Source organism: Psychrobacter piscatorii (genome assembly GCF_904846415.1).
In the GTDB taxonomy this organism is placed as follows: Bacteria; Pseudomonadota; Gammaproteobacteria; order Pseudomonadales; family Moraxellaceae; genus Psychrobacter; species Psychrobacter piscatorii.
Genome location: NZ_CAJHAR010000019.1, coordinates 1 through 57,671, shown reverse-complemented (window position 1 = coordinate 57,671; position 57,671 = coordinate 1). Strand labels below are relative to the sequence as shown.

41 protein-coding genes and 3 pseudogenes (1 of these 44 running past the window's edge) are annotated in these 57,671 nt (G+C 43.8%); 17 read left to right on the top strand and 27 right to left on the bottom strand.

What is annotated here, in order from left to right; all coding sequences use genetic code 11:
- Positions 1-627, bottom strand: partial view of a tyrosine-type recombinase/integrase gene (locus JMX83_RS09625; RefSeq protein ID WP_045455641.1) — the 5' end (the start) only. The gene continues 642 nt to the left of window position 1, outside the view; 627 of the gene's 1,269 nt are visible here — the first part of the coding sequence; it begins with the start codon at positions 625-627; the stop codon falls past the left edge of the window.
- A gap of 1,308 nt (positions 628-1,935) precedes the next feature.
- Positions 1,936-2,421: a hypothetical protein gene (locus JMX83_RS09620; protein WP_201601112.1), complete on the bottom strand. Its 486-nt coding sequence runs from the start codon at positions 2,419-2,421 to the stop codon at positions 1,936-1,938.
- 212 nt (positions 2,422-2,633) lie between these two features.
- On the opposite strand from JMX83_RS09620, the gene JMX83_RS09615 reads away from it, so the two are divergent.
- Positions 2,634-3,302 (top strand): hypothetical protein, encoded by a 669-nt coding sequence (locus JMX83_RS09615; RefSeq protein WP_201601109.1) that lies wholly within the window; start codon positions 2,634-2,636, stop codon positions 3,300-3,302.
- Between the two features lie 126 nt (positions 3,303-3,428).
- On the opposite strand, the gene JMX83_RS09610 is transcribed toward JMX83_RS09615, so the two are convergent.
- From JMX83_RS09610 to JMX83_RS09595, 4 genes are all read right to left on the bottom strand, one after another.
- Complete coding sequence (locus JMX83_RS09610) at positions 3,429-4,184, bottom strand: M90 family metallopeptidase (RefSeq protein ID WP_201601106.1); 756 nt, start codon at positions 4,182-4,184, stop codon at positions 3,429-3,431.
- Positions 4,185-4,346: 162 nt separating this feature from the next.
- Complete coding sequence (locus tag JMX83_RS09605; RefSeq protein ID WP_201601104.1) at positions 4,347-6,398, bottom strand: autotransporter domain-containing protein; 2,052 nt, start codon at positions 6,396-6,398, stop codon at positions 4,347-4,349.
- 94 nt (positions 6,399-6,492) lie between these two features.
- Positions 6,493-6,708 carry a hypothetical protein gene (locus JMX83_RS09600; RefSeq protein ID WP_265089527.1) on the bottom strand — a complete coding sequence of 72 codons (216 nt, stop codon included), beginning with the start codon at positions 6,706-6,708 and terminating at the stop codon, positions 6,493-6,495.
- Positions 6,705-7,343: a GDSL-type esterase/lipase family protein gene (locus JMX83_RS09595; RefSeq protein ID WP_201601102.1), complete on the bottom strand. Its 639-nt coding sequence runs from the start codon at positions 7,341-7,343 to the stop codon at positions 6,705-6,707. Before JMX83_RS09595 ends, JMX83_RS09600 begins: the two co-directional genes overlap by 4 nt.
- 305 nt (positions 7,344-7,648) lie before the next feature.
- Here JMX83_RS09595 and JMX83_RS15380 point away from each other — a divergent pair.
- The 3 genes and pseudogenes from JMX83_RS15380 to JMX83_RS09580 form a co-directional block, all read left to right on the top strand.
- Positions 7,649-9,190: pseudogene (locus tag JMX83_RS15380) on the top strand (circularly permuted type 2 ATP-grasp protein); the annotation flags it as partial.
- Positions 9,191-10,046: 856 nt separating this feature from the next.
- On the top strand, positions 10,047-10,832 hold the full coding sequence (locus tag JMX83_RS09585) for a transglutaminase family protein (protein ID WP_201601098.1): 786 nt from the start codon (positions 10,047-10,049) through the stop codon (positions 10,830-10,832).
- 40 nt (positions 10,833-10,872) lie between these two features.
- Positions 10,873-11,613 (top strand): peptidase, encoded by a 741-nt coding sequence (locus JMX83_RS09580; protein WP_201601096.1) that lies wholly within the window; start codon positions 10,873-10,875, stop codon positions 11,611-11,613.
- A 50-nt stretch (positions 11,614-11,663) separates the two neighbouring features.
- Here the strand turns inward: JMX83_RS09580 and uvrA are convergent, their stop codons facing one another.
- From uvrA to yghU, 5 genes are all read right to left on the bottom strand, one after another.
- A complete protein-coding gene (gene uvrA, locus JMX83_RS09575; RefSeq protein WP_201601094.1) occupies positions 11,664-14,231 on the bottom strand; it encodes an excinuclease ABC subunit UvrA in 2,568 nt (855 codons plus the stop codon).
- 235 nt (positions 14,232-14,466) lie between these two features.
- Positions 14,467-15,711, bottom strand: a complete 1,245-nt coding sequence (locus JMX83_RS09570; RefSeq protein WP_201601091.1) for a DUF819 family protein — start codon at positions 15,709-15,711, stop codon at positions 14,467-14,469.
- A gap of 263 nt (positions 15,712-15,974) precedes the next feature.
- On the bottom strand, positions 15,975-17,642 hold the full coding sequence (locus tag JMX83_RS09565; RefSeq protein WP_201601088.1) for a DEAD/DEAH box helicase: 1,668 nt from the start codon (positions 17,640-17,642) through the stop codon (positions 15,975-15,977).
- 565 nt (positions 17,643-18,207) lie between these two features.
- Positions 18,208-19,293, bottom strand: a complete 1,086-nt coding sequence (locus tag JMX83_RS09560) for a DUF1176 domain-containing protein (RefSeq protein ID WP_201601085.1) — start codon at positions 19,291-19,293, stop codon at positions 18,208-18,210.
- A 240-nt stretch (positions 19,294-19,533) separates the two neighbouring features.
- On the bottom strand, positions 19,534-20,373 hold the full coding sequence (yghU, locus tag JMX83_RS09555; protein WP_201601082.1) for a glutathione-dependent disulfide-bond oxidoreductase: 840 nt from the start codon (positions 20,371-20,373) through the stop codon (positions 19,534-19,536).
- A gap of 360 nt (positions 20,374-20,733) precedes the next feature.
- Between yghU and JMX83_RS09550 the strand changes: the two genes are divergently transcribed.
- Complete coding sequence (locus tag JMX83_RS09550; protein WP_201601079.1) at positions 20,734-22,110, top strand: DHA2 family efflux MFS transporter permease subunit; 1,377 nt, start codon at positions 20,734-20,736, stop codon at positions 22,108-22,110.
- A gap of 157 nt (positions 22,111-22,267) precedes the next feature.
- On the opposite strand, the gene bfr (JMX83_RS09545) is transcribed toward JMX83_RS09550, so the two are convergent.
- The 3 genes from bfr (JMX83_RS09545) to JMX83_RS09535 all read right to left on the bottom strand — a co-directional run bounded on the left by bfr (JMX83_RS09545) (position 22,268) and on the right by JMX83_RS09535 (position 23,870).
- Positions 22,268-22,750 (bottom strand): bacterioferritin, encoded by a 483-nt coding sequence (gene bfr, locus JMX83_RS09545; protein WP_201601076.1) that lies wholly within the window; start codon positions 22,748-22,750, stop codon positions 22,268-22,270.
- A 62-nt stretch (positions 22,751-22,812) separates the two neighbouring features.
- Positions 22,813-23,301: a bacterioferritin gene (gene bfr / locus JMX83_RS09540; RefSeq protein ID WP_075107601.1), complete on the bottom strand. Its 489-nt coding sequence runs from the start codon at positions 23,299-23,301 to the stop codon at positions 22,813-22,815.
- 377 nt (positions 23,302-23,678) lie between these two features.
- Positions 23,679-23,870, bottom strand: coding sequence for a (2Fe-2S)-binding protein (locus JMX83_RS09535; RefSeq protein WP_075107600.1), 192 nt, complete (start codon positions 23,868-23,870; stop codon positions 23,679-23,681).
- A 307-nt stretch (positions 23,871-24,177) separates the two neighbouring features.
- Between JMX83_RS09535 and JMX83_RS09530 the strand changes: the two genes are divergently transcribed.
- Positions 24,178-24,507, top strand: a complete 330-nt coding sequence (locus JMX83_RS09530; RefSeq protein WP_075107599.1) for an ArsR/SmtB family transcription factor — start codon at positions 24,178-24,180, stop codon at positions 24,505-24,507.
- Positions 24,508-24,637: 130 nt separating this feature from the next.
- Here the strand turns inward: JMX83_RS09530 and JMX83_RS09525 are convergent.
- The 5 genes and pseudogenes from JMX83_RS09525 to JMX83_RS09505 form a co-directional block, all read right to left on the bottom strand.
- Positions 24,638-25,357 (bottom strand): annotated as a pseudogene (locus JMX83_RS09525) (sulfate/molybdate ABC transporter ATP-binding protein); the annotation flags it as partial.
- A gap of 96 nt (positions 25,358-25,453) precedes the next feature.
- Entirely contained in the window at positions 25,454-26,392 is a 939-nt protein-coding gene (gene cysW / locus JMX83_RS09520; protein ID WP_201601069.1) for a sulfate ABC transporter permease subunit CysW, read from the bottom strand.
- Position 26,393: 1 nt separating this feature from the next.
- Positions 26,394-27,278, bottom strand: a complete 885-nt coding sequence (gene cysT, locus JMX83_RS09515) for a sulfate ABC transporter permease subunit CysT (protein WP_201548240.1) — start codon at positions 27,276-27,278, stop codon at positions 26,394-26,396.
- A gap of 227 nt (positions 27,279-27,505) precedes the next feature.
- The gene (locus tag JMX83_RS09510) at positions 27,506-28,597 is read right to left on the bottom strand and encodes a sulfate ABC transporter substrate-binding protein (protein WP_201601066.1); all 1,092 of its coding nucleotides are present in this window, start codon (positions 28,595-28,597) and stop codon (positions 27,506-27,508) included.
- 261 nt (positions 28,598-28,858) lie between these two features.
- A complete protein-coding gene (locus JMX83_RS09505) occupies positions 28,859-29,986 on the bottom strand; it encodes a sulfate ABC transporter substrate-binding protein (protein WP_201601063.1) in 1,128 nt (375 codons plus the stop codon).
- A 366-nt stretch (positions 29,987-30,352) separates the two neighbouring features.
- Here JMX83_RS09505 and JMX83_RS09500 point away from each other — a divergent pair, with 366 nt between their 5' ends.
- The gene (locus JMX83_RS09500) at positions 30,353-30,883 is read left to right on the top strand and encodes a hypothetical protein (protein ID WP_201601060.1); all 531 of its coding nucleotides are present in this window, start codon (positions 30,353-30,355) and stop codon (positions 30,881-30,883) included.
- A 125-nt stretch (positions 30,884-31,008) separates the two neighbouring features.
- On the opposite strand, the gene sat is transcribed toward JMX83_RS09500, so the two are convergent.
- The gene (gene sat, locus JMX83_RS09495) at positions 31,009-32,283 is read right to left on the bottom strand and encodes a sulfate adenylyltransferase (RefSeq protein ID WP_201601057.1); all 1,275 of its coding nucleotides are present in this window, start codon (positions 32,281-32,283) and stop codon (positions 31,009-31,011) included.
- Between the two features lie 347 nt (positions 32,284-32,630).
- Here sat and JMX83_RS09490 point away from each other — a divergent pair, with 347 nt between their 5' ends.
- Genes JMX83_RS09490 through JMX83_RS09480 form a run of 3 tightly spaced genes read left to right on the top strand, consistent with a single transcriptional unit; the run spans position 32,631 to position 35,596 of the window.
- Positions 32,631-34,316 (top strand): nitrite/sulfite reductase, encoded by a 1,686-nt coding sequence (locus tag JMX83_RS09490; protein WP_201601054.1) that lies wholly within the window; start codon positions 32,631-32,633, stop codon positions 34,314-34,316.
- Complete coding sequence (locus JMX83_RS09485; RefSeq protein WP_201601050.1) at positions 34,309-34,899, top strand: DUF934 domain-containing protein; 591 nt, start codon at positions 34,309-34,311, stop codon at positions 34,897-34,899. Before JMX83_RS09490 ends, JMX83_RS09485 begins: the two co-directional genes overlap by 8 nt.
- Before the next feature lie 58 nt (positions 34,900-34,957).
- Positions 34,958-35,596: a phosphoadenosine phosphosulfate reductase domain-containing protein gene (locus tag JMX83_RS09480; protein ID WP_201601048.1), complete on the top strand. Its 639-nt coding sequence runs from the start codon at positions 34,958-34,960 to the stop codon at positions 35,594-35,596.
- Between the two features lie 132 nt (positions 35,597-35,728).
- Here JMX83_RS09480 and JMX83_RS09475 read toward each other — a convergent pair whose 3' ends face one another.
- Complete coding sequence (locus tag JMX83_RS09475) at positions 35,729-36,469, bottom strand: SDR family NAD(P)-dependent oxidoreductase (RefSeq protein ID WP_201601046.1); 741 nt, start codon at positions 36,467-36,469, stop codon at positions 35,729-35,731.
- A 292-nt stretch (positions 36,470-36,761) separates the two neighbouring features.
- Here JMX83_RS09475 and cysG point away from each other — a divergent pair, with 292 nt between their 5' ends.
- The 3 genes from cysG (at position 36,762) to JMX83_RS09460 (ending at position 44,077) form a co-directional block, all read left to right on the top strand.
- The gene (gene cysG / locus JMX83_RS09470) at positions 36,762-38,390 is read left to right on the top strand and encodes a siroheme synthase CysG (protein WP_201601044.1); all 1,629 of its coding nucleotides are present in this window, start codon (positions 36,762-36,764) and stop codon (positions 38,388-38,390) included.
- Positions 38,391-38,543: 153 nt separating this feature from the next.
- Complete coding sequence (locus tag JMX83_RS09465) at positions 38,544-40,118, top strand: exonuclease SbcCD subunit D C-terminal domain-containing protein (protein ID WP_201601042.1); 1,575 nt, start codon at positions 38,544-38,546, stop codon at positions 40,116-40,118.
- Between the two features lie 86 nt (positions 40,119-40,204).
- A complete protein-coding gene (locus tag JMX83_RS09460; RefSeq protein ID WP_201601040.1) occupies positions 40,205-44,077 on the top strand; it encodes an AAA family ATPase in 3,873 nt (1,290 codons plus the stop codon).
- Between the two features lie 135 nt (positions 44,078-44,212).
- Here the strand turns inward: JMX83_RS09460 and JMX83_RS09455 are convergent, their stop codons facing one another.
- Positions 44,213-49,057 carry an NAD-glutamate dehydrogenase gene (locus JMX83_RS09455; protein WP_201601038.1) on the bottom strand — a complete coding sequence of 1,615 codons (4,845 nt, stop codon included), beginning with the start codon at positions 49,055-49,057 and terminating at the stop codon, positions 44,213-44,215.
- Between the two features lie 143 nt (positions 49,058-49,200).
- Complete coding sequence (locus JMX83_RS09450; protein ID WP_201601035.1) at positions 49,201-49,380, bottom strand: hypothetical protein; 180 nt, start codon at positions 49,378-49,380, stop codon at positions 49,201-49,203.
- A 133-nt stretch (positions 49,381-49,513) separates the two neighbouring features.
- Here JMX83_RS09450 and purD point away from each other — a divergent pair, with 133 nt between their 5' ends.
- Both purD and JMX83_RS09440 read left to right on the top strand, forming a co-directional pair.
- On the top strand, positions 49,514-50,824 hold the full coding sequence (gene purD / locus JMX83_RS09445) for a phosphoribosylamine--glycine ligase (RefSeq protein WP_201601125.1): 1,311 nt from the start codon (positions 49,514-49,516) through the stop codon (positions 50,822-50,824).
- A 391-nt stretch (positions 50,825-51,215) separates the two neighbouring features.
- Positions 51,216-52,610 carry an ABC1 kinase family protein gene (locus JMX83_RS09440; protein ID WP_201601032.1) on the top strand — a complete coding sequence of 465 codons (1,395 nt, stop codon included), beginning with the start codon at positions 51,216-51,218 and terminating at the stop codon, positions 52,608-52,610.
- Positions 52,611-52,767: 157 nt separating this feature from the next.
- On the opposite strand, the gene JMX83_RS09435 is transcribed toward JMX83_RS09440, so the two are convergent.
- Entirely contained in the window at positions 52,768-53,424 is a 657-nt protein-coding gene (locus JMX83_RS09435) for a class I SAM-dependent methyltransferase (protein ID WP_201601029.1), read from the bottom strand.
- Positions 53,425-53,606: 182 nt separating this feature from the next.
- Here JMX83_RS09435 and JMX83_RS09430 point away from each other — a divergent pair, with 182 nt between their 5' ends.
- The gene (locus tag JMX83_RS09430) at positions 53,607-53,798 is read left to right on the top strand and encodes a DNA gyrase inhibitor YacG (RefSeq protein WP_201601026.1); all 192 of its coding nucleotides are present in this window, start codon (positions 53,607-53,609) and stop codon (positions 53,796-53,798) included.
- Positions 53,799-53,839: 41 nt separating this feature from the next.
- On the top strand, positions 53,840-55,021 hold the full coding sequence (locus JMX83_RS09425) for an aspartate aminotransferase family protein (RefSeq protein WP_201601024.1): 1,182 nt from the start codon (positions 53,840-53,842) through the stop codon (positions 55,019-55,021).
- A 108-nt stretch (positions 55,022-55,129) separates the two neighbouring features.
- On the opposite strand, the pseudogene JMX83_RS09420 reads toward JMX83_RS09425, so the two are convergent.
- From JMX83_RS09420 to JMX83_RS09410, 3 genes and pseudogenes are all read right to left on the bottom strand, one after another.
- A pseudogene (locus tag JMX83_RS09420) lies at positions 55,130-55,315 on the bottom strand (LysR family transcriptional regulator); the annotation flags it as partial.
- Between the two features lie 21 nt (positions 55,316-55,336).
- Positions 55,337-56,551 carry an IS256 family transposase gene (locus JMX83_RS09415; protein ID WP_201601021.1) on the bottom strand — a complete coding sequence of 405 codons (1,215 nt, stop codon included), beginning with the start codon at positions 56,549-56,551 and terminating at the stop codon, positions 55,337-55,339.
- Between the two features lie 32 nt (positions 56,552-56,583).
- The gene (locus tag JMX83_RS09410) at positions 56,584-57,339 is read right to left on the bottom strand and encodes a LysR family transcriptional regulator (RefSeq protein WP_201601018.1); all 756 of its coding nucleotides are present in this window, start codon (positions 57,337-57,339) and stop codon (positions 56,584-56,586) included.
- Between the last annotated feature and the right edge of the window lie 332 nt (positions 57,340-57,671).

Genomic DNA, 57,671 nt, shown 5'->3' with positions numbered 1-57,671 from the left:
ATCAATAGCTATGTTTCTATCGCATAATCCTCTTGCAACAGCGAATGAGAAGACTTTTTCAGTATAAAGCCGAGTGCTTGCACCAACGAAGGTTGCTTGATTTTCATTATTCTGAATCGCCTCACACACACTTAATATCATCTCGCTCGTGATATCGTTCATTCTTAAGTCGCCAATCTCGCGACACATATATCCTAGACATAAATCCCAAAATTTAAGGGTAGATTCACTAAACGCACGCTTTCTAGAATTGCTACGATTACGACTTGATGTTTTGTGGTCTCGCCACGCTTGTGTAATTTCAGAAAATGTGGCGTTCTTTAGATGAGCATACTTATTGACTTGTTCTTTTTTATGGATAGCTTTAGGGTCAGAGCCTTGTGCGACCATCTTAAGTATACTTTCTGCTTTATGCTTAGCTTCATATAGACTGATTTCTTCGACCTTACCTAGCATCATTCTAGGACGCTTACCATCGATATGCGGATGAGCGTACCTCAAGTAATATTCTTTTTTACCATTTGGATAAATACGAATACTTAGGCCCGCAATACCTGAGACACTAACCGAGTAATCTTTATCTCGGCATTCAAGTATATTAATATCATTTAAATTGTCGACAGCCATAATGCACATCCGTAAGCTTTATAAGCAAGGTAAATTGTGAATGTTAATCTATTAACTCTATACTGAGATTTAGAATAATCTTTGCACATACTTTATAAATTCTGAAAAAGTATCTTTTGGAAAATATAGATAGTTATTGGACACTGAAATGGACACGGTTATTAATCTATTAAGACATAAAACCCTTTAAAATTAAGTATTTTAGGTACAATTATCCCCAAGTGAAGGTTGGGGATAATTATAGTATAGTGGAGAAAGAGGGAGTAAGCTATTTTTTTGTTGATATATATGGCGTTTGAAGGAATAAACTTCATATAGATTAAAAGTAAGAGTGCTGTTTGCTATTGGCAATAGAGTCCTTCGACATATTTGCACGAAAAACCGTGCTCCTGTACTCGCACAGAATACCTTAATCAGGGTGATAGTACTGTTCTGTGCAAATTTGGAAGGTATCAACTCAATGCTTTAGATTAAGATATCTCAGTAAGAACGAGAGATGTTAGAAAAGACCAATGAATGTTTCACTAATCAGGAAGGCTGTTTTGGTGACTCTAAATGGAAACGTAGTTAGCTATGATAATAGCAGCTATAAGGTGTATATAGACTTGGACTTACTGAGATGCCAAGTAGGAGTATTATCAGAGCTTGTATACGTTCTTATCAATGATATAGAGTAATAGGCATTCAGAAGGGTTATTGCTTTTACTTTGAGCTGATTGTCACTTGGTGGCTAATACTTCTGTACCTAACGTAGTTCAAGCACATTCGCATTAATCAGGAAGTCGGCTAAGCTACCAACAATCGATTGATGAGTGATTTGTTTATTAGGTGATGATTAGGAGTGACAGATTATTCAGAGGGCTTATTGTGCAGTATGAAGGTAGTAAACTTAGCAATGATGAGTAGAACAAGTTTATCAAACAGGTTAACTAGCGACATGGTTTAATACGTTAAGCTCGATTACAAATACAATAGGATTAATGATAGCTCTGTACATTAACTCCTTAAGACAGCTCAGCTAGTAACTGTATTAGTGGTGATGAAGATGACTTTATGAATAGGTAATACGTATGAGAATTAATCAATCATCAACCAATCTTTATAGGGATTTATCATATAATTATAATCCCATGAACTTATTGTATGGTACCCTTAGTTTAACATAATATACATTATGCGAAAACATACCAACGGTTTCAGTAGAAACTTAAATATTAATCTGCGTCATGTCGTTTGTATATTTACCTGAGTATTTTTAAATTTAAAATAGCATAGCGCTGACATTTTTAATGTCAATTGAGTTTTCTACTAACGACAAGTTTCAAGCAAATGCTTACTCAAAGTTCCACCGTCTTCATTCAAGCTAACATCTGCGATTTGGCAATCTTTATCATTGCACGTCAAATCATAATAGATATTGCTGCCTTGCGCCAAGCTGACTTGAACCAATCCTTTATCAGTCATCGAAAACTTCTTGTCTTGCGTATAATCAGGATCTTGAGAATCCCACAGCACATCATAATCAACATTGCAGGACATTTGATTTTTATCAAAATAATCTTGTTCTAGCTGCATGGCTGCTTGCAAGTCATCATTGGCATATTGTTGTAGCACCACAGGATTACTCATACCTTGATCATCGATATCTTGTTGGTACATTTTTGTGATGGTTGCGATCTTTATGTCAGCCACAGCAGCTTGTTTCTGAGATGCTTTTGTCACATTTGCTGTGGCAGTATCGACAGTTGTCAGTGCTATGGTTGATAGCAATATCAGTGATTTGTATGTTGGCATGTCGTTCTCTACGAGCTTTTATCTTATAAGTGTTACGGTCTATTACATCATAGCCATATAACGACTCTGCTGTATTATCGTATCATTCAGGTTCACTCATCAAAATTCCGATTACATAGCGCTTTTATGCTCTTTTTTATCTATTGTGATGACAAATTTTAGTGGCTTATCGTAACGTTTATTTTGCTAATAACTGTGGTAAGGATGCTTTTATGATAATACTACCTACCTTTTTTAAGGAAAAATTTGCAACATTGGCTTCTAGTGGCCTTTTATTGCTTACTTTGACCGCGACTGGTTGCCAGTCCGCTTCTGAATCTAGTGAAGCCATTGTTTCTCAACCTACCAGCACCTCAGCAACGCCTATGAGTACTGATATCAGTCAACAAACCTTAAAACAGCAAGCGTTGCGTATACAGCGGGCGCTCGCCAATAAGGATTTTGCTAGAATTACTGATGATATCCATCCCACACGTGGCGTTCGTTTTTCGATGTATGCCTACGTGCGCCCTGAGTCTGATAAAGTCTTTAATCGCGCGCAATATGCGCAATATTTACAACAGTCCAATCTTCGCTTCACATGGGGCGAAAAAGATGGAACGGGTGATTTATTAATCACACCGCTGCCGACGTATTTGGAGACTTGGGTGGATGGCAAAAAATTCAATGATGTGGATGTCAGCGTCAATAAAATTACCAATAATGGAAATTCAATCAATAACTTAAAAGACATATACCAAAACTCAGACGTTGTGGAGTTTTATCATAAAGGCACTGAAGAATATGCTGGCATGGACTGGCGTGTACTGCGATTGGTGTTTGATGAGTATCAGGGTAAGCGTTATCTCGTCGCTGTCATTAACGATCAGTGGACGGTTTAAATAACAGCGTAAGCATCTGAATGGTCAGATAAATATATTAAAAAAGGGCAATGCATCACATATGAAGCACTGCCCTTTTTATTTCTTTGTTATATTATATTCAATTTTTAATATATAAATTTAAACTTATGGTTTTGGTTGAATTGGACTTTGCTTAAAAAACTTGACCATAATATCGTAAATATCAGGATATGCGTCAACCAGCTTTTGCGGCGTTTCAAAAAATACTTCACTCAATACCGCAAAAAACTCGGCGGGATTGGTGGCGCCATAACGATCTAAACCTGACTTACGGTGCGTTTGAAAATCTTCAAAATCACGGGTCATAATTTCAGTCCAACGTGCAGGATCTATGTCAGGCTGCATCGGTGGAAAGCCATTAGCGCGGCCATTCATCATATCAAGCTTATGCACAAATTCATGAATCACCACATTGTGTCCATCACGCTCACCTGAGTGCTTGGCATCCTTCCATGAGAGAATGACTGGGCCACGTTGCCATGCTTCCCCACTACGGTGCTGACTGCCCTCATGCACGATGCCGAACTCATCTACCGTTGTACTCTCACTTTTGTACGAACCTTGATAAATAATAATAGACGACCAGCCGCTATACCATTCAAGACTTAGGTTTAAGATAGGTAAACAGGCTTGCAATGCAATGGACTGTTTGACCGCGTCAGTAATTTCAAAACCTTGCGCGCCTGTAAAAGACTTGTCATCCAAAAACAAAGTCGCTAAGTCGAATAAACGACCTCTCTCCTCCTCATTTAATCTATCAAGGATAACGATACGCTCAGCCGCCCGCGCCCAGTCTTCATGCGTGAACTCGCTATTGTCTAATATGCGCTGCTCACGCCAGTCTTTGATGATGTCAAACATACATTTTATCCCTATTCTTTTTAGTATATAGGCCAGCCATTCTACGTATATTATAGCGATAACCAGTAGCACGCCATTATAATTACTATATTAAAATGTATAAAAAACGCCGCTCATAAATAAATTACTGAGCGGCGCAGACTGTCATCCATACATTATGTTTTAAAATTGATACTGTAAGCCTAACTGTACTGAGCTGTCTTTATCATCACGTGCAAAGGTGGTATCGCCATTCAGATACGCATAGACATTGTTATGAACCTTGTTGCTAACACTCAGCTCAAAACGTCCATAGTCATCATCTTTGTTTGTTTGGGTGATACTAATGTCTCTGTTTTGCCCATCAGCGAAAGAATTTGTCGATAAACGATCCACTAAACCGTCTTCGATGACATGCACGTAAGCGAGTTTGCTTTGAAGCTTGGCGGGTGTACCCATTAAATCAAACCCATACTGCAGCTGGTAACCAAGCTCTGAGTCCCATGCCTCACTAGATGTGCTATCAACTTTAAGGGCTGTGCGAGAGTTGGCACTGCCACTCGTGTAGCCGTCTATGTCGGTATCACTGTAGTTCAAACCTAAAAAAGCGCCATGAGCGATGTTTTTCTTGATAAGAAAATTGTAGCCAAGCTCATTATAAGCACTAAACACATCGGCATCAGCATTACCGCGTTCGCTATTGTTAATAATGTTGATGCCATTATTACCATCTAGTCTAACGGTGCTATTAACATCTAAATCATGTTTAGATAAGCTTACAGAAGTCGTATTCCACCAAGCCGTGTCTTTACCGCCCAATAGCGAGTAAGCTTGAATGCCATAGCTGGTGTCTTTTTTGATACCGTTCTCTACCGTTTTATTGTTTTGATTGGTGGCTTTGAGACCTGCACCAACACGCCAGCTAGGTTGCACAACGTATTCACCATAGATGCCAATATTAGCGCGATTACCTTCTTGGACGTTATCAGAATCGATATAGCTTTGAGAGCCGTCTACCCAAACCTGAGTACGCAAAGCATCATTGTTATCACTATTATCAACGGCAGGTAAAGCCAAAGCATTAGCACGCTCAAGAATAGCTGAGTGCGAATCAGTGGCACTGTGCTTTAACGCTGCCCCCATTCTATTTTGAAGATTAAGCGCGCTTTTGTTTGCGGCAATGATGTCAGCATTGGTTTGCTCAACGATCAATCTGCTAAGAATACGCGAATAGTCACGCATTCTTTGTGCGATGCGCTCTTCCCCAAATGCAGCTGTCAGCACATCCTCATTGTCTAATTCGGGATTATGCCACGTATAGCCACCTGGGATATTCGGATTTTCCGTTTGCGTATAACCATCATAATCAGGTCCAAGAGCCCAGTTGGTCGCCTCAAATCCTACTACAGGCATTACGTTGTCAAAAGACTCTTGATCGCTACAACAGCCAACGCCATAAGGCTCGTAGGGTTCTGTCGCGCCAGGTGCAATGATAGCTGGATTGACTTCGAGTGTGATACCAAGCTCTTTTGCAATACGTAGCGCATTTTCACGCAGTCCTACATTGGCAGCCACTTCATTGCCGTCATCGTCGTAAGCATTTCGCCCCGCATTGGCATACATCTTATCGCCTGTAATCAAGCTATCTAAGTTGATCATGCCCAGTGCTGTCGATTTTTCTGCGTCAGTGAGCTGATCAACAAACGCCTTTGAACCATTGAGACCGCCCTCCTCTGCACCAAACGCCACAAACTGAATATTATGTTCTGTGTCAATGCCATTCAGGTTTCTTGTCAATTCAGTTAAGACGCCAGATCCAGAGGCGTTGTCATCTAATGCTTCTAGATTTTGATAATTTGGGTAGGCGACTGCAGAATCATAATGTGCGCCGACAAATAGTGTTTTATTGGTATCAGCAATACCTTTTTGGGTGACAATAATGTTATTACTCGTTAGTGTTTGACCTCTAAATAAACCGCGAGGTGCAACAAAATCAAAAGTCTGACGATCGACTTGATTGTTACTACCATTAATAGTCATACGTTGCTGCATATAGTTAGCAGCCTCAATTTCCTTGTCAGATCCGGTATAGCGACCAGCATAGTCGCGCGCGAGCGTTAACGCCGTTTCTTTACCATAATCACCGTATTGGGCTTCTGCAAATGTTTGTGAGCCTGTAAGTAGTGTCAGCGCAGCGACAACTGAAATCGTGAGCGGTGATAATCTATTATGCAAACTGTTTCTCCTTGGTTAAATAAATGTAATCGACACTAAAAAATAACTCAATTAAATGTGGTTTACAAGAAAAAGAAACAACGTATTTTTTAAGTCAAACCTCCAGCGACAACATGTTCATAATCAACTTGATCAAGGTTTCTTTTTGATTCGGGTCAGACTCAGCGACCAATAAGGTCACAGCAGCAAGACCTGTGTTATTAATCACCATCTCACCTTTATCATTGAGTAAGTGTCCGTTACGGTGTAAAAAATCTACAAACAAAAAAACCACTGCGCTTATTGCCATCAGTAAGTAGCTATTTTTCATCGTGCCAACCCTTCCTCTTGTAAATAATCATGCAGCCCTTCTGCAAACTGCCGATAACCCGCAGCGTTGGCGTGGATGCGATCGGACTTTAACGTGTCATCCGACAATACCGCAGACCAGCCACCTGAATATAAAGGCACTTCTTTAGCATCAGCAATATCTTCATATAATGGGTTATCACTCACCCGTCCAAACAGAGCGCTGGCACTAAAGTGAGGTTCAGCAATAAGGACCACATCGATATTTGCAGATTTCAAGGTGTCGATAGTAGCGGTGATATTGGCACGTGTAGTCTCAGGCTGAACGCGTTGCAACACATCATTACCACCCACGCCAAGCAGTACCAAGTCAGGGTTTTGCTTAGTGATATCATCGACACGAGCCAGCACATCGGCGGAGGTATCGCCATTGACGCCTGCATTAATAACGTTCCAATGACTCAGATTGGCAAGTACCTTAGGATAAGCTGCATCTAGACTCGTGCCATAGCCATAAGTCAGCGAGTCACCAAGTGCAATCACCGTGCTACCAGCTGGCAAGGTATCTTGCTGTGGCTCACTACCACAGCTGGTCATACTCAGAGTCGCTGCCAACCCCATACTAGCCAGCACCAAAGACTTACCTCGTATCTTCATGTCCACTCTTTTCCTTTTTTCACACAGATTGAGTTAAATTTATCAGAATTAGGCTGATATTACTAAAAACCTATTACTTAACCCTTGTTGTATGTTACTCGGTAACCGTTGTATAGTTCATACAGGAGATAGACTACCTGTTGGGCGAAATAAAAGTGCTACTAAGCTTAGCATAGAGGGTGTAGTCATCATAAAGTGTAACTTTACCAAGGATACGTGAGGTACTTATGAATAAAAAATCATCTCAATCCCAGAGTCAGGGTCAGAGCCAAAACCAACCTCAAGAAGAGCAGTCAATAGGTCAAATCAAAGACCAAAGTCAGAATAAAAATACAAATGAGGATACGGCTACCCCTGAAACCAGCGTAAAAGACAAGGACAACACTTCAGGGCAATCGCAAAGCCAATCACAAAATACCTCACAAGACACGCCCCCATCACGCGCACCAAGCTTTGATGAACTCCAAACAGGCAAAGGTCAGTATCGTCCCGTTGCAAAAGCCGTTGGTCATTGGCTTGATAACATCAACATGGACGCCCTCAATTATCTAAACGAACAAGCAGAAAACATCTTTTACCGCAAAGGGGTTACCTTTACGGTCTATAGCGATGCCAAAAACATCGAGCGTATGATTCCATTTGATATCATTCCACGCATTATTGCAGCGAGCGAATGGCAACAAATAGAAGCAGGCTGTAAACAGCGCATCACCGCTCTCAATGCTTTTTTGCATGATATCTACCATGATCAAGCCATTATGAAGGCCGATATTGTCCCTGCCAGCTATGTGTATGCCAGTGGCTGCTATGAGCCGTGGATGATGGGCATTGAGCTCGATAAACCAATATACTCGCACATTAGTGGTATCGATCTAATCCGTGATGAATCTGGCAAGTTTTGTGTGTTAGAGGATAACTTGCGTACCCCGTCAGGCGTCTCATATATGCTTGAGAGCCGCAATATATCAGAGACCCTCTTAGCTGATATATTTGCTGACACGCCTATTATGGGTATTAGTGATTATCCAAACCGTCTCAAAGCCTGTCTTGCCAGCTCAACATCCAAATATGATCCGCAAGTCGTCATTTTAACGCCAGGCCGCTTTAATAGTGCCTATTATGAGCATGCTTTCTTAGCCCATGAGATGAATGTACCACTCGTTCATGGTTATGACTTGGTCGTTGAGGACAGCAAAGTCTACATGCAAGGTATTCGCGGTAAGGTACAAGTCGATGTGATCTACCGCCGTATTGATGACCCTTATATCGATCCTTTAGCATTCCGCTCAGATTCTATCTTGGGTGTATCGGGGCTCATGAGTGCGTATCGCGCTGGCAACGTCGTTATCGTAAATGCACCTGGTACGGGCGTGGCCGATGATAAGAGTTTATATCCTTTTGTACCGGATATGATTAAGTTCTACTTAAATGAAGAGCCTATCCTACCTAATATTGAGACCTACCAGTGCCGTAAGCCCGATGATCTCAAATATGTGCTTGATAATCTGGACAAGCTAGTGGTAAAAGAAACGCAAGGCTCAGGCGGCTATGGGATGCTTATTGGTCCGACATCAACCAAAGAAGAAATCGAAGAATATCGCGTACGTCTGCTTGAAAATCCAGCCGGCTTTATTGCTCAGCCAACCATCTCACTATCTACCAACCCCACTGCCGTGAGCGATGGTATCGCACCGCGTCATATTGACTTGCGTCCCTTTATTCTCAGTCATGGTGATGGCACGGTAGATATCGTACCTGGTGGTCTGACACGAGTGGCCATGGTTGAAGGCTCGTTGGTCGTCAATTCATCGCAAGGCGGCGGTATCAAAGACACTTGGGTTATTGATGACAGTGATTTAGACAGCCAGCAAGCCGATAAGTGCTCGCCTTCATCATCAGTAGGGGTCAATTCTGCAGGCAACGCTTCAGGGCATGCGAACTACTATAATCGCGTCCAGCCCTTAGAAACAGGTTATGAGAGTTTAGATGATGCGCCCATGATACTGCTGCTCTCTACCGCCAGTCACTTAATATGGCTAGGTCGATATAGTGAGCGCTTGTATTACTATGACGATGTCATGAAACAGCTCATCAAAGGCGATCTCAAAAAATCACAGATCAAGCATTTAATCAGTCATTTAGGATTTGCCGTTGATGGTGAAGCGTCACTTACCACCATGAAAGCACAAATGATGTCTGATTTGGAACAAAACATCATACCCAATATCGTGCAATCGATTGAGGATAATGTCCAAGAGGCCAAAGGTGTCATTGGTAAAGATACCGCTGAGCTGTATAACTTGATCAAACGTTTATCGAGTGCTGGCACGTATCGAGCGGCGACCTTGCAGCTACACGCGTGTAACGCTGCGATGAAACAAGAAAACCCGACAGTGACTTGTTTTTGGCAATTAGGGCGTCATTTTGAGCAGCTTGAGCGTGCCGTCTTGTTAGGAGAGGATTCAACAGAGGTCAGTTTTGAATTCAGACACTGGATTAATGAGTTGCCAGAGAATACACGCTGGCGTGAGCTTATCCGCTTGACCAACCAGATGATCAGATCAAAGAAATTTAGTGATTTTGCGCTGATTAGCAAAGAGTTTAATCTCATATTGCGTCAAGGTGTATAGAAAGTGTCTAGCCAAAAACCAATAATAATGGCTCATAAGACATATGGAATAAACCGAAAAAGGAGAAGATATTATGAAACTTCAAATCAGTCACCAAACCAACTATTATTACGATGAGCTGGCGCAGCGCAGTGTACAGTACATACGCATGACCCCCATGCAAATGCCGCACCAAACCATTCATAAATGGGATGTCATGCTCCCTAAAGTGGCGACCAACCAAAAGGACGGCTTTGGTAATGCATGGCTCACGCTCAGTCGTAACGAGGCACATAACAACTTGCAAATGCAGGCGTCGGGTGTCGTTGAGATCAACACCGAAACCGAACGACTAGAGGATATGGATCATGTCCCCTACCTGCTATTTACCGTACAAACCCCGTTAACCAAATGCTCACAAGAGATGCGAGAATTTGCAGCACCATATCTAAAAACCCCTACTCATGACAGCTTAAAAGCAATGGCGAATGCCCTGATCATGAAAATGCCTTTTGTTAAAGACGTCACGCATGTGGGCACGACCGCTGCTGAGGCGTTTGCGGCAAGTGCCGGTGTGTGCCAAGACCATACGCATGTGTTTTTAAGTATCTTGCGCGATCAACAGATTCCAGCGCGTTATGTGTCCGGTTATCTGTATGACGATACCGAAAATCACATGGCCAGTCACGCATGGGCTGAGGTTTGGCTGGATGGTTACTGGTATACTTTTGATATCTCAAATCAGGCATTTACTCCAAACTCACATGTGTATGTGGCGATTGGGCGAGATTATCTAGATACCGCCCCTGTGCGCGGCGTACGCATGGGCGGCGGTTATGAAAATCTTTACAGTTTGGTATTAGTCAAAAAGCTATCATAGCATTTGCTGTTTTCTATTATTTTTTTATCAAGGGTATCTTATGACTTATTGTGCTGCCATTCGTCTAAAAGACGGTATGGTCTTTGCCAGTGACACGCGCACCAATGCTGGTGTTGATCACATATCGACATTCAGAAAGTTGTATCAATATGGCATTGAAGGCGAGCGCTTTATGGTGCTGCAAACCGCTGGCAGCTTAGCGACATCGCAAGCGGTATTTAATAAACTGCAAAACGATATTGATCAGCGTCTTGAGAGCAACCTCAATACAGTGACGACATTATTTGATGCGGCGCAAATGGTCGGTGAATGTATGCGTGATATTATGAATCATGCAAAAGCAGTCGCTAATTCTAGTCGCGACGGGGCATTTACTAGCTCGTTTATGCTTGGTGGTCAAATTAAAGGACATCCGCCTGAATTATACCTGATTTATCCTGAAGGCAATTGCATCAAAGCCACAGAAGATACGCCTTTCTTTCAGTTGGGTGAAAGCAAATACGGAAAACCTATTTTGGACCGTTCTGTCAGCTATAACACAGATGTAAGACACGCGGCACGTGCGTTGATGCTGTCATTTGATTCCACGATTCACTCAAATCTATCAGTCGGTATGCCGATAGATTTTGTGCTGTATGAAAATGACAGTTTAATCTTACCAAAAGGTCGCCGTATTGATGAGCGTGATGAATATTTTAATACGATTCGTCATAAATGGTCAGATGCATTACGTCGCACGTTAGTTGAATTGCCCAAATGCCCTGATAATTATTGGGGATAGACCCTTTACCCTTAGACCCAATTTGAAGACTGATCGTCACATCAATAAAATCACACCAATAAAAACGGTGCGGTGCGACTGTCTTCTGATTGGGCCACGTCTTCTGGCGTGCCTTGAGCGACAATTAACCCGCCCTCATCACCTGCCCCTGGCCCAATATCAATCACCCAGTCGCTATTGCTCGCCACTTGCATATCATGCTCAACCATAATGACCGTGTTCCCCGCATCGACAAGGCCGTTTAATTGCGCCATCAGCATGGATACATCAGCAGGATGCAGCCCTGTGGTTGGCTCATCTAAGATATAGAGTGTATCGCCTCGTTGCGTGCGTTGTAGTTCAGTGGCAAGCTTGATGCGCTGTGCTTCACCTCCTGACAGCTCAGTGGCGGGCTGCCCCAAACGTAAGTAGCCAAGACCCACTTGCAGCAATGCATCTAATGCGCGCAAGATAGGCGCTTCATCAATAAAAAACTCATGAGCCGCTTCAACCGTTAAATTTAATACCTCAGCAATATTTTTGTCTCGATAATTGATGGCAAGTGTTTCTTCGTCATAACGTTGCCCATGACAGACCTGACAAGGCGCATAAACACTTGGGAGAAACAGCAGCTCCACACTGACAAAACCTAAACCTTCGCAATTTGGACAGCGGCCTTTTTTGGTGTTAAACGAGAAACGTCCAGCGTCATAGCTATGTGCTTTCGCTTGCTTAGTTGCGGCAAACAGCTTACGAACATCATCGAACAATCCTGTATAGGTTGCTAGGTTTGAGCGCGGTGTCCGCCCAATCGCCTTTTGATTGATATTAATAAGACGACGAATATGCGACATGCCAGCGACAATTTCACCACCAGTGACTGTCTCAAGCTCTTGCTCAAGCAAATCTGCCTCACCTACAGGGGCTTCAGTAACTGTCTTTTGACCCAATACTTCACTGATAAGCTCTACCAATGCTTGGCTGACAAGGCTTGATTTGCCTGACCCTGATACACCTGTGACACTAGTCATGACCCCAAGTGGAAACTCAACGTCTAAGCCTGTTATATTGTTACGCTCAATGTTTGTAAATTTAAGCCATGCTGTCGGTTGCCTTTTGTCAGATTTTGAATGAGCATTAGCTGTGTCGTTGGCAAAGAGATATTGACCGGTATGCGACTGCGCAACCTCACGTAGCCCCTCTACAGGCCCACTATAGACGATCTCACCGCCATGCGTGCCAGCTTGCGGCCCGACATCCACCACCCAATCAGCATGCCTAATCACACTCACATCGTGCTCAACGACAAACACCGAGTTGCCAGATGCGATCAACTCATCTAGCGCGCCAAGTAGCGCCTGCGTATCAGCAGGATGCAGACCTGCTGATGGCTCATCGAGGACATAAACCACACCAAACAGCTGTGAGCGAATTTGAGTCGCTAACCGCAATCGCTGCAGCTCACCAGGCGATAGCGTTGGTGTGGTACGCTCAAGCGACAGATAGCCCAGACCAAGCCTTGTTAGTGCCTCAATACGAGAGAGAATATCACTGGCAATACGCTGGGCAACGATCGCTTTTTCGCGGTTTGGTGTGTCATCAGCCACTTTGGTGTGTGCTGTTTTCTCAAGTTTGATGGCCATCTCGGTCAATGTGAGCTGTGATAGCTTACCGATATCAAGTCCTGCAAACTTAACTGATAGCGATTCTTTCTTTAGTTTTTTGCCGTGACATTCTGGACACTCAGATATCTGCATAAATTGCGAGACGCGTTTCTTGGTACGCGGGCTTTGGGTAGTGGCAAAAGAGTGCAAAATAAAGTTCTTGGCGCTAGTAAACGTGCCCATATAGTTTGGCTTCTCCCCTTTCTCAATCGCCTCGCGTGTCTGTTCTATATCGTACTCAGGATAAACAGGCACCGTTGGCGTCTCATCGGTAAACAAAATCCAGTCGCGGGTCTTCTTTGGCAGGGTATGCCAAGGCTTATCGATATCATAGCCTAATGTGGTCAATATACGGCTCAGGTTTTGACCTTGCCATGCCGGTGGCCATGCCGCAATCGCCCGCTCGCGAATGCTCTTCGTATTGTCTGGCACCAGAAGATCCTCGGTGACCTCAAACACACGCCCAATACCTGAACACGTCGGACAGGCACCATCTGGCGTATTAGGCGAGAATGCATCGGCATACAGTATCTCTTGGCCGGCGGGATACTCTCCGGCTCGTGAGTACAGCATACGAAGACCATTAGATATGGTTGTTACACTACCCACAGACGAGCGCACTGACGGCGTACCACGCTTTTGCTGTAGAGCAACTGCTGGCGGCAACCCTTCTATAGTATCGACATCGGGTTCATCAACCTGATCGATGAGCCTTCTGGCATAAGGCGACACCGAATCGAGATAGCGGCGCTGTGACTCGGCAAATAGCGTACCGAATGCCAAGGAGGATTTTCCCGATCCAGATATACCCGTAAAGACCACCAAGGCATTGCGCGGTAAATCCACATCGACATTCTTTAAATTATGAACACGCGCACCTCTGACCTGAATGTTTTCTTGGTTGGGGTTGTATAGAGCGTTCTTGACGACACTTGTCTTATTTGCTGTTTCTTCTAATTTTTTTGGATTGGCCATAACGCTATTTTTCCTATTGAGTCGCTAGTTATTGCTAACGTATTTATTATTATTCATATGAGTAGCAGAAAGGTTAACACGTACTCATGCAGGGTTATGGCAAAGCTTACGTATCAATAGCATAGATAGACAAAACGACAACTTAAGTCATTAGGCACCTTATAATAAAAAAACCCGCAGTCATTGCGGGTTTTTTGAGGAAAAATACTATCAGAAAATGGATAACCTAAATACTCTAGCCCACTACCAAGCGCATCAATTGGGTACTGATATACCCACCAAACGTCCCCACTGCATAGCCCATAATACCCAAAAACACCCCTACAGGCGCAAGCGATGGATGAAAAGCCGTCGCGACGATCGGTGCCGACGATGCGCCGCCTGTATTGGCATTCGAGCCAACCGCCAAAAAGAAAAACGGTGCACGAATAAGTCTGGCAACAGCAAAGATAATCACCACGTGTATACTCATCCATAAAAAGCCGATAAGCAATAGCCGCCACTGCGAGACAATACCCGCCAAATTAATCTGCATACCAATCGCGGCAATCAGCACGAAGATAAATACGGTACCCATTTTGGACGCGCCAACATGGTCAAGGCGACGAATCTTAGTAAAAGAAAAAATGACACCTATCAACGTAATAATGACTACCATCCAAAAGAATGAACTGGCAAAACTATATTGCACCGCCCATTTATATGGGGCAAAAAAGTCAGCAATTTGTCCACCAACAAAGTGCGCCACTCCGACCATGGCAAAGCACAAGCCAAACATTACCATCAGATCATTGATGGTGGCTGGGCGGGCATGATCGCGCTCATAGCTCTCAACGGCTTTGATAACTTTATCAATGCTACTGGTATCCGCTCGCAAGAATCGATCGATCTTTGCACTGTGTTTTGCCATCACTAATATTGCCAATAACCACAATGAGGCATTAGTGGCATCCACCAAGATCATCATGCCAAATAGATCATCACTGACCCCAAACAGCTCCTTCATCGCTGCTTGGTTCGCCGCGCCGCCGATCCAGCTGCCCGCGACGGCAGAAAACCCGCGCCACAACGTATCGTCGACAAACATCTCAGGTGACACCCATTTGGCAATTCCTAAGCTAATAGGTCCACTGATAATAATGGCGATACTAGCAGCAAAGAACATCGCAATGGCTTTCCAGCCCAAGCCAAGGATTTTGGGAACATCCATGGATAAGGTCATCAATAGCAAACTTGCTGGCAGCAAATACGTGGCGGTAAAACCATAAATCTGCGCGCCAACGCCGTCAGCAAATACCCCTAAGCTGTTTAGGGTGGCGGGTATAAAACAGCACAGTACAATACCGGGCAATACCGCATAAAACCGTCGCCAAAACTTACCCGGTAAGCCTTGGGTATAAAAGACCAAGCCGATGATGGCCATGATAATGCCAAACGCTAATGGCAGGCTATCGATTGCTAAAGATGAGGTGGTAGGCATCAAGTCGCTCCAAGGCTGACAGCTGGCAAAAGTGAATCAGTATAGACAAGCTAAAAAACTCACGCAAGCAGACATTATGCTTGGCTTGATGACCAATGGGTTTATCACTTCAGTAAACAGTAGTCGTTCATTTGAGATATCTATTTTCAGGTTCATGATGGCTAGATCAAACATAAAAAAGCCAGATAACAAGTATCTGGCTTTTTGCTGCTATCTTTAGACGATTAATGAATTAGTAGCTTTAATCGTTCGTTATAGCGATATTATGAGTTTTTACCACGGTTGCCACCGTTTGGACGACCTTGGCCACGGCTGTCAGAACGACTTGCTGGGCGACCTTGGCTACCACTTGGACGACCGCGACCAGTTGCAGCGCGCTCACCACGTGGAACGCCATTGCTATCACCGCGGCTTGGGCCACCAGTGCGCTTGCCTTGATAAGGCTTGCCACCTGAACGCTCATTTGGTTTGCCTGACGTGTCACGTGGCTTACCTTGATAACCGCTGTCGTTGCTCGCGCGTTGACCAGTTGGTGCGCTGTCGCTTGAACGACCACGACCTTGACCACCGCTAGATTTACCAGCATAGCCACCGCTTGAACGACCACGGCCTTGACCGCCACCGTTAGAACGACCGCGACCACGGCCACGACCATTACCTTTGTTTTCGCTAGGTACGTACGTTTTCTTAGGCTCCATACCTTCGATAACACATACTTCCATTTTGCGATCTAAGTAACGGTTGATAGCATTCAGCTGTGGACGATCATCCATGCTACATAGGCTGATAGCAACACCGGTACGACCAGCACGGCCACAACGACCGATACGATGGACGTAATCTTCAGTCTGACGCGGCAAGTCATAGTTGATAACGTGCGAGATAGCTGGGATGTCTAGACCACGTGCAGCTACGTCAGTCGCTACTAGGATTTTTACTTTACCATTACGCAAGTCTTGAACGATACGGTTACGCTTGCTCTGTGGCAAGTCACCATGTAGGAAGCTTGCTTTGTGGCCTGCTTCTTGTAGCTGCTTAGCCAGTTTTTCAGTGCTACGTTTGGTCGCAGCAAAGATAATGATTTGTTCCATATCTTGCTGGCAAACGATTTTGTCAAGCAAACGGTTTTTATGATCAAAATCATCACAGTAGTACACTTTTTCTTCGATGTGTGCAGATTCTACTTTGATTGATACACGCTCAGGGTTCTTAGTGAAGCTGGCAGCGATTTTACCGACTGGGCCATCCCAAGTTGCTGAACACATGATTGTTTGACGATCGATTGGTGCTGCACGAAGGATGTCACTGATATCATCAGCAAAACCCATATCTAGCATGCGGTCAGCTTCGTCAAGTACCAATACTTCTAGGTTTGATAGATCAACACGGCCCGCATTGATATGGTCAAGTAGACGACCAGGCGTTGCAACGATTACTTGAACGCCCTTTTTCAAAGCAGTGATCTGACCGTTATATGGTGCGCCGCCAACGAGTGGCACACAAAATAGACCGCGCATGTCTTTAGAATAAGTGCGAACGCTGTCATGTACTTGCTGAGCAAGTTCACGCGTTGGCGTTAGGATAAGCGCTTTGGTTAGTTTGTCAAAGCTAGTGGCACGGCTCAAACGATCGAGTACTGGGATTACGAATGCCGCTGTTTTACCACTACCCGTTTGCGCTGACAATAAAAGGTCACGGCCGGCTAGTGCAAAAGGAATGGCTTGTTCTTGAATAGGGGTTGGATTGGTATAGCCACTGCGATCAAGCGCAGTAAGAATTGGCTTAGCAATGCCAAGATCAGTAAAGGTGATTTTGTTTTCTTCAGTGGCGTCAGTAGCAGCCGCTTGAGTATTGTTATCAGTATTTGCAGTAGTGTCGTTGCTTTCGATGATGCCGTTTTCAGCAGCGATTGCAGATAAGATGTCAGTCATAGTAATCCTTGGTAAGTATAAGCTGCTGTAAATTCAGCAAACTTGATGCATACCACTGATAACCGTTCATCACGCTGCTTTTATTAAAGGTTACCGAGCAACATAAAAGTGTCGATAATCAGAAACCAAGCCAATAGAGCTTAGCGTCTTTATAATAAATGCGTTCGTGCTGTCTGACGTATTTTGGTGGTAGTGCCGAGTGTCTTATCCATGCTTGATATACGCGCATTATCAATGCTTTGTCCAAAGCAGATAATCGCAAACAGCAACCAATCTAGACCCTATATAGGTCAGTAGATAAGATATGAGTCAAAAATAACTGATATGTTTAAGGCGTTATTTAAGTACACAAAATCATCGGCAACAATTACTTATGGTCATCCTAGACCCAAAATCGCAGGCGATGTTATCAATCTCATAATTCACGAAAGCCTAAGCTAACGTGGCGACGCAGTATAGCACAATAAAAAATTATGTGTAGCCATTTATTCAATTACTGAGTAAATAGCCCGAATAAGTCCTCTATTGAGCATGATAAACGGTTCATTCAATAAAAAATCGGTGATTATTTGACTACTTTAACATCCGTGACATAGGTCGGCAGCTGCCATGCCCCGCCCGCTTCGATGAGACGGCACAGCCCAGTGGTGCTTTCATGGCTTTTCTCAAATGCGCGGCCTGTCCACACCCAATCGACTTTACTCATACAATCACCAATACCGCGGCCTTTTTGTACTGAGCTAAGCTTACCTTTATCGTAATTGGTGGCGCTAGTCGTGACCAATGTCGGCTTGTAAGGCTTGCTATCATTGATCACCCACGCGCCACTACCTGCATTGTAAGCAGCTGTCCAACAATCATGCTGTGCGAGCAGCTGTGAATCATTTAGGCGACTGACATGCCAAGGCGACTTGTCTGATAGATTTGGGCAGTCAGCATCGGCATCTTTCATCGTTCCTTTCATCAATGAGGCCAATTGAGAGGATCTCATGACAAACTTTTTATCATTACTAATATCAGACTTGCCACTAGGCTCTACAAAACGCAGTACTGGTACAGCTTTGGGTGGCAATACATTGCTGTTAGATTTTACGGCCTCATTGCTATTTATAAAAGCGCTTGGTGTGCCTACTCGTCCTTGGACATCATCAGCTTTTAGCATCACTGCACTAGCGCCTTTATCTGAAAGCTGCCAGCGTGAGTTACGCAGTGCTAGCGTAATCTTGCTTGACCTTTGAAGCGCGCTTAGCAGTGCTGTGACCTGTGCTTGGGTTAGCTCAGCACTGCCTGCTGCTGCAGAATACGGCTTGGTTTCGCCGTAATTTCTATCGTTAATAAATAGTGATATTCGGTGACGGTTACCCAATTGCATTAAGGCTTTAGAAGAGCTGTCTTTAGCGCCACCAAGCTTTACTTTACCATCCACGCCAGCATCTGCACCTGCACGGCGAGTCAGCAAGATAGATACTGGGAACTCACTGTTATTATCTGCTTGATATCCTGCCAGCCGACAAGTACGGGTATTATCACAGACTACCTGCCAATCTTGGCTGGTAAACTCAGTTTCGGTGTGCGCCATACTTGCTGTACTAAACAAAGCCATGCTAACTGCTACAAGCATAGGTAAGCGCATTTTATTATTGTGTTTCATAATCCATTACTCATCAATCAAATAAGTATAAACACCTGTCTGTCACGGTGATAAGCGGTTATCTTAACGCACCAATGTTTCTATCTGTTGTACTAATGTACCATTATGTAAATACAAAAGGAAGTGGTCAGCGATTATATATTCATTATTTTAAATATAATAAAAATAGGCCGATAAGTGAATAACTTACCGGCCTAACTGTAATAATTGAAAATAATGAAATGATACTCGCGCTAATAATTAATCGATTGGTTTTAGTTCTAGCTCTACAGCGCGCTTGACGGCAGGTCTCTCAGCGATTTTCTTCGCCCAACGCTGTATGTGTTTGTAGTCTTGTACTTGTAAAAACTCTGCCGCATCGTATAGCTTACCGAGTACCAACTGTCCATACCATGCCCAAATGATCATATCGGCAATATTATAATCAGCCTCATCATTACCGCATAGGTACTCACTGTCTTTTAGATGAGTATCTAATACATCAAGCTGACGTTTAGTCTCCATGGTGTAACGATTAATTGGATATTCTAATGGCTCTGGTGCATAGGCATAAAAATGTCCGAAGCCGCCACCTAAGAAAGGCGCACTACCCATTTGCCACATGATCCACGACAGACAATCCGCTCGCGCTTTTCCTGGTGACAAAGGTAGGAATTTGTCAAACTTTTCTGCCAGATACATCAAGATAGCACCCGACTCAAAAAGAGCAATCGGCTCACCAGCGGTATCAGTAGAATGATCGACTAACGCTGGGATTTTTGAGTTGGGGTTAATCGCTACAAATCCTGAGCCAAACTGTTCACCTTGCGAAATATCAATTTTATAAGCATCATACTCAGCACCGCTAATACCAAGCTCTGCCAGCTCTTCTAATAATATATTTACTTTGACGCCATTGGGTGTGTTCAGTGAGTATAGCTGTAACGGAGCATCGCCTACTGGTAGCTCTTTATCATAACGAGCGCCAGAGGTTGGGCGGTTGATGCTTGCGAACTTACCGCCGTTGTCTTTGTCTTGTGTCCAAACTTTAGGCGGTACATATTTATCGTTTTGTGTGTCACTGGTTGATGCATTACTCATAGAATATCCTTAGTGATTATTGCCATTATTTTTGGTTATATTAGCTTTTACTTATCTTAGTACTGTTTTTCTTGATAGCCATGCTAATCATTCTATCAATTGCTATGCTATTTGTTAGCTAGGCTTTACTATAACGATAACCTCTGCTGATATTAAAGTCTTCTCTTGTAATCAATGTTACGATTTTGCTGTGATTAATGACATACCACTCAATGTCCCAAGCCCGCCATAATGCTTCGTTACCTTGAGGCACTTTAATTACCCTCTAAGCTTTCTTATACTACTCAACTTATATCGCGCAATCTGTCCGTAAAGACGCGAACCTCCCGATTTTATAATAAGATATCCAATGGGATTGACATGCTGACGCTCACCCCAACCCAAAATAAATACCTACCCTATGTCCTAGCGGTAGCGTTATTTATGCAAATTTTAGATGCCACTATTTTGAACACCGCATTGCCACAAATGGCATTAGCGTTGGATGAATCACCGTTAAAAATGCAATGGGCCGTTATCAGCTATGCGCTCACCTTAGCAATTTTTATCCCAATTAGCGGGTTTTTGGCAGATAAGTATGGTACACGCCGTGTTTTCTTATCAGCCATTGTGGTATTTTGCGTGGGCTCACTACTATGCGCTATGGCCTCTACGTTAAATTTTTTGGTCATCTCACGAGTGATACAAGGCATTGGTGGTGCCATGATGACTCCGGTTGGACGCTTGATTTTGGTCAAGTCCTACCCACGTAATCAGTTGCTAACGGTGATGAATTTTGCAGTAATTCCTGCTTTGGTCGCGCCATTGGTTGGACCTTTGCTTGGCGGTTATTTAGTGCAATATGCCAGCTGGCATTGGATATTTTTGATCAATATTCCGATGGGTGTGGTGGGTTTCTTGATTGGCAAAAAACTAATACCAGCACTGTTTGGCGACAAACAATCGCTAGACTGGCTGGGTTTTGGGCTGTTTGCATTGGGTGCATGCGCGTTGACGTTAGCCGTTGAGATGGGTTCAAAAGTGGGCCACGGTTACAATGCACTATTGCTAGCTGCCGCATCGATTGGTTTTTTACTGGCGTATGTATGGCATGCCAAACGCCACATTGCGCCGCTATTTTCTTTGACACTCTTTAATGTGCCTACCTTTCGAATCGGTATTATTGGTAATCTCTCGACAAGAATTGGTATCAGTGCCGTGCCTTTTTTATTACCATTACTATTACAAGTCGTATTTGAATACACACCTTCGCAGGCAGGTTGGCTGCTTGCTCCTATTGCCGTTGGTGCGCTTGGAGTAAAGCCATTTGTGAGCAAGCTTATCCAGCGTTACAGCTACCGCGTGGTATTGGTATACAACACCCTTATTTTGGGTTTACTGATCATTGTACTAGGACTGTTCTCAGATGCGGCGCAGTGGCCGTGGATGATCCCGGTGCTGATTGTGATTGGTGTTTGTAACTCAATCCAGTTTAGTGCCATGAATACCATCACTATCGGCGATCTACAAGGGGCACAGACCAGTAGTGGCAACAGCTTGATGGCTGTCAATCAGCAAATGGCAATCGGCTTGGGTATTGCCTTTGGTGCCGCACTGCTTAACTTGTTACGTGAGCGGTTTCAAGTAGATACCTTACTTGCTTTTCAGGTCACTTATTGGATATTGGGCGGCTTTACCATTCTCTCAGGATTGGGCTTTTTACGGCTGAAACCAGAAGATGGGCGTGGTTTGTACTAACTACCTCGGTGAATACTTAAAAGTTGATTGCCGCATATAAGCCTTTAGTGGTTTCTAAATGTAAAAAAGCCAGCGTATGTTTTGGTTAAAAACCAATCACACGCTGGCAAGTTTGCTTCATTGCTAACTGAGACGAATGCTAATTAAGACAAATTATTTATGGCGCGTCATCATCACTAATTTGTGATTGTATATAGCGTTCTGCACCCATACTTTCGAGCAAATCTTCTTGCGTCTCTAGCCAATCTTGATATTCTTCATTACCATCTTTTAGCGTAACTAGTAGGTGGCGAGACACATAGTCAGACTTTGTCTCGCATAGGGTGATTGCATCCGTAATGATGCTGAATTTTTGTTTCTCTAAACGCAGGTTGCACTCAATTACTTCGGGCACATCCTCGCCGACCAGTACCTTACCCAATTCCTGTAAGTTAGGTAAACCACCTAACAGCAAGATACGCGCAATCAAATCATCTGACCATTTCATCTCAGCGATAGACTGCTTATAAAGTGAGTCGTTAAGCGCTTCTAAGCCCCAATGACGGGCAATACGTGCGTGCAAGAAATACTGGTTAATCGCAATTAATGATTGACCAAGCACCTTGTTTAATGCACGAATGACCTCTTTATCCCCTTTCATGATCTCTCTCCCTTTCCTATTTATACTAAATGCTATATTTTTTATTCGTATCTGTGATGATATCAAACAAGATTAGGAGTGACTTCAGCCATCTGGGTTTGTAGATAATTAGGCAGACCAATCATGTCAATTAAGCGTAACTGTTGTTCAAGCCAATGCGCATGGTCTTCTTCAGTATCTTTTAGTTGCTCAACGAGCATCTCACGTGTGACATAGTCGTGCTCTGCTTCACAAAGCGCAATGCCTTCTTTTAGATGTTTCTGTACTTTATATTCTAGATCAAGGTCAATTTGCAACATCTCAGGGACAGTGCTGCCGATATTAATCGTATCAACCGTCATTTTTGGCGTACCACTTAGCATCAGGATACGACGGATAATTGCTTGTGCGTGTAGTGTTTCGTCTTCCATTTCATGATGGATACGATCATACAATTTGCCGTAATGCCATTCAGCATACATCTCTGAATGGATAAAATACTGGTCACGTGCAGCCAGCTCGCCGCCTAACAAGAAATTCAAATAATCAATGACTTTTTGACTGCCTATCATAATGTACACTCCTCTATTTATTTTTTACAGACCATTATATATTCACATTTTTACATATAAAGACAGCGCAATCGGTAAACTGATCAGTAAAGGGTCAAATCAACAAAACGTCTTACAATCTTAGACAGATATAGTAGCATACAGTCGCTACGTGGCATGTAATGTTGTGAACTAAGAATAAGATGCTAATTGAGAATTGTAATTAGCTACAGTTGTCAGTCACGATACTTGATACAAATTGATAGCAGCGATGTTGGCGTATCAATGAGGTTATATGGACGCCTGCAACCTACTCCTTATGTATAATGAAAGAATAGATGCAAGATATTGAATATATTTGGTTAGATTAGAGATAAGATCGACTAAGCTGAAAGTAGTTAAACTGCATACGCTAAGACATCGAGTGCTGCATGATGCTCGTCTAAATAGTCATTGACCATAGGCTCACAGCATCCACAGCAAGTTGCAACGTCGAGAGTGTCTTTTAGACCATCGAGGGTATCTACACCAGAAGCAATGGCTGCCTTGATTTGCTTTTCTTTGACGTTATTACAGATACATACGTACATGGATTGGCTCCTCTGATTACCACTATTTGATAGCGACTACTTGCTCAGCATCACGCTGATTACATGCAGTATAATAACGATAATTGTTATCATTTTCAATAACATTCGGAACATTTTTTGGTCGTGATGGTACTGTTGTATTTCGCACCATTCATTTATGTAAGTGGATATAAGCGTCCATGTAACCGAATATTGTAGAAGGTAGTAAATTAACGATGAACTGTAATTTTGCTTATTTTTTAATCGATTTTCTAGATAACTGCTGTTATATTGAACCCCTATAAACGAAGTCCATTGGAATTTTCCTATGTCTGATAATAATTTTACGATACGACCTATCGATTTGTTTAAAGTCTTATCTGATCCAACACGCCTAAAAATATTTCAAATTCTTTTTAAAAAAGAAGCACGCTGTGTGGGTGATTTGGTAGACATGCTTGATCAACCGCAACCAACAATATCGCGTCATTTGAACCATTTAAAAAAACTGGGTATCTTAAGCTGTGTACGTGACGGTACATGGATGTGGTATGAAGTCGCTGATGACTTACCAGAATGGTGTCAAGACATCTTGAATATCACTTATGATCAACTCTCTCCAAGTGATTCAGATAAAGATGAATCGAGACTTGCTTAAAGGTTATGAATAGACAAGTGTGGTTAATTGCACTTTGTATGATTCAACAAGCCAAAAAAAATCCTACCTAAGTAGGATTTTTTTTGGCTTATCGATCATGAATGACAATGAGTTAAAAGCTAAGCCGCTAAGCCAAATCCAAGAAGTCACTGATAAAGGCATTGGCTGGGCGATGTATCAGTTCCTCTGACGTTCCTACCTGCTCTACTCGACCTTGATTCATGACGACGATCTCGTCCGATACGGCGCGGGCTTCTTCTTGATCATGGGTCACCATGATGCTTGTGATACCAAGCTCGTGGTGGATGTTCTTTAACCAAGTGCGCAGCTCTTTACGTACTTTGGCATCTAACGCACCAAATGGCTCATCCAGCAGTAGCAGCTTTGGCTTGACCGCAAGTGCCCGTGCTAGCGCGATACGCTGACGCTGACCACCTGATAGTTGATGTGGGTACGCATTAGCGACTTGTGGGAGCTGTACCAGATCTAGCAGCTCTGCCACGCGCTTATTGATATCTGCTTTGCTGGGACGCTCATTTTTTGGCAGTAGTGTCAATCCAAACGCCACATTGTCTGCGATGTTTTTATGACGGAACAGCGCATAATGCTGAAACATAAAACCGATATGACGCTTCTGTACCGGCGTATTGGTGACATCCAGCTCATCAAACAGTACCTGTCCAGAGTCGGCATATTCCAGACCCGCTATGATACGTAGTAATGTGGTCTTACCACAGCCTGATGGACCTAGCAACGTCGTCAGCTTTCCGGTTGGAACGGTAATATTGATATTGTCTAAAGCCGTAAAGTCACCAAATTTTTTATTAACGTTGCGAATCTCAATGCTCATAATGGTATCTCTTATAATATCTTTTGTCGTATTGAGACCGATGTCTTAACGACTGTGTCAATATGATTGAACAACCCTGAATACTTATCAAACAACTTATAGCTTACTAACACTCTCAGCCGTTGACGTCGTCGCATTGGCACTCACTGGTAGCTCAGGGGCAGCCGCCAAACGTTCAGACTTAGCAAATTTACGCTCTTGCATTTTGGTCATGACTTGCTGAATCAGTAGCGTCACTAAGGCAAGGGCGGCAAGTAAGCTCGATAAGGCAAATGCAGCGGTAAAGTTATAATCATTATAGGCAATCTCAACCAACAGCGGCATGGTATTGGTCTCGCCGCGAATGTGACCAGATACCACACTGACCGCACCAAACTCGCCCATCGCACGTGCATTGGTCAAAATCAAACCATATAGCAGCGCCCATTTAATATTAGGCAATGTCACATGCCAAAAGGTCTGCCAGCCAGTCGCGCCCAAGGTTAATGCGGCTTGTTCCTCAGAGTCGCCTTGTGTTTGCATCAGTGGTATCAGCTCACGTGCAACAAACGGAAAGGTCACAAATAATGTTGCCAAAATGATCCCAGGTACCGCATAAATGACCTGAAATCCCATGCTCTCAAGCCAGCCGCCGATCGTAGAGTTGAGTCCGAATAGCAGCACAAACATCAAACCGGCAACGACAGGTGATACAGAAAATGGTAAATCAAGTAACGTCGTTACCAGCTGCTTACCTTTGAACTGATAGCGTGTGACCAACCATGCAATCGCAATACCCATGACCATGTTGATCGGTAAAACAATGGCCGCTGTGATCAATGTAAGTTTGATCGCTTGTAATGCCTCAGGGTCAACCAATGACGCAAGATATAACTGCCAGCCGTTTTTAAAAGCCTCATAAAACACAGCCAATAATGGCACCACTAGCATTAAGACCATAAACAGCACAGCGATAACAATAAAGGTACGGCGTATCCATGGCGTGTCTTTGGTCGCAGCGTTGCTTTGGTAGTCGTAGCTATTAGATATTTGCATATTAGCGAGCTCCCACGCGGCGCGACAGTTTCCACTGCATGATATTGATGGTCAATAAAATTACAAACGATATAAGTAGCATAAACAGCGCAACCGCAGAAGCACCTTGAATATCGAACTGCTCAAGTTTACTGATAATGATGAGTGGCAAAATCTCAGATTGCATCGGAATATTACCCGCGATAAAAATAACGGAGCCATACTCGCCAGTAGCACGGGCAAACATCATACCTGCACCCATCAGTAGTGCAGGCAGTAGTTCTGGCAAAATCACTTTACGAAAAGTGGTTAAGCGATTGGCACCCAATACGGCTGCGGCTTCTTCAAACTCAACCGATAGCTCTGCGAGTACAGGCTGTACTGCACGGACGATAAAGGGAAAGCTCACCACAACCAATGCTAGCCAAATACCTATCGGAGTAAAGGCGACCTGAATATCAAATTTAGCAAACCATTGACCAATCAAGCCATTAGGCGCGTACAGTGTCGCAAGCGAGATACCCGTCACTGCTGTTGGTAGTGCAAATGGCAAATCAACCAAGGCATTAATTAACGACTTACCCCAAAACTCATAGCGCACTAGGACCCATGCGACAAGCGTACCAAAGACCATATTGGTCAGCATCGCTAAAAACGACATCCATAAGCTGAGCTTAATTGCAGCAGTAACTTGCGGCTGGGTGATGGTTTCCCAAAAACCCGTCCAACCCATCTGAGTTGTGGTATAGGCCATCATGGCAAACGGTAGCACCACTAGTAATGACAAGCTAAAGACAGTAATACCCATGCTCAGACCAAACCCAGGTAGCACATTGCGCTGACGCAAACGTGTCAACCACCCTTTTTTGTTGGTGGGTTTGCTGGCAGAAGAAGATGTTGCACTCATAGTGATGTCCTATTGCCTAACTGATGGTACTTAGCGAGGGTGCTCACCGTAAGACCATTATTATCACAACTATTATTAAAATTATTATTGGTCGGCTTACAATATAAAGGACATAGTACGTACGACCATGTCCTTTGTGGGGTGCTTCATGACTGACTGTACGATTAACTACTTCGACCAGTTTCAGTGGTTAGCGCAGTAGCAGCTCTTATATACGTAGCAGGCGATTACTGCGGCGCATTAACAGCCAGTTGATCAAACACACCGCCATCACTGAAGTAGGTGCTCATGATCTCATCCCATGTGCCAAAGGCATCATTCGGGCGGAAAGTCTCAACAGGCGGCAATTTGTCACTGTTTTTGTCAAGAACGCTCTTAACGCTAGGACGTAAGTATAAATCGGCTGCTAGTTGCTGAGCAGGCTCACTCCATAAATAATCAAGATACGCTTTGGCCGCGTCGGTAGTACCTTTCTTGTCTGTTACCGTCTTCACAACTGCCACAGGGCTTTCTGATTTGATTGAGTATTTTGGATAAACGATATCTACTTGACCCGCACCAAAGTCAGTTGCTGCAAGGTTGGCTTCGTTTTCAAAAGTGACCAACACATCACCAATACCGCGCTGAACGAAAGTCGTCGTTGCTGCACGTCCGCCATTCTCATAGACTTTGACATTTTTGAGCATGTCTTTGACGTAGCCTTTAGCTTTTGTTTCATCTTGATTAAAAGCATGTAGGCCATAACCGTAGGCGCCTAAGAATGCATAACGACCGTTACCCGTCACTTTTGGGTTGGCCATGACAATCTCAACACCGTCTTTGGTCAAATCTTCCCAATCTTTGATATTTTTTGGATTGTCTTTACGTACCAATAATACAATCGTACTGGTAAAAGGAACGGCGTTGTCAGGGAATTTGCTTTCCCAATCTGACTCAACCAAGCCTTTTTTCTCGAGTAGCTCGATATCAGAGCCTTGGTTCATGGTGGCAACATCCGCTTGTAGACCATTAGCTACAGACAATGCTTGCTTACTTGAGCCGCCATGTGACTGCTTGATTAAAATCTTGCTGTCTGGGTTCTCAGCTTTATAATGCTCAACAAACAATGGGTTGTAGTCTTTATAAAAGTCACGTGCCACATCGTATGAGACGTTGAGTAGCTCAATATTCTGCCCTTCTGTCGTCGCTGAACCGTCAGCTGCCGCCTCAGTAGTCTCACTGTTGCTACAGCCAGCTAGACCCAATGTCAGAGCAACGCCAGCAATACTCAAGGCACTAAGGGTTTTACTCTTTTGTTGATAACGAGCTACGTCTGTCATAAATACCTCAAAGATGTCTGTTGTGTAATGCAAGTATGCTAACAGCGCCATCTTATTATGTTTAATGATGAATATGCGTATGTTATTGCCAAAAGGGAATAACAAGCAGGCAAAGCCAATCATATCAATAATTTATGAAAAAATTATATACGCATAACCAACTGTTTTCTGATTTTAACATTGGATACGTCTTATCTATCTTGTCAGTGTTATCACTGATAACGGCTAAGACAGATCATTCTACAAGCCAGAAATTAATGACTACCTAGCACTTGCCAGCTGTTCAAAACGGCCACCGTCTACAAAGAAAGTATCCATAATCTCTGCCCATGGGCCAAAGACGGCGACAGGCTCAAACGTTTCAATATCAGGCAGAGTATCTTTATGAGCGGCAAGTATTTGCTCATCACTCGGACGCATATACATTTTTGCCATGAGCTCTTGGGCAGGTTTATCCCATAAGCCTTTTAGATAAGCACTTGCCGCTTCGGTCTTACCCGCTTTATCAGTCACTGCCGTGACAACTGCTACTGGGTTGGCAATCGTAATCGAGTAACTTGGATAGACAATATCGACTTGACCTTTGGCAAATTGCTGAGCGGCCAAATTCGCCTCATTTTCGGTAGTGATAAGTACATCGCCTAGGCCGCGCTGGGTAAAACTGGTCGTCGCAGCACGTGCGCCATTGTCATAAGTGACGACATTTGCCAACAGCTTTTTGATAAAGTCATTGGTTTGAACTGGGTTGTCACTGCTGTTTTCTTTAAATTGATGCAAGCCATAGCCGTAAGCACCCAAAAAGGCATAACGTGCTGTACCACTGGTCTTGGGATTGGGCGTGACCACATCGATATCGTTACGTGCTAAATCCGACCAGTCTTGTATGTTTTTTGGATTGCCAGCACGAACCAGTAGCACCATAGTGCTGGTGTACGGCACGGCATTATTTGGTAGTGCCTGCTTCCAATCAGAAGCGACCAGACCCTTCTCAACCAACAGATTCATATCGCTCTCTTGGTTAAAGGTGACCACATCTGCTTGTAGTCCATTGGCAACAGATAATGCCTGCTTGCTTGAACCGCCATGCGATTGATTGATATTAACTTTGCTGTTTGGATGGGCTTTTTGATAGTCAGCGCTAAATAGCGCGTTATAGTCTTTATAAAAGTCACGAGACACATCATAAGAGACATTGAGGAGATTGACATCCTGCATCTCACCATTAGCGTTGTTCCCTCCATCGTTTTGCGCCCCTTCGGTTGGACTACAACCTGTCATAATGATCGCTGCTGCGAGCATGCCGCTAGTGGTAAGTGCCCGCGCTTTTATATGTTTATTATTGGTTGGCTGGATGCTAGCAATGCGGAATTTTTGGAATTTTTTTTGCATGATGCTCTCGATAAAGGTGGTAGAAGCGTTGTGTCAAAATTTTGACCATCATCATAGGGCTTACAACCATTTGAGCTTAGTTCTTTTGGCTTTTACTCTGTTGATTTCGGTTTTCGGATGATGAAAGCTATGCTAGCAGTATAAATAGCAAACGCTTAGTGACGAATCCGCTTATCAAGTCCTGATGTTGGCATAAGCACTTAGGATGTGCTCTTAGGAAATTATGAAGAACGAGAGGTAAATCATTGCAGGCAGGCTTATTAAATAGACTATAATTTAGTTAGGCTGTACCATCATTTTATATAGTGTGGCCCAAGCGCCAATGCTATATCCATTTTACCGTCTTATTTGACCAAAGGCCTTTTTATGACTCTTTCGTCCCATCGCTTTCATTCTGTTGCAGCATTAACATTGATGGCCTCTGCCCTAGCTGCCGTAACGGGTTGTCATAACGTGACGCCCGCGGTGAAAAATTCTGCGCACAGTGCTGTAGCGGTTCATTCAATTCCAGTGGACGTTGTCAGTGATGTTATGAAAGACTATATTTCTGGTGATTATGCTTCTGCGGATTATGACAAACGCGCACAAGGATATGACTGGGTTGGCGTCATGGTACGTGCAGAAAGTGACCAACAAATCGATATAAAAATTCGCTCACGCAGCGATATCAAAAAACAGACTTGTCAGTTTGATGGTAAGGCGACATTAATGGGGCAAGACGCGGCACACGGTACGATTTTTCAGGCGCAGGCAAATGACAGCACCGTCTTTTTTCAATTTAAAGATAATATGCTGACGATTGATAGCCCAGATAAGTATGCACTGAATTATTTTTGCTCAGGCGGTGCCTCACTTGCGGGAGAGTATCAAAAACTGGCAGAAGATTTAGAGATTTGATAGCTCACGCTAACTGAGGTGAAAGATGCTAGAAATGATGAACATAAAAAAGGTGTCAGACTAATTGTCCGACACCTTTTTTATTATTGATTTAGCACTGATTTTTTATGCTGACACGCTCGAGTTTATACCGCAGATGCACCCGTGAGTTTGACCTCAGCACGTTCTTCACGAGCGATGCTACCGTAATAGTTACGCAGTATCTCAAGCACTTCTGGACGGCTAAAGTTCTCTGGTACTTCCATATCTTCTGATAGCGCTTTACGCAGCTTAGTGCCAGATACTTTGACATGCTCAGAGGCGTCATGCGGGCAAGTCTTGTCCGATGCCATCGCGTTACACGCATTACACCAGAAGGTCCAGCCAATTTTTAGCGGCTGGGTGATAAGATCGTCTTTGCCAATCTGCTCAAAAATCGTTTGGGCATCAAACGCACCATAGTAATCGCCCACACCAGCATGATCACGGCCAACAATCAGATGGCTACAGCCATAGTTTTGGCGGAATAACGCATGCAATAAGGCTTCACGCGGTCCTGCATAGCGCATATCAAGTGGATAGCCCGCTTGAATAACGGTGTCTTGTTTGAAGTAATTGTCGATCAGGGTTTTGATGGCTTCTTGACGTACCTCTGCTGGAATATCACCTGGTTTTAGTGCGCCGAGCAATGAGTGAATCATCACACCATCACAGATCTCAATCGCGATTTTGGCCAAATACTCATGTGAGCGGTGCATCGGATTACGCGTTTGGAACGCCGCCACGGTCTTCCAGTTTTTCTCTTCAAAAATTTGACGCGTTTGCGCGGGCGTCTTATAGATACCAGGATAACGCGTTGGGAACTCACCTTCGCTCAGTACTTCTACACTGCCCGCAATATTAACGTCATCTTGATCCAATACTTGCTGAACGCCTGGATGCTCTGGATCTGTCGTGGTAAATACTTGCTGACACTCATGTTCTTTATCAATGGTATAGGTCTCTTCTACCGTCAAGATGCCCATGACTTCGCCATCTTTGGCAACCAATGCCACTTTGTCGCCTTGACTCAGATTATCCGCTGTCGCTTTTGGCGCAGATAACGTGATCGGAATTGGCCAAAACAAACCTTCATTATCACCACTTTGCAAACGCATGTTATCAACCACACCTTGCCAGTTGGCTTTATTCATAAAACCATTTAGTGGTGTAAAGCCGCCAATACCGAACATGATCAGATCACCACGCTCGCGTGAACTTAAGGTAATGGTTGGTAAGGTGCTGGCAAGCTCTAATGCTTGCTCGCGTGCGTCGCCCTCTAACAAGAGTGGCTTTAGCTCGGCACTGCCATGTGGCGGAACCAGCTTTGATTTTGATTGGGATTGAGTTTGGCTTTGGGTCTGAATCAGGGTCTGAGACATATAGTTATTAAAACCTCTTATTAGAAAGAATGGTTGGAAGAGATGAGCAAAAACACGAAAGTGATTAAATATACAAAACTGAGAAGAAAGCCGTCGATAGATAAGAAGTAGCGTACTAGCGATCAGGCGTTAAATTTGATAAGCATAGGCTACCTAACTTTCGTTATGAAAATTTATGCTGTGTTTGGATATGGATATGTCTGAAAGGAATTTATGTTTATAGATAGAAGCTTATATGATGTGACCCTGAATTGTTTAAATGGCGATTTGTGGTTCACCTACGAGCACAGATATTAGATTGCTTCCATCGCTGCTTTTAAGACTAAAAACAAAACTGAGATTACGTCATGTATCAATATAATTACGCTGACCAGACGTTGGTAGAGGAACGAGTTGCCCAATTTCGCGACCAAACCGAGCGATTTCTAGCGGGTGAGCTGCCAGAAGAGCAGTTTTTGCCACTTCGATTGCAAAACGGTCTGTATATTCAGCGTTATGCGCCGATGCTCCGTATCGCCATCCCTTACGGACTACTTGCCAGCTATCAGTTGCGCAAATTGGCAGAGATTACCCGTAAGTATGATAAAGGTTATGGGCACATGACTACCCGTACCAATATTCAGCTGAACTGGCCAAAACTAGAAGAAGTGCCAGACATTTTGGCAGAATTGGCAACCGTACAAATGCATGCCATCCAAACCTCAGGCAACTGTATCCGTAATACCACAACGGACCCTTACGCTGGTATCCATAAAGAAGAAATCGCTGATCCACGTCCTTATTGCGAAATCATTCGTCAGTGGTCAACCTTCCACCCTGAGTTTGCTTTTTTACCGCGTAAATTTAAAATTGCGGTAATCGGTACCGAAGCGGATCGCGCTGCGACGCAAGTACATGATGTGGGTCTGCACGTCATTACCAATGACGCAGGTGAGCTTGGCTTTGAAGTTATCGTTGGTGGTGGCTTAGGACGCACCCCCGTTATTGGCAAAACCATTCGCAAGTTTTTACCTCGTGAGCATTTACTCAGCTATCTCGATGCCATTTTGCGCGTTTATAACCTGCACGGTCGCCGTGATAACAAGTACAAAGCCCGTATTAAGATTTTGGTCGATAGCTTAGGCGGCAATCAGTTTGCCAAATTGGTGGAGGCTGAGTGGGAAGCACATACCAAAGATGGCCCGCTTACCTTGACTGAAGACAATTTTGACACCGCTGCCAGCTATTTCAGCATGCCTAATTATCAGTCATTTGATGCGCTCGCAGTACAGTCTGAGTTACAACAACAACTAAACGCTGATAAAGACTTTGCCAACTGGTATCACCAGAACACCGTCGCACATAAGGTAGATGGTTACCGTGCGGTCGTGATTTCTTTAAAAGCCGGACTGGTGGACGGTCGTTATGTGCCATCAGGTGACTTGAGTGATACGCAAATGGATGCGCTTGCCGATTTGTCTGATCGTTATAGCTTTGGTGAGCTGCGCGGTACGTATCAGCAAAATCTAGTATTCGCTGATGTGCAAACCAATGAGCTTTATGAATTGTGGCAGCAGTTGTCAGACTTGCATTTGGCGCGCGCCAATATCAACACCTTAACCGACATGATTGTCTGCCCAGGTTGGGATTATTGCTCACTGGCCAATGCCACTACGCACAATATCGCTGAGCAAATCGAAAAGCAGTTTGATGATTTAGATTACTTGTATGATCTTGGTGATATTCGACTAAATATGTCAGGCTGTATGAACGCCTGCGCCCATCATCACACAGGTGATATCGGTATCTTGGGTGTGGACAAAAAAGGCGAGCATTGGTATCAGATTAGCCTTGGCGGTAACTCTAGTAATGACGCCAAATTGGGCAAAATCTTAGGAAAAGCGGTGCGAGCGGATGATGTGGCCAGCACCTTGCAAACCATTTTAGATGTGTATCTCGATATACGCGGCACTAACGAACAAGATGTTGAGGGTTTTGGCGACGTGATTGACCGCGTTGGCATCGCCCCCTTTAAGGAGAAGGTCTATGGCTAATCATCATGTGCTCGATAGCCATGGCGCAGACATTAGTGGCGAAGATACTTGGCAAGCGCTAGCGACAGCGCAGTTGCCTGATGGTATCGCGTTATCAAACCTGACCTTGCTTGAGCTGTTACACAAGCAAGAAAAAGTCGATGTACTTGTCCCATTAGCAGATTTATTGAATGCTGATGGCAAACTGGCAAACGGTTTGCTCGCGCAAGTATTGGATATCCTCAAGCAGCACAGCAGCCGGTTGGGTGTGTGGATCACGTCCAACACTGATGCTGATGATCTGCCTGATGTAAAAGACTTTTTATTGACGCAAGACTTGATCGTCATTCATGTCCCAAGTTTTGTGGATGGTCGCGGTTTTAGTTTTGCACAGACCCTGCGTCAGCTTGGTTATGAAGGTGATATTCGCATGGCAGGCGCGTTTGGTCGTGATCAAATCGCTTATTTGCTGCGCGCCGGTGCTACTAGTTTTGTACTTAATGGGCATGATGCTAAATCTGATATCAGCCAAGCTTTCACTGCCCTAGCCAGCAGCTATGATGGTCGAGACGCTTCAGCATTACCGATGTTCTCAAAAAACTAATTTTATTGTTCACTATCAAATCGCTATTTTTATATTAACAATTATTAAGGAATGTATCATGAGCCAATTACACCCAAACCTAGATATCGACCAAGCAAACCAAGATTTGCAAGGTAAATCACCTGAGCAAATCGTTGAGTGGGCACTGACACAAGCAAAAAACCCAATCATCACGACCAACTTCCGTCCTTATGAGTCAGCGATCTTGCATTTGGTTGCCAAGCAGCGCCCTGACATCACTGTATTGTGGGTAGACTCAGGTTACAACACCGATGCGACCTATCAGTTTGCTAACAAATTGATTCGTGATCTTGATCTAAACGTTGTGACTTATATCCCAAAACAAACGGCTGCACACCGTGATGCGACTATGAATGGTATCCCAGGTATCGATAACCCTCAGCATGACGAGTTCACTGAACAAGTTAAGCTTGAACCATTTCGCCGTGCACTAGATGAGCTAAAGCCTGATGTATGGTTTAATGCCATTCGTAAAGACCAAACAGAATTCCGCCAAGGTCTTGATGTACTTAGTTTATCAAAAGACGGCGTATTGAAAGTAGCGCCATTGTTCGAAAAAACAGATGCGGATCTAGACGTGTACTTAGATGAGCACAACTTGCCAAACGAGCATGACTACTTTGATCCAACCAAAGTAGAAGAAAGCCGTGAGTGTGGTCTGCATACTCAGTTATAATCTTTGATAACCACTCACAGATTCTGCAATTATAAAAAAGCCCTCTCATTTTGAGAGGGCTTTTTTATGGTTAGGACGATACATAATAATCGTTCGGGATATAGTTGACGATCATGTTGACAACTACTAAAGCTATTTGCGACCTAATACCCAACCGCCATCCATTAAAACGTTAGCGCCTTGCATATAATTAGAATCATCAGATGCCAAAAACACGGCAAGTGCAGCAATCTCTTCAGGCTTACCAGCACGCTCGGCCGGAATACGCGCTAGACGCTCATCGTCAATACCCTCAGTCATGGGTGTTTTTATAAAACCTGGCGACAATGTATTCACTTTGATGCCTTGACTACCAAAATCAAAAGCCAGCTGTTTCGAAAACCCCAAAATGGCATGTTTGGAGGTAACATATGCTGAGCCGCCCGGTCCTGCCATTTGTGTCGCTTGCGAGCCGACATTAATAATAGTGCCGCCGTCTTGCTTAATAAAATGCGGAATCACCATTTTGGACGCCAGATAAGGCGCTTTGACATTAATCGCCATCAATTTATCGTAAAAATCTTCTTCTAGCTCAACAGCATTGTCATAAGCATCATGAATACCAGCACCGTTGTACAAGATATCAATTTTATCGTAAGTGGTTAATGCGCTATCAACCACGGCTTGAATATCACTCTTTTGCGTTACATCAGCTTTTACAAAGATGGCATCTTGATTGTTATCTGTAATATCTTTGACGATTCGATTGCCGTCTTCCTCATCGCGCCCTGTGACGACGACTTTAGCGCCTTCATTAGCGAATGCCTTAGCCGTCGCCTCTCCCAAACCTGAAGTGCCACCAAATATAATCGCCACTCTGTCTTGTAATTTCATAGTATGCTTACTCTTTTAAATATTGTGAATTATTGATATACGATTGATTATCTTAAGACATGCTAGCACAACCTAATTTTGGGATATGTTAGCGTGTGTTAGGTAATTTATTGATTTGAGAAAGTCATCTCATCTATTCCTATTGGTAAGAAAAATATCAATTAATATTTCAAAAAAGAATATGCTAATGCCAATTCACTAGGTGAGAGTGTGTCTGTGATACCTCATAATGGCGGCATTCCTCATACCTTTTCTATTCTTTATAATAAATAATTCAATATATGGTGACACTATGAACACCTTCCCGCTATTTTTTAAATTAGAAGGCCGCAAAGTGCTCATCGTGGGCGGCGGCGAAGTGGCACTGCGTAAAGCTGACTTGCTCAGCCGTGCTGGCGCGTGCATTACGATCCTTGCGCCTGACATCAGCCATGAGATACAAGCCTTGCTCACCGATGATAAACACGAATTTATCTACGAGAATTATAATAAGCGCTATATGTCAGGTGCACGTGTGATCATTGCCGCAACTGATGATGAAACGCTTAACCATGAGATTCACGCCGATGCGACTGAACTAAATATCCCGGTCAATGTGGTCGATACGCCGCCCTTGTGTGATTTTATCTTTCCAGCCATTATTGATCGCAACCCCATTGTCATTGGCATTTCATCAAATGGTAAAGCCCCAGTGTTGGCGCGTCTATTAAGAGCACGCCTTGAGACTTTGATTCCGCAAGGCTACGGTAAACTAGCCAAGCTGGCAGGGGATTTCCGTACTGAGGTAAAAGCCAAAATACCAACGCTGACTGGACGGCGGCAGTTTTGGGAGCGTGCGTTTGAAGGTCAAGTCAGCCAGCTGATGTTTGCCGGTAATGAAACAGAAGCAGCTGCCAAGCTACAAGCGGATTTAGATAGCACTGCCGCTGCTATTCATGATAAAGCCCACCCTGATGCTGCGGAAAATACAACGCCTACTCTGTCAGACGAGTCAGAAAAAAAACTACCCCCCGTAGGCGAAGTTTATATCGTTGGCGCAGGCCCTGGTGACCCAGAGCTTTTGACGTTCAAAGCACTGCGTTTGATGCAGCAAGCAGATATTGTCTACTATGACGCATTGGTATCGCCACAAGTGCTGGATCTTTGCCGCCGTGATGCGGACAAAGTGTTTGTCGGTAAAAAACGCAGTAACCATACGGTCGCGCAGCTTGGCATCAATGAGTTGTTGGTTAATAGCGCCAAAGAAGGTCGGCGTGTCGTTCGCTTAAAAGGTGGCGATCCGTTTATCTTTGGTCGCGGCGGTGAAGAGATTGAGAGCCTGCGCGCTCATGGCGTACCATATCAGGTCGTACCAGGGATCACTGCTGCTAATGCCGCTGCTAGCTATGCGGGGATTCCACTCACTCACCGTGACCACTCGCAATCCGTACGTTTTGTGACAGGGTTTTTGAAAGCAGGCGCACCCAACAGTAACTTCAAAAACTTCTTGAACACCGATGAGACGGTCGTATTTTATATGGGTCTGCACTCGCTGGCACGCTTAACTGAAGGCCTGATAGGCGCTGGTCGTAGCGCTGATACCCCGATTGCCATTGTCTCAAATGCCAGTATGCCCAATCAGCAAGTCCTAACAGGTACGCTTGCCAGCATCGTCAGTCAGCAAGAAGTCGCTCAGCTGCCGACACCTGCTCTACTTATCATGGGCGACGTGGTCGCGCTGCATGATAACTTGGCTTGGTATAATCTACAGAATCAGCAGCACAGTCAAAACAGTGATGATATAGCTAAAAATTGGTTACGTGAAGGCTCGAGAGGTGAAGCAGTAAAACAACCCATAGACCAGCAAGCGCACGCACTATCGATGATTGCAAATCTTGCGACAAATTCAGGGGACGATCTAGAGCAGCTCATCGTCGATTAATCTTCTGTGTTTTATTATTCCCTGTACCGCAAAGCGACCCTGCCAACAGATAATTGGCAGGGTTTTCTTTTGGCAACAGAGAAAATTCCAACAATTCTTGCTAGAATGAAAGCTACCTAATTACTGTTCTGACGTTTAATAATAAGCCAAACTATGCCCCTATCTATCGCTCCTAAATACACCTCTATTAAACCTTTAAAAGTATTGCACACATCCGATTGGCACTTGGGGCGTAGGCTTTATGGTCGTCTGCGTTATGAAGAGTTTGAGGCATTTTTGCAATGGCTAGAGAACACCATTAGTACACAGCAAGTAGATATATTGATTGTTGCAGGTGACATCTTTGATACCATGACGCCAAGCAATAAAGCCCAAGCGCTGTATTATGAGTTTTTGGGTAGGGTCTCACGCTCCTGCTGTCAGCATGTGGTCATTGTCGCAGGCAATCATGACTCACCAACATTTTTGGATGCGCCAAGTAATGTGCTCAAATTTTTGAATGTCCATGTTATTGGCACGGCTTGTGATGATTTAGAAGATGAAGTATTGGTCTTGGGCGATGATAATAACAATCCTCATTGCATCATCGCCGCTGTACCCTACCTGCGCGACCGTGATGTGCGTAGCAGTAGCGCTGGCGAGTCTGCGGATAGCAAAGATGCCAATGTTATCAAAGGTATTCGCACCCACTATGACGAAGTAGCAAGCATTGCAAAAGGACAGCAGGCAGAATTAATAAAAACTCATCAACGGCATATTCCTATCATTGCCACAGGTCATCTATTCGCTGCTGGTGGCAAAACAACCGACGATGATGGCGTGCGCGATCTCTATGTTGGCTCACTTGGCAAAATCTCCGCCGACATGTTTGATGAGGGCTTTGATTATGTTGCTCTTGGGCATTTGCACGTACCACAGCGCGTTGGCGGTCGTGAGAGTATTCGCTACTCAGGCTCACCCATCGCGATGGGCTTTGGCGAGGCAAGACAACAAAAACAAGTGCTACTTATACAATTTAGCAATTCTGAATCTTTTGATGATGATGGCTTAGGGCTAAACGTCATGCCTCAACTTGCCAGCACAGATGCTAATGTTAAAACTACCACGGTTGAAAGATCAGTAGAAAAAAATGCTAAAAAAGCACCCGTACAATCTGGTTTTATAGATGACTTGTTTGGCTTTGACGAGCCATTAGAAAATGAGGAAGTGAAAAAATATACTGCCCCAGAAAATACTTCTGTTCAGCAAGCGCAAAAAAATCAATCATTGACTACTGATGCCGCTGTCCCAAACAAAACTCTGCACTGCAATGAGGTTAATCAGATGCAAGTCACATCCCTACCCATTCCAAAATTCCAACAGCTGGCACAGATATCTGGTGACCTAACCACAATCTCGCAAACGATAAAATCACTCACACCAACTGAATCTGTTTGGTTAGAGGTGGTCTATACGGGTGACGAGATTGTTAGTGATTTGCGTGAGCAAGTGCAAGCAATGGTAGAAGGATTGCCGTGTGAAGTGCTTAAGATAAAAAACACTCGTACTTATAACAAAGTGCTTAATCAACAGCAGACCTCAGAGAACTTGCAAGACTTAAATGAGATGGAAGTGTTTGAGCGCTGCTTGACGATAAATGATGTGGCTAAGTCACAAAAAGACTCGTTGCGCAATGCCTATGGCCAGATACTTTATCACTTACATCATGAGGACAAACAGGCAAAATGATATAAGTGTGAATCATTATCGCACTTCTATTTTCTATCTCTCTAATTTTTCGCAGTTGCTGCTATCACTAATAATAAGATATATCCATGCGCCTAATCGAACTCAGACTCAAAAACCTCAATTCTCTCAAAGGTGAATGGCATATTGATTTTGCTGACACCGCCTTTACCAATGAAGGAATCTTTGCCATCACAGGGCAGACTGGCGCTGGCAAGACCACCATATTGGATGCGATTTGTTTGGCGCTATACAGCTATACGCCAAGACTAGGTAAAATAACAGGGGCTTATAACGAAATAATGACTCAAGGTGCTGGAGAATGCTCAGCAGAAGTAGTGATTGAAATTAATTCCAAAAAGTATAGATGTTCATGGTACCAACATCGTGCTCATAAAAAGGCCAAAGGCAATTTGTTACCTATCAAACATGAGGTTAGTGATGCTGAGACAGGTAAAATGCTAGAAGATGGGAAGAGTAAAACTGCTCCTTACATACAGAATTTATTAGGTATGGATTTTGATCAATTTACGCGCTCTATCATGCTCGCTCAGGGTAGTTTTGCTGCTTTTTTAAAATCTGATATTGGTGATAGAGCCGCAATTCTTGAAAAAATAACCGGTACGTCTATCTATGCTCAAATATCATTAAATGTTCATGATAAAAAACGTACTGAAGAAGAGATTCTTAATAAACTGCAATATGGTTTAGATGGCTTGGCGCTTTTAGATACCGAAGAAGAAGGTAAGTTAAGAACCGATTTGCAGTCATATCAAAATACCCAGAGTACACAGCAGCGAGAAATTCAAAATTTGGTCGAAAAGATAAAGTGGCTAGATAGCATCACAGAATCAAAAGAAAGACTGAATACTTATCAAAATGATCTAGCGCAAGCTCAGCAAGCTCAGCAAGACTTTATCCCTAATGCCAAGCGCTTAACCGCTGCCAATAAGGCGTTAGAGATTGACAGTCAGTTTGGTGAGTTATCATCTACCCGCAAGCATGTTGGCGAATTAAATCGAGAAAAAGCGCAGCTTGAGTATGACTTACCTAAGCAGCAAGCACTTACACAAAGCGCTCGCACACAGCTAGAGAAGCAAATAACACAGCGCCAAGATGCAGAAAACGCAATGCAAATCGCACGGCCCAAGATTCAGAAAGCACGTGACCTCGACAACGAGATTGCCCAGCAGCGTCGCGCTTTAAACGATACACTTGTCAGACATGACACACTTCAGGCAGACACTGAGCAACTGCTTGAAAATATTATCGCGCAAAAAAGCATTGCCATAGAAAAAGAAAATCAAAGCGCTCAATTGACCGAAAAACTTACCAGTACGGATAATTTAAGCTATTTAGACGGCGATATTGCCATTTTTGATGAAAAGTGCAGTCGCCTAAAAGCGGTAATACGTCAAAATCCAGTACTTTCGCAAGACAAGATACGCCAAACACGTGAATTAGAAGAACACAAAACCGCATTGGTAGTACAACAGCAACGCCAACAAGCACAAAGTGATAAAAATGAAGCCACCCAAGAGCAATTAACCGCACTAAAAAAAGTACAAAGCGAGCTGATTCAAGCACAATCGGTCATACAGATGCGTGAGACACAAGAGCAGATAGACAGCACTAACCAGCAGCTCGATCAACTGCGCTTTCATGACCAGCAGCGCCGTGACCTTAACGCACAAGTGACAAAAATCATGAGTCACATCGAGCAGCTAGAGAGTGAAATCAGTGGCTATGAAGAGTTGATTACAACAAAAAAAGCAAACCTCAAAAACACGCAAGAAAAGCGCCAAGACAAATCGGATCAGCTACAACTACAACAAAAGGTCATGGCGCTAGAGAACTATATTGCCGATTTACAAGACGGTAAACCTTGTCCTTTATGCGGTGCGCTTGAGCACCCTTACTCCCAAAATCACCCGCACCTTTTACCCAATGACGAAAACTTCCAATTAGCGCAGTATATTAGTGTTTTAGATGAACAAATTGCCGCGCTGAATAAGAGCATCACTGCCCAGCAGATTGAGCAGGCAAGTAAACGAAGTACGCTTGAGAGTAAAAGCAATCAGCAAGCCGAACTCAATGCGCAAATACAGCAGCATGACACCGCCATAACAGAACTGCTGTATGTCATTAGCCAGCAGATGAATGATGAAAACGTAGCTGACAGTACTATTGCCAACTTGATACAAACGTTACTGGCGTTGGGCAGTGATAACGACATTGCGCAAACACTTGCTGATAGTAAAGACAAGTTAAATCAGTATAGAAAAGAAATCGCAGATACTTTAGAACGCTACGAAAGCTACGGTGAAGACATAACCCGTATGCGTGAGACACTAGAGACAGCATCAAAAGACCAGCAAGCGTTGGTAAACGATATCTCTGAGCAGAAAACACATATTACCATCAGTGAAAACAACATAACAGGTATCGATAATAAGATTACAGAGAACTTTTCTGAACTACAAACGCTCATTACTACCATTTTGCAGCGCATTAACCCTTATGCTGCCAGTAGCTATCCGACAAAGGCGCTCAGTACCTTGCAACGTGCGCCCGATAATTTACAGATGTTATCAGCTAGCATTACACAACAAATAGTGCTGAGCGATGCGGATTATGACAGTTATCTTGAAGAACTACGTCAGCAGCGCCGCGCCCTCGTACAGCTAAAAGACGCTTTCGCTGAAGATAAGGACAAACAGCAGACAATACAGACCGACCTTGAACGCATAAAAGCATATATTGAGAATAAAGAAGCACAGCTCAAAAAAGATACCGATACGCTTAACAGTCTAATACAAGCGAAGAATAAACAGACAGCCGCACTAACCCAGTCCCAAAACGAACGCGCAGAGGTTTTTGAGGCGGCTGACCTAGAAGCAGCTGAACGTACGCTTAGAGACACGCTAGATCAAGCGCAAGAGACGCACAGTGTTGCCCAACGACAATTAGATACAGAAACGTATAATTTGCAACAGCTCATAAAGCAGCAAGAAAACTTAGCCAGTCGTATCGAAACAGCTACGCAAACCTTAGAAACGCAACATACCGCATTTGATAACGCACTTGCCGCCTCCAGCTTTGATACGGAAGCAGAGTTTTTGGCGGCGCGCTTGCCTATGGATGAGCGTAATGCACTCAAGCAGCAGCAAGAACGTATTGATTATGCGCTCCAGCAAGCGCAGTCTCTGTTGAAAGAAACCGAGAAAGCATTAGAAGATAAGCAAGTAAACCCGCTGACAACAGACGATAAAGAAACGCTTATCCAGCAGCAAGCGCAAGTCCAAGAGAAGTTTAATAGCTGCATTGAATCTATTGGTGCAATCAGTCAGCGTCTAAAAGACAATGAGGATAAAAAAAGCACGCAACAGCTGCAAATTGATGCCATCAATGCCCAAAAAGATAAGTTACAAGTGTGGCAACAGCTACATAAATTGATTGGCTCATCTGATGGCAAAAAGTATCGTACCTTTGCTCAAGGCCTCACTTTTGATCTCATGGTTAATCATGCCAATACTCAGCTGCAAAAAATGAGTGATCGCTACCTGCTGGCTCGTGATGACAATAGCCCGCTTGAGCTCAATGTCATTGACAATTATCAAGGCGGTGAGATTCGTAGTACCAAAAATCTCTCAGGCGGTGAAGGGTTTATTATCAGTCTTGCTTTGGCGTTAGGACTGTCGCAGATGGCCAGCCAAAATATTCGCGTGGACTCGCTATTTTTGGATGAAGGCTTTGGTACCTTGGATGAAGAATCTTTAGACATTGCGCTAGATACGCTGACCAATTTGCAGCAAGAAGGCAAGTTAATCGGGGTAATCTCCCATGTACAGGCGCTAAAAGATCGTATTTTAACCCAAATAAAAGTAGAAAAACTTTCAGGTGGATTCAGTCAAATCAGTGGTCAAGGATGTCACAAAGTTGTCAGTGAAAAAGCATCATAATTTAAGCTAGTCAGTTTGCTACTTTCTACTCTACTTTCGATTAAACGATTTTGTTTAGACAATAAAAAACCACCGAACATTAAGGGCGGTGGTTTTTTTGAAAAGACGGATATTTATTTCTTACTGAATAACTAATTATTTAGTGACTAAGCCACTCAGCTCACTCATCAATACTGACAACGTTGACAGACCAATTTGACCTTCTTCATCGTTGCTATGCAGCTCATCTAACTTATTCATTTCCGTCGTGACTGCTGCCAGCTGATCGACGTGTCTTGCTCTCCATTCACTAAATGCTTGCTTGGCATCTGGTTTAGACAGTACTGCATCCATTAGTAGGCGTAAGCTGCGTGACAGCTCGTTCACTAACGCATGGCGTGCACGGCGATCCCAGTAGTCTTGCTGTGGTAAGTTGGCAATATTATCCATCATCCAATCTAACTGCAACACTTGATAGGCTTCAAAGTATAGGGTTGCAATCTCATCAACAGGACGCTCATATTGCTCAGCCAGCAATGCAGCATCAAGCGCATCGACATGGTACGGTAGCATCGCAAATAAGGTAGCATCGTTGTCAGACAGATCTTTTTGCATCAAACGTTCGGTGTCTTCTTGCAAATATTGGGCAAACTGCTGCTCGATAAAACCACTTGGCTTAGTGAGTTTTTCAACACTTTCACTAAAGCGGCTAATCATATCAGCGACTTGCAAGTTTTGACCGAAGGCATTGATAAACCAGACCACACCGCGCTCAAGCGCATCACGTAAACGTAGCTCAAGATTCAGCAGTAGTGTTGCTTCAACCTGATTATCTAGTGCTTCCAGTGCTTGCCAAGCGCGCGATACGTTGAATACATCACGGCTAATCGCATAACCACGCACGATAGTTGCTAGTGATTGATCGGTTTCCTCAAAGAGACGGAATAGCGCTTCAATACCTAAGCGGTTGACCACACTGTTGGTCAAGTAAGTGCTGATGATTTCACGATGCAAACGGTGCTCAGTCATCTCATCAAAGAAGCGTGACGCAAGCTCATCTGGGAAGTATTTACGCAGCTCGTTAATGAAGTACGGATCATCTGGTAAATCAGATGATAACAGATTGTCATAGACCCACATTTTGCCATAAGCCAAGACGACTGCGAGCTCAGGGTTGGTTAGACCAGTATCTGCTTTTTGACGCTTTGTAATCTCTTCGTCTGATGGTAGATACTCAATCGCACGATCCAGACGCCCTTCACTCTCTAACATTTGGATGAAGCGCTGATGATCGCTAAGGTTCGCTGCGGCGCGAATATGGCTCAGCTCAATGGCTTGTGGTTGTAAGTAGTTCTGACGTAGTACCAATTCTGCTACGGTGTCAGTCATACTCTCAAGCAATTCATTACGTTGCTTGAGCGTCATATCGCCTTGTTCGACCACTTTACCAAGTAAGATTTTGATATTGACTTCATGATCCGAGCAATTTACACCGCCTGAGTTATCAATGGCATCTGTATATATGCGTCCGCCCGTTTGAGCATATTCGATACGGCCTTGCTGGGTTAGACCTAAGTTACCACCTTCGCCAACGACGGCTGCACGTAGCTCATTACCATCGATACGTAACGAATCATTTGCACGATCGCCAACATCGGCATGCGTCTCATTCGCACTTTTGACATAAGTACCGATACCACCATTCCAGATGAGATCGACAGGCGCACGTAGCAATGCGCTAATCAAATCATTGGGTGCAAGACTGTCTGCACTAATATCAAAGAGCGATTTCATCTCAGGACTGATAGCGATAGTCTTGTCTTGGCGTGAGAATATACCACCACCTTGACTGATCAATGACGCTTCATAATCTGCCCATGATGAGCGTGGCAGCTCAAACAAGCGTGCGCGCTCAGCGTATGAGGCCGCCGTATCTGGATTAGGATCAATAAAGATATGCAGGTGGTTAAAGGCAGCAACTAGCTTAGTATGCGTTGAGAGCAGCATACCATTACCAAATACATCACCACTCATGTCACCAATACCGACCACAGTAAAGTCGTCACGGTTTTGAATGTCCATACCGCGCATACGGAAGTGACGTTTGACCGACTCCCAACCACCGCGCGCTGTGATACCCATTGCTTTATGGTCATACCCTACTGAGCCACCTGATGCAAAGGCATCATCCAGCCAGAAGTTGTACTCTGCTGCCAACGCGTTGGCGATATCAGAGAAAGTCGCTGTACCTTTATCAGCTGCGACAACCAAGTACGGATCATCTTCATCATGGCGTACCGTGTTGGCTGGCGGGACGATGTTGCCATCTACAATATTGTCTGTGACATCAAGCATACCGCGTAAGAACGTTTGATAGCAGGCAATGCCTTCTGCTTGGAACGCCTCACGACCATCAGCCATGCTTTTGGTTTTGACAATAAAGCCACCTTTAGAGCCAACAGGAACGATTACTGCGTTTTTGACCATCTGTGCTTTGACAAGGCCAAGTACTTCAGTACGGAAATCTTCCATACGATCTGACCAGCGCAGACCACCACGAGCGACTTTGCCACCACGTAAATGCACCGCTTCAACGCGTGGTGAATACACAAATATCTCAAACATTGGCTTTGGTTTAGGCAAGTTTGGAATATCTGCTGCCAAGAACTTAAACGACAAACGATCTTTGCGCTGACCGTCGCTATCGACTTGATAGAAGTTAGTACGCATCATCGCATTAATCAAATCCAAGTACCAGCGCAAGATACGGTCTTCGTCTAGGCTATCGACATCTGCTAACGCAGCAGTAATTTGCTCTTGAATTTTCGTTGTTTTTTCTTGGCGCGTCTCATCACTATATTCAGGGTTCATGCGCGCATCAAACAAGCTGCCCAATGCCACACTGATATCACTGTTTTTGACGACAGTTTGCTGAATATAAGCACTGGAGAATGGCGCACGAGCTTGTAGCATATAGCGAGACAATGCACGCAATACGACGACATCGTAAGTGTCGAGCTTGGTCGTTAGTACCAACTCATTGAACGAATCGCTCTCAACACGGCCTGCCCAGATTTGCTTGAGACTGTCTTCGAACTGACCACGCACGACTTGCATATTGACCGTATCGACATGCTCTAGCGTCAACTCGTACTCTTGCATCCAAATAGGCTGCTCTGGCAAATCAAACTCATAAGTTTGTGCTGAGATGACCGATACACCAAAGTTTTCAAGTATTGGTAGCACTTTTGATAGGATAACAGGCTGCTCGCGACCGTATAGCTTTAGGTGAAGTTGGTTACGTGCATCGCCTGTTGACTGGTATAAATGCCAAAGCATTGGATTTTCTGCAGTCAATCCAGCCAGGCGCTTAGTATCTTCGACTGCAGTACGAGCATCAAAACGCTCTTGGTACGCAGCAGGAATATAGTCTAAAAAGCGGCGGTTTAAGGCGTTGGCTTGTTGCTCACCCACATTATCAAGCAGCATTTTTTGATAATTATCATCCCATGACTGCATAAGTGCCGACAATTTGGCTTCAAGTGTTGCGATATTAACGTCATTCACTTGACCTGGCACTGTGCGCACATGGACATGGACGCGGGCGTGCGCAGATTCGTTGAATTCAGTGGTAAAACCTGAAGACATACCGTTGTAAGCATCTTTTAGAACGTTTTGTACTTTGATGCGTAGCTCAGTGTTGAACTTATCACGTGGGATATAAACTAAGCATGACACAAAACGCTGGTAATGGTCGATACGGCTAAATAGGCGTAAGCTCTTTTTGTCTTGTAATTGGCTAATACCTGAGACAATTGGGTACAGCTCTTCGACGCTGGCTTGGAACAGATCATCACGTGGCAAGGTATTAATCACATGCATCAATTTATGATGAGCATGACCATCACGTGGCAATTCTGCCATGGCCATAATCTTGTTGGCCTTTTCGCGTAGTAGCGGTATTTGCTGTACGGTAAGCTGATACGCTTGTGATGTCAGCAAGCCGATAAAGCGATACTCACCAATCAATTTACCATTATCATCGAACTTATGGATGCCCAAAAAGTCCATATATACCGAGCGATGTATCGGAGACACACGGCTTGATTTAGACAGCATCAACACACGCGGCTCAGTCAATAGTTGTTTTAGCCCTTTAGGCAGTTGATTGAAGCTTTCTGACAGCTTGTCTTCTTCTGAACCGCGCAATAGACCAAGACCGCTATTACCAATGGCAAATAAATCTAAATTAGTAGGTTCGGTGACTTCGATTTCGTGACCACCTTCTAAGCGGTACTCGCGATAACCTAAGAAGATAAAATGATCGTCTAATATCCAATCTAAAAATGCTTGGATTTCTTGTTGTGAGTAGAAAACTTCTGGCAGTGGTTTGTTAGACAGCTCAGCCTTAATGTCATTTAACTGCGCACGCATCTGTTTCCAGTCACCAACGACGGTATCAAGCGTGTCAATTTTAGACATGAGCATTTGTTGTAATGCTTCCAAGTTTTCATTATCTTGATAAGCAATTTCACAATGAATCAACGACATATGAGAAGTGGCACTTTCATGTGCGCCTTCAACATAAGTAATCTGGCCATCTTCATCGCGTTTAACACTCACGATGATATTGTAAGTACGATGAACATCGATACCTTCAGCTTCAAGGCTCATCAAGATCGTATCGACTAAAAATGGTCTATCATATGCCACGATCTGAATGACCGTGTGTGAGCTATGAAAGTGCTGCTCTTCTGCTAAGGGATTCAATACTGCCAGTTGTGGTTTGCTGCAATCGTAGGCTTTGAGCAATGTAAAGTGATGTAGCGCCATGCCCGCCAAGTCAGCATTACTAATCGCCTCTGCAGTTTCTTGATGCAGCGGCTCATAGTAGCTATGGATAAAATGATCAAATAGCGATTTGTCTTTTTGTACATAACTGGTAGCAATATCGCTTATCTGGCTAATGCGCTCTTTTGCGATACTGAGGGAGTTTGGCATTGTCCTTCGTCCTTTTTATAGGTTTGGTTTATCTATTTATGTTTATCAATTTGTATTAATTACCGTCATTGCATATGGGGCTTATAACTTGTGATGCAATGGCAATATATCCAGTCACGCGACTTATTCTTTTATTATGACGTCTAAAGATTTTCTCCTTTTTTTACTCTTATTTTTATGAATATGTAGCCATCAGGATTTAATACCATCAATATAGTGAAGTTTAACGCACCTGCGGCGCGAGCTAAAGCGTACAACATCATTTCATGAATCAGCGACATGTCGATAACCTTTGCTAATGAGACAATGATATTTAATGCCATAATATTCAAGATTAGGTGCTGGCAAACGGATACTCATAGTAATTAATACTGTTTTTTTGTTAGAATATGCCGATATATCTACGAGCGTACGAATAGCTCATTATTAACTTTAATGCTAAGGGCAAGAGGTATGATGAATATTTTGGTGATTGGTTCAGGTGGTCGTGAACACGCGCTGGCATGGCAGTGTGCAAAAGATGACAATGTCAAAAATGTCTATATCGCTCCTGGTAATGCTGGCACAGCCCTTGAACCTAAATGCCAAAACGTTGTCTTAACGTCTACTGATGCCAGCGATCACAGCGCTGTTATCGAATTTTGCCAAAGTAATGACATTGACATGGTCATCGTCGGACCAGAAGCACCTTTGGTCACTGGTATCGTTGATGCGTGCCGTGATGCTGGTATCAAAGCATGGGGACCAACAGCATACTGCGCTCAATTAGAAGGTTCGAAAACCTTTGCTAAAGAATTCATGGAACAGAACCATATTCCAACAGCTGCTTATCAAGGATTTACAGACGCTGCTGCTGCCAAAGCTTACGTTGATGAGCAAGGCGCGCCTATTGTTATCAAAGCTGACGGGCTTGCTGCTGGTAAAGGCGTCATCGTTGCTGAGACTATCGAGCAAGCGCATGAAGCCATTGACGATATGCTAGCGGATAATAAATTCGGTGATGCTGGTAGTCGTGTAGTCATCGAGCAGTTCTTGCAAGGCGAAGAAGCCAGCTTCATTTGCATGATTGATGGTGACAATATCTTGCCAATGGCGACCAGCCAAGATCACAAACGTGCTTTTGAAGGGGATACGGGTCCCAACACTGGCGGTATGGGTGCTTATTCACCTGCGCCAGTCGTAACCAAAGACGTTCATGACAAAGTCATAGAGCAAGTCATTCAGCCAGTGGTTGATGCGATGAAAGAGGCAGGACATCCTTATACTGGATTTTTATATGCTGGTCTTATGATTGATAAAGCAGGCGACCCTTATGTTATCGAATTCAACTGCCGCTTTGGTGATCCAGAGACGCAGCCTATCTTAATGCGCCTGCAGTCATCAATGGTAGACTTGGTCGCACAAGGACTAGACGGTCAATTGCCTAGCGAAGCCAAATGGGACAACCGCCCTGCCCTAGGTATCGTAGTCGCATCGAAAGGCTATCCTGAAACATCATCGAAAGGCGATGTGATTGCTGGCTTGCCAGAGCTGGACACTACGAACGATAATGCAGTTAAAGTATTTCATGCTGGTACGGCATTCTCGAATGACAATGAGAACGAAGTTGTGACTAACGGTGGTCGTGTATTGTGCGTGACTGCTTTAGCAAATAATATTTCTGAAGCTCAGCAGGCAGCACTAGCAGTCACTGCTGCGATTAGCTTTGATGGCGCGCAGTATCGTCGTGATATCGGGCATCATGCTATTGCTCGTGAAAATGCTTGATGAGTTAATCCTTGTCAGATAACGTGAATTTTTCGCTCCATATATCTGACTAAGCAAATGCGGCTGATACGCTATACATTATTTGACCTAGCATCATGCATGCTAGGTCTTATTTTTTAATATTCATTTTTAGGTCTATTTTTGATGAAATGCTCATAAAGAATGAGATGGCGGCTTAACGACAGACCAGACATGAGCACAACTCTCAACATTAAATCGGCAAAATATCACGCAATTATTTTGACTTACAAAGTAACTATCAACAGCCTGTGTGCGCTCATAAAACCCATGCACTTTATATGATACAATTTTATACCCGTGCATCACATCTCCCTTGTATTGTAGGTCTCGAACCCGCAAATCAATACCAACTGGATGAATGATTATATTTATGGCAAATGATACGTCTAAACCTTCTAGCAATAAGCAATCAATCGATAGTCTAAAAACCTCAGGGTTTGATCGCCGCATGTCGATTGCTAAAACCTCCTTAAATATTGGTCGTCGTTGGGCGGGTAATAGTGTGTCTGGCATGTTTTTGAATAAAGAAGCACGTACGGCACGTAACCAAGCATTTATGGAAGCTCAAGCGAGTTATCTGGCATCAGAGCTTGGTAAATTGAAAGGTTCAGTTGTCAAAATTGGTCAAATGCTAGCCATCTATGGTGAACATATATTGCCGCCAGAAATTACGCGTGCCTTGCAAACGCTCAATGATGATACGGCGACGCTTACCTGGCCGACAATTGAGCAAACATCGCGCCAGCTATTGGGTGAAAAACTAAATGAGCTCGATATTGACCCTGTTCCTATCGGAACGGCTTCTCTTGCCCAAGTCCATCGGGCGACAGTATTAGCAACTGGTGAACAAGTCGTATTAAAGATTCAATATCCGGGTGTGGCAGATGCCATCAACTCTGATCTCGCCCTATTTAAGCGATTACTAAAGGTAAGTAACATCGTCCCTCAAACGCGCGCGCTCGATGCTTGGTTTGAGGAAATACGTGACCTCCTCCATCATGAAGTCGATTATGAAGCGGAAGCAGCAACAACAGAGCGTTTTTACGATCGTTTAAGCAATGATCCACGTTACATCGTACCTAAAATTAACCGTAATTACTCAAAAAAACGTCTGCTATGTATGTCATATGAGCCAGGTATCACTGTCGTGTCTGAAGCACTACAGCTGCTGCCTCAGGAGCGCCGTAGTGCGATTGGTCAAGCTGCCATCGAAATTATGATGCAAGAGATTTTTGTCTGGGGTGAAATGCAGACAGACCCTAATTTTGGTAACTATTTAGTTCGAGTTAGTGAAAGTACAGACGATATCGATAAACTTGTTTTGCTAGATTTTGGTGCTATTCGCCAATTTGACAGTAATTTGCTTACGATTGCCCGTGGACTATTGAGGGCAGGATATCACCATAACCATCAGGCGATGACTCTAGCCATGACGGGTTATGATTTCTTCGATAGTATGAGTGATAAAGTACGCTCTGATATTGCCTCATTGTTCCTATTGGCTACCGAGCCATTCAGTGATCCTGAGAAAAACGATGACATCCCTACAGATTGTTTGGATGAGCAAAATCGCTATATTTGGGCGAATAGTAAACTGCATTCACGCTTGTCCACTAAAGCTACTCGTGCGATGCAATCTTTTGAATTTAACCTTCCTCCAAAAGAATTCATGTTCATTAGCCGCAAATTTATTGGCGCATATACCTTTTTAACAGTGCTTGATGCACATACTAGCCCTAACACTTTGGTAAAACCTTATTTATAGTTTTTAACAGTGTGAAATTTTGGCCGTCCCCTAGTGACGGCTTTTCTTGGTTTATATTCTTTTGCTTAGGCTATTTTATATTTAATATTCATATTATATTGGGACGGTGCACTCCTAGTTATATTTTTAATTGCTTAGGCTATTTTTTCGCCTATTATTAAGCTTGCCAGTTATCAAACCTTGTTTTATACCATTTCGGCTTACAGATGCTTAGCTCCCAGCATACCTCTTGCCGCGCTAGGTACTTCACTTCAAAATGCGTACGCTGGCTGTCGACAGGCACTCGGTAACGATTATTTGGTAGGCACCAGAGCTTAGCTGCTTGATGCTCTGCATTGTCCATATAGGATTCAATATTGGTAACCAGTATTATCTCTCCCCCTACTTGCAAGCGAGATAACAGAAACTCAAAAAAGGGCATATTTAGCCATTGCTGATTGGGATTATGCTGTTCAGGGTTGGGATAAAGAATAAATATTTTAGCCACACTATTGGGTTTTAGCGCATGCACCGTCCAAGCAATCGCATCTGCATGGATCGCATCTAGGTTCGGTAAGTCTTGTAGTGTAGCCAGCTTTGAGAAAGCATCAAACTTATTGCGTGTGCGCTCAATGGCGATCAAATGCTTATCAGGATTTTGCACGGCAAAGCTAAGTGCGTGCTTGCCCTTCCCTGCTCCAATCTCCAAGATTAACGGCTTTTCGTCTTTATTATCACTGATGATTTTTGGAATAATAAAGTCGCGCGGTGCGGAGAGTCGTTGTGGTTGAAAGGCACGCGCTTGCTGATGCGTGAACTCGATATTGTCTATCATCTACTATCCTTAAAGCATTTGTCTTTTGTCATTATTCTACCCCATGCTATTATATAGCCAATCTAATTGAATAGTAATATAACGATAACTAGTACGCCTCAATTCATCACAATTTATATGATAATAAATAACTATCGTGCGCAAATGATACTAATAACATCAAGGATACTTCCACCTTTATTATGACTGACTCTAATACCAACACTGCACCCAAAACCTACCCTTGCCCACGTTGTGGCACTCAAACCGCTTGGCAAGACAACAAATATAAGCCGTTTTGTGGTAGTCGCTGTAAACTGATTGATTTAGGTGCTTGGGCAAATGAAGACTACACGTTACCTGCAGAAACCACACCTTTCTCTGACGAGCTATAATCTACCCCTTTACTCAATTTATTATACCAAGGATGTTTTACATGTCTGCTACTTACCTAATGCCCACTTATAATCGTCAACCTATCAGCTTTACCCGCGGTGCAGGCAGTTGGCTCTACACAAAAGACGATACGCCATACTTAGATGCCTTAACTGGTATCGCGGTATGTGGACTGGGACATTGCCATCCACAAGTGACCGACGCTATTCAACAGCAAGCAGCGACCTTGGTTCATACCAGCAATCTGTTCGGTATTGACTGGCAAGAGCGTGCAGGAGAGATACTATGTACGGCAGCCCAAATGGATAGTGTGTTTTTTGCCAATAGTGGCGCTGAAGCAAATGAAGCCGCATTAAAACTTGCACGCCTGTATGCGTCGCAACAAGGCTTTGCACGTCCAAAAGTCATCGTGATGGAGCAGTCATTCCACGGCCGTACATTGCTATCACTATCGGCCACTGCTAACCCAAAAGCCCGCGAAGGATTTTATACACTAGATGACGACTTTATCCGTGTGCCATTTGGCGACATTGCAGCGGTAAAGCAAGCGGCGTTAGACCATGAGGACATCTGCGCCATTTTTGTAGAGCCGATCCAAGGTGAAGGTGGTCTTAATACTGCGGCCAATGGCTTTACCTATTTAGAAGAGCTACAAGCAGAGTGTGATGCTCATAACTGGTTATTCATGCTTGATGAAGTACAGACAGGTAATGGTCGTACTGGTAAATATTTTGCTTATCAGCATAGCAATGCGCGCCCTGATGTATTGACGACTGCAAAAGGCTTAGGTAATGGCTTTCCAGTTGGTGCTTGTATGGTACGAGGCCGTGCTACTGGTTTGTTTGGTGCAGGGAGCCATGGCTCTACTTACGGTGGTACGCCATTAGCCAGTCGCGTTGTACATAGCGTGTACGATGTACTTGCAAATAGTGACATTATGGAGAATGCGGTGACGGAAGGACTATTTATCCGAGAAAGTCTCGTCAATGCACTAGGACAACACGGTGTAAGTAGTCGCGGCGCTGGAATGATGATTGGTATTGCGCTACCTGAAGACATGGATTGTAGCCAATTGGTAGATCGTGCCCGTGACGAGCAAAAACTTATCATCAATGTGACAGGTGGCCATGTGGTACGTTTGCTACCGCCGCTCAATATGAGCCGTGATGAAAGCACACAAGTCGCTGAACGTTTAATTGATCTATTGAAGTCAACATTCTAAAGCTTACTTGAATATGTAGCATATAATAAAAAAGCCTATGGATAACGATATCCATAGGCTTTTTACTGACCGATTATTGAAACAACCAATATTTAGTCTGAATAACACTTAGTTGGAATGAAAATATTTCTTCAGTACTTCTAGGCAACGAGTGATTTTAGCTGGTTGTTGGTCGCGGTTTAAGGTAACGGCATATAGTACAAAGCTTGGCAATTGGTAACCAGTCAATACCTCTACCAACTCTCCACTCTCAAGCTCTTTTTTGATGTCCATTTCCATCATTCGAGACCATCCCGAATTCTGTGTAACTGCCCTTTAGATTAAATGCCTGCTTATACGATCATCAAACATAATCATAAAGCGATTTAAAGCAGACGTCCAGTTACGGATTGGCATCGACCACTTTTTGGATGCCTGCTGGGTTGCCAGATATACTACCTTGAATGCTGCCTGATCAGAGGGAAACACCTTACGCTTATTCACCGCCGTTCGAATCACACTGTTTAGCGACTCTATCGCATTGGTGGTATAAATCGCTTTTCTGATGTCTTTAGGATAACCAAAGAACACCGTTAAGCCCTCCCAGTTATTGCGCCAAGACTTGATGACATGCGGGTACTCTTTGCCCCATACTTCATCAAAGTGCTCAAGGTTGGCCTCTGCCATCTCAAGCGTATCAGCACCGTAGATGGCCTTTAAATCAGCTGCTACGGCCTTCTTGTCCGTCCAAGGTACGAACTTCATCGAATAGCGCACCATATGCACGATACACAGCTGAACCTGAGCGTTAGGGTAGACCGTATTAATGGCATCAGGGAAGCCTTTTAGGCCGTCTACACAGGCAATAAGAATATCTTGAACCCCGCGGTTTTGTAGCTCAGTGAGAACACCAAGCCAGAATTTAGCGCCCTCATTCTCTGATAGCCACATGCCAAGCAGCTCTTTTTTACCATCAAGAGCAACGCCTAAGGCCAGATAGATAGCTTTGTTGATGATCTGCTTGTCCTGACGAACTTTGACGACAATGCAGTCTAAGTAGACGATAGGATAGACGCTGCTCAGTGGCCGGTTCTGCCAAGCGGTGATGTCATCCAAGATGTTGTCAGTGACTCTGGAAACCAAGCTGCTTGAGATGTCGACGTCGTAGATGTCCTTGATGGTTTCGACAATCTCAGTAGTGGTTTGACCTTTGGCGTAAAAGCTGATGATTTTGTCATCAAGACCTGAAATACGGGTTTGATGCTTACGCACTAACGCAGGTTCAAAGCTACTGTCGCGGTCTCTGGGGGTGGAGATCTCAAGCTCGCCTGTGTCGCTACGGACTCTCTTTTTAGTGTGCCCATTGCGCTTATTAGGCCTGTCTGCCTTTTCATGCTTGGGGTAGCCGAGATGCTCTTCCATTTCTGCTTCTAGGGCAGTGTCGATGAAGGACTGCATGAGCTGCTTTTGAAAGTCTTTGATGTCATCGAAGCTTTTCATGCTGTTGGCCATTTGCTCAGCCAGTTTCTTGATGTCAGATTGGTTAGTCATTGCTTATTCTCCTGTTAGTGGATTATAAGCAGTTACACAAAGTTTGGGAAACTCTCCATCATTCTAACCAGACCATGACCTTCTTTGGCTAAGGTTGTCGCCATAAAGACATTATTGGTGTAGATACGTGAGTTCATTTTTACACGCGTTTTTTTGTTGGTCTCAGTCTGTATCATATCAATCTGATTGGCATCTTTCATGATTTCAATACAGATTAATTGATGGTCAGCCAATTCTTTAGGCGTGTTCAGCTTAGGATGCTGACGCAAGTACTGAGGTGAGGCAACAAGTAACTGGCGCACATCTGTGAGCGGATAGCTGCTTAAGCTTGCGTCATTAATCGATGGACTCATGCGAATCGCGATGTCGATACGCTCGTCAATCATATCAATATAATGATTGTCAGCAAGATAAGTGACACTCAGATCATCATGTGCAGCCATCCATGTAGAGAGCGCTGGCAATATATGATTTACGCCAAGCTCAGGCGTCGTCGATACCCGTAGGCTACCTGCTAGCTCATCACGCAGTTGATTAACTTTGATTCGACCTTGCTCAGCCGCGCTGACCACATCTTTTGCCGCCTCATAAAAGCTCTCACCAGCTTCTGTCAAGCTTAGCTTACGAGTTGAACGATGCAATAGCACAACGCCAAGCTCATTCTCTAGTGAACGAATTTGCTGACTGACTGCACTCGTTGTAATACCAAGCTCACGAGCTGAGCCACTAAAAGAACCATGCCCGACCACACTGGCGAACACAGCCATACCGCGTAAATTATCCAACATATTCTCACCTAAACTTCATTTCAGTTTTTAATATAACTTAACCCATTATAACGAATTTTAATTTATATTATCGTTACTTAATATTTTTATCTTACTTGAGAAAGCCCATTTGACTCGCAATAAAAACAAAAATATCAAGGCGATAGTGTGATATCACCTTGATATTTTATATAAAACTACGTTTAAAACCTATCTATATTTTTAAATAATTTTAACAACAGCTTTTTTTAAAACTCTTAGATTAACACACCAAGTGCAACGCTAATTAATATTATAGAACGCCTGCATAGGCGTTTTAAACCCTAAGCGTTTTCTTGGTCTGTTATTTAGTT

Coding starts and splice junctions, on each gene's coding strand:
- JMX83_RS09460 (WP_201601040.1), top strand. CDS start 40,205: ATGCGCCTAATCGAACTCAGACTCAAAAACCTCAATTCTCTCAAAGGT.
- JMX83_RS09530 (WP_075107599.1), top strand. CDS start 24,178: ATGTCTGATAATAATTTTACGATACGACCTATCGATTTGTTTAAAGTC.
- JMX83_RS09430 (WP_201601026.1), top strand. CDS start 53,607: ATGACTGACTCTAATACCAACACTGCACCCAAAACCTACCCTTGCCCA.
- JMX83_RS09485 (WP_201601050.1), top strand. CDS start 34,309: ATGGCTAATCATCATGTGCTCGATAGCCATGGCGCAGACATTAGTGGC.
- purD (WP_201601125.1), top strand. CDS start 49,514: ATGAATATTTTGGTGATTGGTTCAGGTGGTCGTGAACACGCGCTGGCA.
- cysT (WP_201548240.1), bottom strand. CDS start 27,278: ATGAGTGCAACATCTTCTTCTGCCAGCAAACCCACCAACAAAAAAGGG.
- JMX83_RS09585 (WP_201601098.1), top strand. CDS start 10,047: ATGAAACTTCAAATCAGTCACCAAACCAACTATTATTACGATGAGCTG.
- sat (WP_201601057.1), bottom strand. CDS start 32,283: ATGTCTCAGACCCTGATTCAGACCCAAAGCCAAACTCAATCCCAATCA.
- JMX83_RS09570 (WP_201601091.1), bottom strand. CDS start 15,711: ATGCCTACCACCTCATCTTTAGCAATCGATAGCCTGCCATTAGCGTTT.
- JMX83_RS09550 (WP_201601079.1), top strand. CDS start 20,734: ATGCTGACGCTCACCCCAACCCAAAATAAATACCTACCCTATGTCCTA.
- JMX83_RS09580 (WP_201601096.1), top strand. CDS start 10,873: ATGACTTATTGTGCTGCCATTCGTCTAAAAGACGGTATGGTCTTTGCC.
- JMX83_RS09510 (WP_201601066.1), bottom strand. CDS start 28,597: ATGACAGACGTAGCTCGTTATCAACAAAAGAGTAAAACCCTTAGTGCC.
- yghU (WP_201601082.1), bottom strand. CDS start 20,373: ATGAGTAATGCATCAACCAGTGACACACAAAACGATAAATATGTACCG.
- JMX83_RS09610 (WP_201601106.1), bottom strand. CDS start 4,184: ATGTTTGACATCATCAAAGACTGGCGTGAGCAGCGCATATTAGACAAT.
- JMX83_RS09425 (WP_201601024.1), top strand. CDS start 53,840: ATGTCTGCTACTTACCTAATGCCCACTTATAATCGTCAACCTATCAGC.
- JMX83_RS09565 (WP_201601088.1), bottom strand. CDS start 17,642: ATGACTGACATCTTATCTGCAATCGCTGCTGAAAACGGCATCATCGAA.
- JMX83_RS09455 (WP_201601038.1), bottom strand. CDS start 49,057: ATGCCAAACTCCCTCAGTATCGCAAAAGAGCGCATTAGCCAGATAAGC.
- bfr (WP_075107601.1), bottom strand. CDS start 23,301: ATGATAGGCAGTCAAAAAGTCATTGATTATTTGAATTTCTTGTTAGGC.
- JMX83_RS09615 (WP_201601109.1), top strand. CDS start 2,634: ATGATAATACTACCTACCTTTTTTAAGGAAAAATTTGCAACATTGGCT.
- cysW (WP_201601069.1), bottom strand. CDS start 26,392: ATGCAAATATCTAATAGCTACGACTACCAAAGCAACGCTGCGACCAAA.
- JMX83_RS09505 (WP_201601063.1), bottom strand. CDS start 29,986: ATGCAAAAAAAATTCCAAAAATTCCGCATTGCTAGCATCCAGCCAACC.
- uvrA (WP_201601094.1), bottom strand. CDS start 14,231: ATGGCCAATCCAAAAAAATTAGAAGAAACAGCAAATAAGACAAGTGTC.
- JMX83_RS09620 (WP_201601112.1), bottom strand. CDS start 2,421: ATGCCAACATACAAATCACTGATATTGCTATCAACCATAGCACTGACA.
- JMX83_RS09475 (WP_201601046.1), bottom strand. CDS start 36,469: ATGAAATTACAAGACAGAGTGGCGATTATATTTGGTGGCACTTCAGGT.
- JMX83_RS09490 (WP_201601054.1), top strand. CDS start 32,631: ATGTATCAATATAATTACGCTGACCAGACGTTGGTAGAGGAACGAGTT.
- JMX83_RS09410 (WP_201601018.1), bottom strand. CDS start 57,339: ATGTTGGATAATTTACGCGGTATGGCTGTGTTCGCCAGTGTGGTCGGG.
- JMX83_RS09595 (WP_201601102.1), bottom strand. CDS start 7,343: ATGAAGATACGAGGTAAGTCTTTGGTGCTGGCTAGTATGGGGTTGGCA.
- JMX83_RS09560 (WP_201601085.1), bottom strand. CDS start 19,293: ATGAAACACAATAATAAAATGCGCTTACCTATGCTTGTAGCAGTTAGC.
- JMX83_RS09600 (WP_265089527.1), bottom strand. CDS start 6,708: ATGAAAAATAGCTACTTACTGATGGCAATAAGCGCAGTGGTTTTTTTG.
- bfr (WP_201601076.1), bottom strand. CDS start 22,750: ATGAAAGGGGATAAAGAGGTCATTCGTGCATTAAACAAGGTGCTTGGT.
- cysG (WP_201601044.1), top strand. CDS start 36,762: ATGAACACCTTCCCGCTATTTTTTAAATTAGAAGGCCGCAAAGTGCTC.
- JMX83_RS09435 (WP_201601029.1), bottom strand. CDS start 53,424: ATGATAGACAATATCGAGTTCACGCATCAGCAAGCGCGTGCCTTTCAA.
- JMX83_RS09465 (WP_201601042.1), top strand. CDS start 38,544: ATGCCCCTATCTATCGCTCCTAAATACACCTCTATTAAACCTTTAAAA.
- JMX83_RS09480 (WP_201601048.1), top strand. CDS start 34,958: ATGAGCCAATTACACCCAAACCTAGATATCGACCAAGCAAACCAAGAT.
- JMX83_RS09450 (WP_201601035.1), bottom strand. CDS start 49,380: ATGGCATTAAATATCATTGTCTCATTAGCAAAGGTTATCGACATGTCG.
- JMX83_RS09500 (WP_201601060.1), top strand. CDS start 30,353: ATGACTCTTTCGTCCCATCGCTTTCATTCTGTTGCAGCATTAACATTG.
- JMX83_RS09440 (WP_201601032.1), top strand. CDS start 51,216: ATGGCAAATGATACGTCTAAACCTTCTAGCAATAAGCAATCAATCGAT.
- JMX83_RS09535 (WP_075107600.1), bottom strand. CDS start 23,870: ATGTACGTATGTATCTGTAATAACGTCAAAGAAAAGCAAATCAAGGCA.
- JMX83_RS09415 (WP_201601021.1), bottom strand. CDS start 56,551: ATGACTAACCAATCTGACATCAAGAAACTGGCTGAGCAAATGGCCAAC.